Consider the following 57,671-nt stretch of genomic DNA (forward strand, 5'->3'; position numbering starts at 1 on the left):
GGGCACTGGGTAGAAACCGAGCCGATGGAGTGGCGGGCACAGTATAATTTTGACCAGGTCGGAGAAAAAGATATGTATCTTCTCCACCATGAGGAAATAGAATCCCTTGCCAAAAATATTCCGGGTGTGAAAAGAATCCGGTTTTTCATGACGTTTGGACAGAGTTATCTTACACACATGAAATGCCTTGAGGATGTGGGAATGCTCCGGACAGATCCGATTATGGTAGACGGAAAAGAAGTGGTGCCGTTACAGGTGTTAAAAGAACTGCTTCCGGATCCGGCATCACTTGGACCACGGACAGTAGGGAAGACAAATATCGGATGTATTTTTAATGGGATAAAGGACGGAAAAAAGAAGTCTATTTATATTTATAATGTATGTGATCATCAGGAATGCTACAAAGAAGTGGAATCACAGGCAGTTTCCTATACAACAGGAGTACCGGCAATGATAGGTTCCATGATGGTTGTGACAGGACTCTGGAAAAAGCCCGGAGTATTCAATCTTGAGGAGATGGATCCGGATCCGTATATGGAGGCACTGAATAAGTTTGGTCTTCCATGGAAGGTAGTCGAAAATCCGGTACCCGTGGATTGTTACAAGACAGCAGATCCTTCTGTCCATATGGATTGATGAGCCGGAGGAAAGGATGAAGATTAGTGAACTGAAAACTCCCTGCTACGTGATAGATGAGGGAAAACTGACAGAAAACCTGAAGATTTTGCATCATGTAATGCAGAGAACGGGCGCAAAGATCCTTCTTGCACAAAAAGCATTCAGTGCATTTTGTGAATATCCCCTGATTGGAAAATATTTAAGCGGGACGACGGCAAGCGGGCTGTATGAAGCACGGCTGGCACAGGAAGAGATGGGAAAAGAAAACCATGTCTTCTGTCCGGCATATCTGCCGGAAGAAATGGACGAACTGGTAAAAATATGTGACCATATTGTTTTTAATTCCGTTTCCCAGTTTCTGGTTCATAAGGAAAAAATCAAAAAAGCAGCTGCAGGGATAAGTACAGGACTTAGAATTAACCCGGAGTGTTCTACACAGGAAGGGCATGAGATTTATGATCCGTGCGGTACGGGTTCAAGGCTTGGTGTAACGAGGGCAGAGCTTGACAAAGCCATACAAAACGGTTTTGACCTGTCGCAGATAGACGGGTTTCACTTCCATACGCTCTGTGAACAGAATTCGGATGCCCTGGAAACGACACTTGATGCCGTGGAAAAAAAGTTTGGAGATCTGCTGTACGGACGGAAATGGCTTAATATGGGTGGCGGACATCATATCACAAAAGCCGGTTACGACATGGAAAAACTGGAGGACTGCATCCGGCGCATGCAGGAAACATATGACCTTGAAATTTATCTTGAGCCGGGGGAGGCAGTAGCCCTGAATGCAGGCTATCTTGAGACAACCGTACTCGATATTGTCGAAAACAATGGGATAAAGATACTGGTTCTGGACACTTCGGCGGCATGCCATATGCCGGATGTACTCGAAATGCCGTACCGTCCGCCGCTTAAGGACAGTGGAAAAGCAGGGGAGAAAGCATATACATACCGGCTTTCTTCCTGTACCTGTCTGGCAGGTGATGTGATCGGTGATTACTCATTTGATAAAGCGATAAAAGTGGGTGACAGGCTTACATTCTGTGACATGGCAATTTATTCCATGGTCAAAAATAATACGTTTAACGGTATGCCGCTTCCGGATATCGCGGTTATGGGGGCGGATAAAGAATGCAGGGTAATCAGGAGATTTGGATATGAAGATTTTAAAGGAAGGCTGTCCTAGCCAGGATGGATTTCATATGCCAGCGGAGTATGAACCGCATAAAGGGACAATACTTATATGGCCGAAACGGCCGGGTTCCTGGATATATGGTGCAAAAAAGGCAAGAGAGGCTTTTGCGGATGTCATATGTGCCACTGCGGAATCCGAGACGGTATATCTGCTGGTGGAAGCGGGGGAGCTGGATCATGCACAAATGATCATTGAAGCTGTCCGGAAAGAAAAAAACTATCAGAAAAATTATCCGGTCCATTATATGGAAATTGCATCGGATGATGCATGGGCGAGGGATGTCGGACCGACCTTTGTTGTCAATGGGCAGGGGCAGGTACGGGGTATTGACTGGTGTTTTAATGCATGGGGTGGAATCTGTGACGGATTGTATGCAGACTGGGAAAAGGATGATAAAGTAGCGTCTTCTTTTTGCCGGAAGGCAGGATATGATCTGTATGATGCGCATCCGTTTGTGCTAGAAGGAGGGGCAATCCATACCGATGGAGAGGGAACCATCCTTGTGACAGAAAGCTGTCTGCTCAGCAAAGGCAGGAATCCGGAGCTTTCAAAAGAAAAGATCGGACAGAAGTTGATGGACTATCTTGGGGCAGAAAAAATCATCTGGATTCCATATGGAATCTACAACGATGAGACAAACGGACACATAGACAATGTCTGTGCATTTACCGCTCCCGGACATGTGGTGCTTGCGTGGACGGAGGATTCCAAAGATCCACAGTATCCTTTGTCATCTGCAGATCTTGCAATATTGGAAAAAGAGACAGATGCCAGGGGGCGGAAGCTCATAGTCCACAAAGTCCCGGTTCCGGGGAAACCGGTTTGTATAACGGAATATGAACTTGCTGGTTTTTCCTTTGAAGAGGGGGAGGAGCAGCGAAAAGCAGGGGAGCGGCTTGCCGCAAGCTATGTTAATTTTTATATTACAAATGGAGGAGTACTGATTCCCCAGTTTGAGGATGAAATGGATGCAGAGGCTGTGAACATCATAGGGGGGCTTTTTCCCGGAAGGAAAGTATACCCGGTTTACGCACGTGATATTATTGTCGGTGGTGGGAACATTCATTGTATTACACAGCAGATACCGGCTGATTCCGGGAGGATGGGAGGAGCATGATATGAGAAAAACCACAGTGGCTGCCATACAGATGGGCTGCGGCAGTGATGTAAAAGAAAATATAGAAAAAGCATCGGAACTGATCAGGGAGGCCGCTGCACAGGGGGCGCAAGTCATTCTTCCCCCTGAACTTTTCGAAAGACCGTATTTCTGTCAGGAGAGAAGGTATGAATATTATGGATATGCAAGAACGCCAGAGGAAAATGATGCTGTCATCCATATGAAAAAACTGGCAAAAGAGCTGGAAACGGTGATTCCGGTGAGCTTTTATGAAGCCGGGGATCACAGACAGATGTTCAATTCCGTGGCAGTCATTGATGCCGATGGAAGTGTGCGCGGCATTTACAGGAAAACACATATTCCGGACGACCATTATTATCAGGAAAAATTTTATTTTACGCCCGGTGATACAGGGTTTCGGGCATTTAAAACCAGATATGGGACGATTGGTGTTGGAATCTGCTGGGATCAGTGGTTTCCGGAGACGGCAAGAGGCATGGCACTAAAAGGGGCGGAACTCCTTTTCTATCCAACTGCAATCGGAAGCGAGCCGATACTTGGCTGCGACAGTATGCCGCACTGGAGACGGTGCATGATGGGGCATGCGGCATGTAATCTTATGCCGGTCATTGCTGCAAACAGGATCGGGACAGAAACCGTGGAACCGTGCGCGGAAAATGGACAGCAGAGCTCAGCCCTCACGTTTTACGGTTCCTCTTTTATCACAGACGCAACAGGGGAAGTGACAGAAGAGATGGACAGGGTATCAGAAGGCTTTATCCTGCATACGTTTGATCTGGATGAAATAGAAGAAGAAAGAAGAAGCTGGGGGCTGTTCCGGGACAGAAGACCGGAAATATATTTGAAAGAATAGTGATGGTGCGGCTGCACATATGGAAAATTTCTGTCATATGATAAAGCATACCTGAATAAAATGAAAGGATGCAAAAAAATGGCAATATTTACCAATCAGGCACAGCTCCGCTATGGAAACGCTGTAGCCAATTCCAACGTTGCAGTGGGAGAAATCCTTGAGGTACTTGCCGCAACCAAAACTGCGGTACGCAAAACATACGGGCAGAATGACCGTGTCACCTATGTTGTGAGCATAGTGAATTCCGGAAATACAGCCATGACAGGACTGACGGTTGCAGATGATCTGGGGGCATATGCATTTGGCACAGACACACTGGTGCCTCTGACGTATGTGGCAGATACCGTGCGTTATTATAGCAATGGAATCTTACAGACAACACCGGCAGTCACGGCAGGACCACCCCTTTCCGTTTCCGGGATCAGTGTACCGGCGGGGGGAAACGTGACCATTGTATATGAGGCAGAAACCAATGCGTTTGCACCTCTTTTGGCGGAATCGGAGATTACCAACACGGTGACCGTTTCCGGAGGGGGAATTACACCGGTTACCGCAAAGGAAACCGTCATCGCGGAAAGTGGTCCGAAGCTGACAATCACCAAATCCGTCAGTCCGGTTCCGGTTACGGAAAATGGAACACTGACCTATACGTTCCTTATCCAGAATACCGGAAATACTGCGGCACTGGCGGCAACCGGCGCAGTGGTGACAGACACATTCGATCCGGTACTTTCGAATCTTGCGGTATCGTATAATGGAACGGCTTGGTCGGATCCGGCAAATTATTCCTACAATGCTACGACCGGTACTTTTGCGACGCAGGAAGGGCAGATTACCGTACCGGCAGCAACCTTCACGCAGGATGCCACAACCGGCGAGTGGACAGTGACACCGGGGGCAGGCACACTTACCGTAACCGGAACAATCTGAGTTTTCTTTTCAGGGGATTACCACGAAATGGGTGGTAATCCCTTTTTTGCGTGACATGGCGCAGTGCTGAGTGAACAGTAACGTGGTGCTTGCATTTCCGGTATAGTTATGGAATAATTAAAAGAAAACATATGAATGCAAAATATAAAGTATAAAGGACAGGGTGAGAAACTGAAAGATGAAAAAGTATATGGGGAATAAAAAGGAAGTACTTTTATTTTATCTTCTGATGATTGCGGTGATTGGCTGGTTTGTGGTAGCGGAGACAGTGTATCCGTCAGAACGTATCAAAGATTCCAGACCGGAGAATCTTACATACAGAGGGACATTTACCTGGCAAAGAGATCAATGATGACCATTATGGACAGAAGCGTATTATATCAGATTAACAGTCTGGAGAAACCACAGAAAATCAGTGGATTCTTAAAAGAAAAAGGGTATTCCCGGCAGAATCTTGTAGATCTGCGCAAAGACGAACAGGCAATCTGCCTGAACGGAACGTATGTACATATGAACCACATGCTTGCAGAAGGGGATGTTCTGACCGTATGGATTCGGGAAAAGGAAAATTCCGGACAGATCCGTCCGGTAAAACTGCCGTTTGCCATCGTTTATGAGGATGAGGATCTGCTTGTGATCAACAAACCGGCAGGAATGCCGGTTCATCCATCCCGCGGGAATCCGGAGAATTCTCTCGGCAATGCACTGGCATGGTATTTCAAAGAGCAGGGGGTTCCCTTTGTGTTCCGCTGTATCAACCGGCTGGACCGAGATACCTCTGGGCTTACTATTGTGGCAAAACATGCGGTTTCTGCGGCGATCCTCGGGCAGATGGTGCGGGCAAAAGCCGAGCAGGGACTAAAAGCACCCGGGATTCACCGGACGTATCTTGCGCTTGTGGAGGGAAAGGTTGTGCCGGTTTCCGGCGTCATTGATGCACCGATTGCCAGACAGGAGGACCGCTGCCTGCGCCGCGTTGTTGATTTTAAGCGGGGAGACCGGGCGGTGACGCATTACCGGGTTCTGACCGGATGGCAGACCGGAAATGCACAGAAGTTCCGCAGTCTGGTAAAACTTCAGCTTGAGACCGGGAGAACCCACCAGATCCGCGTGCATATGGCATATCTGGGACATCCGCTGGTGGGAGATTTTTTTTATAATCCGGCATACGGGGAAAATCAGATTGACCGTCGGGACGATGAGAATTCCGGGGAGAGACAGATTTTTCAGGGAAAGACTTTTTCCTGTGGAAAAGAGCAATATGATATTGGCCGTCAGGCACTGCATGCATGGAAACTTTCGTTTCCGCATCCCATGACCGGACAGCCGATGAATTTTACGGCACCGCTGCCACCGGATATGCAAAGGCTGATACCAGAAGAAGCATTGCCTTCTGTGTAATCATAACAGGGTAACATGCACAGATGTGGATTATATGCGCTGTGCACAGATATCCTGCAGGCAGCAGTGCTCACAGTGCGGAGTCGTGCGTGCGCTGCAGATGTCACGTCCGTGCAGCACAAAGCGGTGACATAAATCATTCCCTTCTTCCGGCGGAATGATTTTCCACAATTCCATTTCCACCTTTTTTGGCTCTTTGATATGGTCGACCAGACCAATCCGGTTACACAGACGGATGCAGTGCGTGTCCGTCACGATGGCCGGTTTTCCAAAGACATCTCCCATAATCAGGTTGGCACTTTTACGCCCGACACCCGGCAGCTTTAACAGGGCATTAAAATCGTTTGGAACATTTCCACCATACACATCCCGCAGCATCCGCATGCAGGCACTGATATCCCTTGCCTTGCTTTTTCCCAGTCCACAGGGACGCACAATTTCTTCGATTTCTTCCACAGGAGCATCTGCTAAAGCATTGACATCCGGGAATTTTTCGTACAGTTTGGGTACGATCATATTCACGCGGGCGTCCGTACACTGTGCCGCCAGCCGCACACTGACGAGCAGCTTCCAGGCCTCATTGTAATCTAAGCTGCAGGCCGCATCCGGGTATGCCTGCTTCAGTCGCGCAATCACTTCCAGTGCCAGTTTCTTTTTTTCATCTATATTCATCATCCTATATTCTCCGTAACTTTCTGTTATGTGTAAGCAAATTTATTATACCACGTGCCAAAACAGAAGCAAATGGATTTGTGATCCTTATCCTGGTACTTATCTTTTTTCCAACACACAGGAAGAAGGGAATCATTTCTTTTGAAAGAACAAATTTGCAACTGCTCCGGAGTTCCATCAAATAACGCAAATAGCGTAATCCTGCAAACCCGCAAATACGTACGTGAAATCAGAACCGGAGCTGACTTGCAGATTTTTCTGGAAAAAGAGAATGACTCCCTTCTTCCGTCGTTTTGAAAAAAACTTATGTTTAAACCAATTCCCCTCCCGAAAAAAATATGTTATATTGAAGTAAATTTCTGGAAAACACAATGGAGGAAAACATGGAGAGAATCAATGCAGTCACCTTTGCACCATTTTGCGCAAGAGGTACATTTGAAAAAGAAGAAACCAGACAGAGCTTAAAGCTCATGAAAGAAAAGACGGGGGCAAATTATGTCATTTTTGCGCCGAACGGTATGCAAAAGACCGCATTTTCCGAGGAGATTGATTATCGGACAGACCGGAATGTGACCGATGAAGAACTGATCGCCATGATCGGCTATGCCAAAGAACTGGGGCTTAACGTTGCCTTGAAACCGACCGCAAACTGCGCGGATGGAACCTGGCGGGCGCATATCAATTTTTTTGATGAAGATGTGGTGTGTGAACCGAAGTGGGGCAATTGGTTTGCCTCTTACCGGGCATTTCAGGAACACTATGCCGGACTTGCGCAGCAGTGCGGAGTGGATCTGTTTATTGCAGGCTGCGAGATGGTGCAGACCGAGCGCCGCGAAGCGGAATGGCGGGAAGTGATTGCGGCAATCCGCCGGAAGTATGACGGACCGGTTTCCTACAATACCGATAAGTACCAGGAACACAATGTGAAATGGTGGGATGCGGTAGATGTGATTTCGTCCAGCGGGTATTATCCGATCAACGACTGGGACAATCAGCTGGATCGTATTGAACAGGTGGTAAAGAAGTTTGACAAGCCGTTTTTCTTTGCCGAGGCAGGCTGCATGTCTGTGGAAGGCTCGAATCAGGTGCCAAACGACTGGGGCGTGCAGGGCGCGTATGACGAAAAAGGACAGGCAGACTGGTTCCGGACAATGTTTGCCGCCTGCCAAAAGAGAGAATGGGTAGGCGGATTTGGAATCTGGGAGTGGGCGGCCTGGCATGGAAACGGCACAAAACCAGTCAAAAGAAACGATTATGAAGTGTATGGAAAAGAAGCACTCGAAGTGATTTGTCGGAAATATTCACAAGTTTTGGAATGAAAATTTAGCTTAATTCCGATTAAAAATATATTTACACAAACTTAAATTATGGTATACTAAAATAAAAAAGCCGAATAGAAGGGGGACCTGAAATGAGTTATATGGATACATACAAGAAATGGTGCACAGACAATTATTTTGATGAGGATACCAAAAAAGAACTGCTGGCACTACAAGGAAATGATGCAGAGATCGAGGATCGTTTTTACCGTCAGCTGGAGTTTGGTACTGGTGGTCTGCGCGGGGTAATCGGCGCAGGAACAAACCGTATGAATATTTATACGGTTCGTCAGGCAACCCAGGGACTGGCAAACTATATCATTTCGCAGAACGGACAGGACAAGGGAGTTGCGATTGCTTATGATTCCCGTATCATGTCCCCGGAGTTTTCCGATGAGGCAGCGCTCTGCCTGAATGCAAATGGTATCAAAACCTACCGTTTTGAATCCCTGCGTCCGACACCGGAGCTGTCCTTTTCTGTTCGGGAACTTGGATGTATTGCAGGTATTGTAATTACGGCAAGCCATAATCCACGCGAGTATAACGGATACAAAGTATACTGGGAGGATGGCGCACAGATCACACCTCCACACGATAAAAATATTCTTGCAGAAGTGGCAAAAGTCACTGATTTTTCACAGGTAAAGACTATGATGAAATCTGAGGCCGAAGCTGCAGGACTTTATCATACCATCGGAAAAGAAATGGATGACCGCTATATGGAAGAACTCAAAAAACAGTCGATCCACCCGGAAATCATCAAAGCGATGGCAAAAGATATCAAGATCGTTTACACTCCGTTACATGGAACAGGAAATCTCCCGGTACGCCGTGTATTAAAAGAACTGGGATTTGAAAATGTCTATGTAGTAAAAGAGCAGGAACTTCCGGATGGAAATTTCCCGACCGTTTCCTATCCGAATCCAGAGTCGCCAAAGGCATTTGAGCTTGCACTGAAACTGGCAAAAGAAGTAGATGCGGATATCGTTCTGGCAACCGATCCGGATGCCGATCGTCTGGGTGTTTATGCAAAGGATACCAAGACAGGAGAGTATGTAAGTTTCACTGGAAATATGTCCGGTATGCTGATTGCAGAGTACATTCTGCGTGAGAAAAAAGCAAACGGAACACTCCCGGCAAACGGTGCACTGGTTGAGACTATCGTAACCACCGACATGGCAAAGGCAATCGCAAAAGCTTACGGAGTAAAACTGATCGAGGTACTGACCGGATTTAAGTATATCGGTGAGCAGATCAAATTTTTTGAGCAGCAGAACAGTTATGAGTACGTCTTTGGACTGGAAGAAAGCTACGGATGTCTGGCAGGTACTTATGCAAGAGATAAGGATGCCTGTGTGGCAGTCATGATGCTCTGCGAAGTGGCAGCATGGTGCAAATCCAACGGAATCACCCTCTGGGATGCCATGGTTTCCCTGTATGAGACTTACGGTTATTACAAAGAAGGTCTTGAGACTATGACCTTAAAGGGTATGGACGGAGCAGAAAAGATTCAGAGCATGATGAACGAGATGCGCAGCAACCCGCCGAAAAAGATCGGTGCATGGGATGTTTTAGCACTTCGTGATTACAAGAAAGATACAAGAACAGATATGACAAGCGGAGAAGTTACACCAACCGGACTTCCGGAAAGTAACGTTCTTTACTATGAACTGAGCAACAATGCATGGTGTTGTGTACGTCCATCCGGAACAGAGCCAAAGATCAAATTCTATTTTGGCGTTGTAGGAACGGACATCAAAGATTCCGAAAAGAAACTGGATGAGCTGCGCAACGCAATGCTTACATACGCAGGAGAATAAAATTTATGGATGATCAGAAGAATATAAAACCGGATTTTTCCAAAGCAGGAGAAGACAGCATCCTCTATAAAAAAGAGGAGCCGAAGACAGAAAGAGAAAAGTTAAAGGAACTGCATGGAAAAGATAAAATATGGTATCTGGTTCATTACTATGGATTGCAGACCATGGTCGCACTTGCCATTATAGGAACCATCAGCTTTCTGATCATCCATTATATTACGCAAAAGGATACCGCACTGGAAATTATGGCAGTAAATGCCATACAGTCTGCTGACAATCCGGCTGGGGATTCCGGTTATTATAATGATTTCCTAAAAGAAAACGGACTGGATCCGGATAAAAGCGAAGTGCTTGTCAGCAGTAATCTGGGAGCCTCGGCAAATGAGAACGACGGGGCATCCGCAGAGAGCATTCAGATGATTCAGAGCCTCTTTATGACACAGTCCGTGGATGTGTTTTTTTCCGACTATGATTTCTTTTATTCACTGGGAGAATTCGATTATTTTACGGATATACGGGAATGTTTTCCGGAAGAGGTACTGGAAAAATACAAAGATGATATTGTGTATGTGAAAAGTACGGAGACAGGGAAAAAATATCCGATTGGCATAAAACTAAAAGGCAATGCGTGGGTGGAAAAAACCGGCTGGTATCCGGATACCTGTGTGGTAGGTCTGGCAGCAGGTTTAAAAAACAAGGATCTGGCAGTGAAATTTATAGAAGAAAACATACTGGAGGATTAACATGAGTATCGTATTTGATGAAAATCTGGATCTGTTTTGTCTGGAGACAGCGAATACCAGCTATATCATAGGTCTTGCAGACCACCGGACCTTTGTAGGTCATGTATATTACGGCAGGCGTGTTCGCAGACAGGATCTGCGTTATCTGCTCCGCACCGGAGAGGCACCGTTTGTTCCGTCTGGGAATGAAAGAGAGTGCTGCTCTTTTTATGACACATTTCCGGCAGAATATTCGGGAAACGGAGTGGGAGATTACAGGGAAAGCAGTATTGCCGTGCGTACACAGGCAGGTCAGCATGCGGTTATGCCGACGTATGTTTCCTATGAAATTACAGATCAGAAACCAGAACTTCCGGGACTTCCGTCCGCATTTGACAGGGAGCATACTGCACAGACACTGATTCTTCGCTGCAGGGATGAAGTGTTGCAGCTGGATGTGGATCTGTATTATACCGTGTTTGAAGAAAACGATATGATTACCAGAAGCGTGCGCATCAGCAATCAGAGCAAAGAGGCAGTTTACCTCACAAAAGCATATTCGGCATGCATGGATATGGATGATGATGCCTACGAGATGCTGACACTTCACGGTTCATGGGCAAGAGAACGCCAGATGGACCGCCGTCCGCTGGGATATGGAAAGACCAGTGTGGGAAGTATCCGTGGGGAGTCCTCCCATCAGGAACACCCATTTATGGCATGGATGAAATCTTCCACGACACAGACAGCCGGCGAAGTGTATGCCATGCATTTTATTTATTCCGGCAATTTTATCGCACAGCTGGAAAAAAGCCAGTTTGACAGTATCCGTGCAGTCATGGGAATTCATCCGGCAGATTTTTCCTGGAAACTGGAAAGTGAAGAATCATTTTATACACCGGAAGCTGTCCTTACATTTTCCGCAGAGGGACTTGGAAAAATGACCCGTAATTTCCACGACTTCTATCGGAATCATTTAATCCGCAGCAAATACCGCAATCAGAAACGCCCGATTCTGATCAACAACTGGGAAGCAACCTACTTTGATTTCAATACCGAAAAACTTTTAGATATTGCAAAACTTGCCTCTCAGTACGGAATTGAAATGCTGGTTATGGATGATGGCTGGTTTGGACACCGCAACGATGACAGTACAAGTCTTGGGGACTGGTTTGTTAATGAAAAGAAACTGCCGGGCGGATTGAACTATCTGGTAGATGAAGTGAATAAGCTTGGCATGAAATTCGGTATCTGGATGGAACCGGAAATGATTTCCCCGGATTCGGAATTGTACAAAGAGCATCCGGACTGGGCAATTGCTGTGAAAGGACGCACCGGAACGCTTTCGAGAAATCAGTATGTCCTTGATTTCAGCAGAAAAGATGTGAGGGACTGCATCTATGAAAAGATCCGTGCAATTTTAAACAGTGCCAATATCGAATATGTGAAGTGGGATATGAACCGTCAGCTTACCGATCTGGGAAGCCTTGCGCTTCCGGCAGACCGCCAGGGGGAGTTAAGCCACCGTTATGTGCTTGGTGTGTATGAGATGCAGGAACGCCTGACCCGTGATTTCCCGGATCTTCTTCTGGAGAACTGTTCCGGTGGTGGAGCACGTTTTGATCCGGGTATGCTTTATTACAGCCCACAGATCTGGTGCTCGGATGATACGGATGCAATCGAGAGACTTGGCATTCAGGAAGGTACGGCACTGATTTATCCACTGTCTGCAATGGGAGCACACGTTTCGGACTGCCCGAACCATACCGTGGGCAGAAATACCCCGTTTAAGACAAGAGGGGAAGTTGCCCTGGCAGGAACCTTTGGTTATGAGTTGGATATCACAAAGATTGCAAAGGAAGAGCAGGAACAGATTCCACAGCAGACAGCTATGTATCACAAGTATAACGATCTGGTAAGGGAGGGGGATTATTACCGTATCGCTTCTTACCGGGAAAATCATTTCTACGATTGTTATATGGTAGTATCCAAAGATAAAAAAGAGGCACTAGTTACTTTCGTGACCGTACACGCACGCCCGAATTACCACAGTTTAAAAGTACGCCTGCAGGGACTGAATCCGAATCTGGATTATCGTCTGGAAGGTGAGATGGAGAACGAATGCGTATACGGCGGAGATCTGCTTATGAATGCCGGTATGCTGGTTCCTTCCGAGCAGGGAGATTACAGAAGTTATCTGTACCATTTTGTGGCAGATTAATTGACAGAGGAAGAAAAAGAATGTAAAATCAACTTAAATTATCCAGTTTATATAGTTAAATAAGTAAATTAGTATGAAAATATCGAGGGAATTATGGCAAAAGCAGTGAAACTTGCAGATATCGCCGAACAGGTTGGTGTCAGCACGGTAACCGTTTCCAAAGCCTTGTCGGGACAAAAAGGCGTCAGTGAAGAGATGCGGGAGAAAATAAAGAACCTTGCAGAAGAGCTTGGTTACCGCAGTCCTTCGGAGACAAAACGGCAGTCTGCGGAAAAACAATATAATATCGGAGTCCTGATACAGGAAGTATATCTGGACAAATACGCTTCCTTTTACTGGAAAATGTATCAGGAAGTAAACAAGAGGGCAGTTTCCCGTGGGTGTTTTACGCTGCTCGAAAGTATTTCAAGGGAGAGTGTGCTGGAAAACCAGATGCCGCTTCTGCTTCAGGAAAAAAAGGTGGATGGTCTGATCATTCTTGGCGATATGACAAAACCATACATTGAAAAGATTGAAAAAGAGGGCGGCGTGCCGGTGGTCTGTCTGGATTTTTATAACGATGCCGTTGGTCTGGACACAGTTATTTCCAATAGTTTTTACGGCACCTATGCACTGACGAATTATCTGTTTTCCATGGGGCATACAAAAATTGCCTATGTAGGAACGGTTGGCATGACAAACAGTATTACAGACCGATATCTTGGTTACCGCAAGTCTATGATGGAACACAGAGTGGATGTGCCAAAAGATTATGTGATTGATGACCGGGATACAAAAACCGGGCGGATGGATCTGGAAAAATATTATAAATTTCCGAAAGATATGCCGACGGCATTTGTCTGTAACTGCGATCTTGCAGCTTCGTATCTGATCCGGAAACTTGAAAATGAAGGCTACCGGGTTCCGGAAGATGTTTCCGTTGTGGGATTTGATAATTTTCTTTATCCGGGGCTGTGCGATATCGGAATTACGACATATGAGGTGGATATATCGGAGATGGCACGCAGAGCCATTCACAAGATTGTCCGCAAAATTGCAAATGAAAACTATACAGCCGGTGTGTTCATTGTAGATGGACATGTGGTATTTAAAGATAGTGTAGCTCGGATATAGAAACCGGGGCATCCTGCTTAAATGCAAGTGGGGTTGCCCCGGTTTCCCGTTTAAACAGATTGATAAAATGATTGGTATTATGAATTCCTACCTTGCTTCCGATTTCGTGTATGGTGTCGTTGGTAGTCAGAAGCAGTTTTTTAGCCTCTTCAATCCGCTTATGGTTTAAGTACTGGACAGGAGAAGCCCCATAGTATTTAGAAAACTCGCGGCAGATCCGGTATTTGCTGACGGAATACGTATTTTCCAGTTCGTCCAGTGAATAATTTTCTCCGTATTGTGTGTCAAATAAATGATGAATTTCCCACAGATAATCCGGGATCGTATCCCGGCGTGTGGCAGGATGGCCGGAATAGACAGCCATTTCCGTAAGAATATTGGTGATCCACATGGAGATCCGGCAGACGGACAGAGGATCATTAAAAGTGTCTTTCTGCAGATTCTGTAAATGCTCCATCGTATGGAACAGAGTAAACATAGAAGAACTCTCTGTCGGATAGGCAAGAGGTGATGGGAGCAGTGTGTGAAACTGCAGGAGGGCGAGACCGGAAATATACATATGGAAATAGTGGCAGTGGCCTTTTAAGATTTCGATCGTGAGGGGACCGGAAATCGGAAGAAGCGCTGCGTGCCGGTCTGCCAGCCGACACGTATGATGTTCATCCGTTACAGAAAGAGTGCCTTCATATACATAGAAAAAATGATAAGGCGCGTTGATACGGAATGTCATGGAACAATTGTTCGGAAAGGAACAGATGCCTTTTCCGAGCAGATGAATAAAGCCGTCATCCGCTGGTGCGGACAGCGGAAAAGCCGTAAAGTTTTTCATGTTGTCAGATAATACATGCTTTGGCACCGTTCCTGTAATCCCATGATGCTGTAATTGTTCCATAAAATCATCCTCTTTCAATCATAACCAGTTTTTAATTAAGTATAATTGGATGAAAGGTAAAAAGCAATAATTTAAAATGAAATATAACTTAAAATTACTTTTTGGACAAAAATATATAGACATAATGCATAAAAAAGTAAATGTAAAATTGTGCATTATAGGGAATGTGTTTGAAAACGCAATATGATATGATTAAAAGCAATAAAGAGTGATGATTAAATTAACAAAAAATGTATACTTAAATTAACTTAATAATTCACATGTTTAAGGAGGAGAACAACATGAAATTTAAAAAGTTTATGGCACTTGGTCTTGTAGCTGCAATGACCGCAACATTATTCGCAGGATGCGGTTCTAAGGGAAATGATTCTGCTGATACCACACAGAAATCAGACAGCGCTTCCGCAGATGGTCTTGTAAGCTATTCAGACATTGTATTGGGAGAAACAGGAAAAGACTTAAGCGCAACAATTACAATGTTCAACCACAGAACAGATATGGATACCGATGATTACGGCGGAAAGAACTGGAAATCTTATCTGGAAGACTTCAACAAAGAGTATCCGAATATCAAGGTTGAAATCACTACAGATACAAACTATGCCGATGATGCACTGACACATTTACAGTCCGGACAGTACGAAACCATTACCATGATTCCGGCAGTAGATAAGGCAGACCTCAGTACATATTATATGTCATACGGTACACTTGATGAGATGAGCCAGCAGATCAACTACGCAAACACATGGCTCTATGGAAATGATGTATACGGTGTTCCTTCCACAGCAACGACACAGGGTATCGTTTACAACAAGAAAGTGTTTGAGGATGCCGGTGTGACCGATGTTCCAAAGACTCCGGACGAGTTCATTGATGCATTAAAGAAGATCAAGGACAAGACGGATGCAATTCCGCTTTACACAAACTATGCAGCAGGCTGGACAATGGGTGCATGGGATGCTTATATCGGAAACAATGCAACTGGTGACAATACATATTTCAACCAGAAACTCCTTCATACAAAGGATCCATTCAAGGATTATGGCGATGGCACACATCCATATGCAGTATACAAGATCCTTTACGATGCAGTTGCTGGCGGACTTACCGAGGATGACTATTCTACAACTGACTGGGAAGGCTCTAAGAGCATGTTAAACAACGGACAGATCGGATGTATGGTACTTGGATCATGGGCTTACCCACAGATGGAAGCAGCCGGTGAGAACGCAGATGACATCGGATATATGCCATTCCCGATTTCTGTAAACGGTGAGCAGTATGCATCAGCCGGAGCAGATTACTCTTACGGTATCAACGTAAACGCTTCTGATGATGAGAAGCAGGCAGCTTTAATCTTTGTTAAGTGGATGACTGAAAAGTCTGGATTTTCTTACAACGAGGATGGGCTTCCGGTTGCAAAGTCATCTTCTGATACAAAGCTTGATTTCTCTGGTGTGACATTCCTTGAGGATGAACCGGCTGTAGAAGGCGAAGAGGATCTTTTAAATGCATTAAATGCTGATTCAGAACTGAACATTAACAACGGCGGTAATGATAAGATTCAGGCAATCATTGAGCATGCAGCAAATGGCGATGAGAGCTTTGATGATATTATGAACGAGTGGAACCAGAAATGGACAGATGCTCAGGAATCTGAGGGCGTAGAAATTACAGAGTAGTTCCACGCTGCATAAAGGTACATCATCCAGCTGCCGGGCCGAAAAACTGTTTTCGGCCCGGTGGCATGATTGCCTGTTTCATATGGGAGGAACGTAGTATGAAATCAAAATCATTTAATTTAAAAAAATGGGCAAAGAGCAGAGCCGGCCAGCAGGTATTTATCTGTATCGGTTTTATGATTATCCCATTGCTCTTACTCTTTTTATTCACTTATTTTCCATTTGCGGAAATGATCAAATTTAGTTTTTATAAGATGAAATATACAACGCCAATAGACAGGCGCGAATTTGTCGGATGGGACAACTATCTTGATGTATTCAGAAGAAAAGATTGTTTCGGGGCGTTGAAACTTAGTTTATTCTATATGGTCGGTGCATTGATCCAGCTTGTGCTTGCACTGTATCTTGCAACAATTTTAAGCTTTAAGGTAAAGGGTGGAAATCTTTTCAAAGGGCTGATGTTTTTCCCTTACCTCATCAGTGGTATTGCCATTGGTTTTATCTTTAAATTCTTCTTCACCAGAGGATTCGTATTTGATACAATCCTGCAGTGGTGTGGGTTTCAATTAGAAAATCTTCCATACTGGTTAAAGGATCAGAGTGTAAACAACTGGTCCCTGACGGCGACTTCCGTATGGCGGTATACCGGACAGAATATGGTACTGTTTATTGGTGCCATGATGTCTGTGGATAGCGAACTCTACGAAGCAGCGTCCCTGGATGGTGCAAATAAATGGGAGCAGTTTAAACACATTATTCTCCCGAGTATCAAGACAATTATTACATTAAATGTTATCCTTTCCATCACCGGTTCCTTAAGTGCGTTTGAGGCGCCTTTCGTAATCACCACCGGTGCAAACGGAACAGGAACGTATTTCGTAATTATGAACAAGATCGCACATACCAGCCAGAAAGTAGGTCTGGCATCGGCAATGTCTGTTGTTCTGCTGATGATCATCTTTATCTGTACGATCTTACAGAATGTGTTCTTTAAATATGTGTTCAGGGATGCCGCGTCGGAGGATGAATCCTATAAGGCAAAGAAAGCCCGGCTGAAGGCAGAAAAACAGGTGATTAAGCAGATCAAAAAACAGGAGAAAATGAAGAAAGGAGCGGCGAAATAATGAGTAGTACAGCAGCAGTAAAACGTAAAAACATGAAACATTATTCCGTAGGAAGCATTATCTGGATTATTGTGGAATATGCATCGCTGATCTTTTTCGGATTCTGTGCAATCATTCCGATTGTTTCCTGTATCACAACGGCATTTAAGACAGATGCCGAGTACCAGAATACCAATGTTATGGCATTTCCGGGAAGCTGGCTGAATTTTGACAACTTTGTAAATGCATTTAAGACGGCAAATATGGGACGCGCATTTTTAAACTCTGTCATAGTTATGGTGGTTGTGCTTACTGTATCCGTTATTGTAGGTTCCCAGCTTGCTTACGTATTGAATCGTTTCAAGTTCCCAGGCAATGGGTTTATCCGTAACCTTTATACAATTGCCGCACTGCTTCCGGCAGTAGCAATGCAGGTTACCGTATACCAGATTATGTCAGATTTACATCTTGTAAACAGTCTGGGCGGTTATATCATTATGAGCTGTGGTACCGATGTTATTTCCATGTATATTTTCATTCAGTTTATGGAAAATATTCCGCTTTCACTGGATGAGTCGGCAATTATCGATGGCGCAAATTACTGGCAGATTTATTGGAAGATTATGCTTCCACTGTTAAAACCGGCAATCGTTACATCCTGTATTTTAAAGGGTGTTGGTGTGTACAACGAATACTACGCAGCAAACCTTTACCTGATGAGAAAAGAGATCCGTACCATGGCACTTTCCCTCTACACATTCGTAGGACCAATGGGAAGCAAGTACAATCTGATCTGTGCAGGTGTTATTATCTCCCTGCTTCCGGCGCTGATCGTATTTGTCTGCTGCCAGAAACAGATTTACAGTGGAATTACAGCAGGTGCGGTAAAGGGTTAATGATTTTGGAAAATAAGAGGTATCGGGATGAATAAGAGCATGATGAAAGAAGAAGTCACAAAGCATTTGACGGAAAATATCATTCCTTTCTGGAAAGCATTAAGGGACGATACTTACGGTGGATATTATGGATATATGGACTACAATTTAAACGTAGACAAAACAGCAGAAAAGGGATGTATTTTAAACAGCAGAATCACCTGGTTTTTTGCGAATGCCTACATACTGCTGAAAGATGAAACCTTGCTGGACGAGGCAAGACACGGTTATGAGTTCCTGCGTGATCACTGCATCGACAAAGAAAATGGTGGAATCTTCTGGTCCATGACTTATGACGGAAAGCCACTTGACACAACAAAGCATACCTACAATCAGGCATTCTGCATCTATGCTCTTTCTTCCTATTACGATGCATCCGGGGATGAAGAAGCATTAAAGCTTGCCAAAGAACTGCAGCTTCTTATTGAAAGCAAATGTACGGATGAGGTTGGATATCTGGAAGCATTTACCAAAGACTTCCAGCCGGAATCCAATGAGAAGCTATCGGAAAATGGTGTGCTTGCCGAAAAAACCATGAACACACTGCTTCATGTGTTTGAGGCTTATACCGAGTTTTACCGGGTTTCCCATGATGAAGAGGTGGGGGAGCGGTTAAAGTGGATTATGGATGTATTTGCAGATAAGGTATACAATCCGAAACTTAAGAGACAGGAAGTATTCTTTGACAAGAACTACAACACCATCATTGATCTGTATTCTTATGGTCATGATATTGAGACAGCATGGCTGATGGACCGCGGTGTGGAAGTGCTTGGGGATGATCATTACAAAGAAAAAATGTCACCGATTACCGAGACTCTTGCAGAAAATGTCTACGAGGTTGCGTTTGACGGTCATTCTCTGGCAAATGAATGCTGCAAAGGGGAAGTGAATGACCACCGGATCTGGTGGGTACAGGCAGAGACTGTGATCGGATTCCTGAATGAATACCAGAAGCATCCGCAGAAAACGAAGTTTCTGGAGGCATCGGAGGCTGAATGGGAATTTATCAAAGAACACGTCATTGATAAGAGAACCGGTTCCGAGTGGTTCTGGGAAGTACATCCGGACGGCAGTCCGATTGCGGACCGTCCAATCGTAGAACCTTGGAAATGTCCGTATCATAACGGAAGAATGTGTATGGAAATAATAAGGAGACTTTAAACAATGCATGAAAGATATTATGTAGAACTGGCAAAGCAGGAAAAGCTGCTTTCACGTAAAAATGAAAAAAGTGACTTTTATAATGGTGTATTTGACCGTTATGTGAATCCCGTTCTTACAAGAGATATGATTCCGCTCACCTGGAGATATGACTTAAACGAGGAGACCAATCCATTCTTTATGGAACGTCTTGGAATCAATGCAGTCATGAATTCCGGAGCAATTTATTTAAACGGAAAGTATTATCTGGTTGCCCGTATTGAGGGAAATGACAGAAAGTCCTTCTTCGGCGTGGCAGAGAGTGATAACGGAATTGATAATTTCCGTTTCTGGGATTACCCGATCCTTCTGGATGATGTATGTCCGGAGGAGACAAACGTCTATGATATGAGACTGACACAGCATGAGGACGGATACATTTACGGAGTATTCTGTTCTGAGAGCAAAGATACCAGCGTGAACGATTTGTCTGCAGCCGTTGCAGCAGCAGGAATTGTCCGCACAAAAGATTTAAAGCACTGGGAGCGTCTGGAAAACTTAAAGACCCTTCGTTCCCCGCAACAGAGAAATGTCGTGCTGCATCCGGAATTTGTGGATGGAAAGTATGCATTCTATACCCGTCCGATGGATGACTTCATTGATACCGGAAGCGGAAGCGGTATTGGATTCGGTCTTTGCGAGGACATCACACATGCAGTCATTGACGAAGAAAAGATGACCAGCATCCGCAAGTACCATACCATTACCGAGGCAAAGAACGGTGCAGGTGCTACTCCGATCAAGACTGACCGCGGCTGGATTCACATTGCACACGGTGTAAGAAATACTGCAGCAGGTCTGCGCTATGTGATCTATGCATTTGCCACGGATTTAAACGATCCGTCTAAGGTAATTGCAGAGCCATCCGGACTGTTAATCGGACCAAGAGGTGAGGAGCGTGTCGGAGATGTATCCAATGTTGTATTTACCAACGGTGCAATCGTAAACGATAAGAACGAAGTATTTATTTACTATGCTTCTTCTGATACAAGAATGCATGTGGCGACTACAACGATTGACCGTCTGATTGATTATGTATTTAATACACCACAGGATCCGGGAAGAAGTGTACTGTGTGTACAGCAGAGATGCGACCTGATTAAGAAGAACTTAGAGTATTTAAAAAATCATAAATAAGAGGAGAGTTGATTATGAGTGAAGTAAAGATGCTGACAGCTCCGGTACCAAATGTACCATGGCAGGAGAGACCACAAGGATCTCAGAACGGAGCCCCGATCTGGAGATACAGTGAAAACCCGATTATCGGAAGAAATCCGTTAAAGGGTGTTGCAAGAATTTTTAACAGTGCGGTTATGCCATATGGTGATGCTTTCATCGGTGTGTTCCGTGGAGAGCAGACCAATGGTATTCCATATATTTATCTTGGACACAGCAAAGATGCCATCCACTGGGATTTTGAAGAAAACAAGATTCCGTTTGTGGATGAAAACGGCGAGCCGTTTATGCCAATCTATGCATACGATCCAAGACTTGTAAAAGTAGAAGACACCTATTATATCATCTGGTGTCAGGATTTCTACGGAGCAGCAATCGGCATGGCAAAAACAACAGATTTCAAGACGTTTACACGGATTGAGAATCCGTTCCTCCCATTCAACCGCAATGCCGTGCTGTTCCCTAGAAAGATCAATGGAAACTTCATGATGCTTTCCCGTCCTTCAGACAGTGGTCATACACCGTTTGGTGACATTTTCTTAAGTGAAAGCCCGGATCTGGTATACTGGGGCAAACACAGACATGTCATGGGCAAAGGAAGCGAATGGTGGGAGTCCTTAAAGATCGGCGGTGGTGCTGCTCCAATCGAGACTTCCGAAGGATGGCTCTTATTCTATCATGGGGTATCCGGTACATGTAACGGATATGTTTACTCCATCGGTGGGGCAATCCTTGACATTGATAATCCTTCCATCGTGAAGTATCGCTGTGAGAATTTCCTTCTGACTCCGGAAGAGTGGTATGAGGAGAGAGGTTTCGTTCCGAACGTATGCTTCCCATGTGCAACCATTCACGACAGTGCATCCGGAAAGATCGCGATCTATTATGGTGCAGCAGACAGTTACGTTGGCCTGGCATTTACAAAACTGGATGAGATTGTAGATTATATAAAAACAAACAGTGTTGTAACATCTGCAGATACAGAAATCGGAAGGAGATAGCTATGCATATTTCACCGGACGACAAGAGATTACAATATTGTGGAAGAATTGATTTTGATAATCCAAAAGCACCTGTACTTGTCTATGCGGCAAGTTTTGTACAGATTCGTTTTACCGGGACGCAGATCTCCGTGACACTGGAAAACAAACGTGCATACTGGTCGAGCCGGATGGGATATATATTGGACGGGAAGCAGGGGCAGTTCTTACTCACCTCGGATCCGGGGGCAGAAACGTATGTGATTGCCAGGGATCTTGAACATACAGAGCATACCCTCACTTTGTTTAAAAGAATGGACTCCTGCCATATCGTCACTTTACTGGGATTTGAATTGGGAAGCGATGCTAAGGTACTTACTCCGGCACCGCTTCCGTCCCGTAAAATCGAAGTTTTCGGAGACAGTGTTTCCTGCGGCGAAGTATCAGAGGCCGTAGATTATGCAGGAAAACCGGATCCGGAACACGATGGGGAATATTCAAACAGTTGGTATTCTTATGCGTGGATGACCGCGCGGAATCTGCATGCACAGTTGCATGACACATCACAGGGTGGTATCGCCCTTCTTGACAAAACCGGCTGGTTTATGGAGCCGGATTATCTGGGAATAGAATCCTGTTATGATAAAATAGAATACCAGCCGGAACTCAGTGAAGTAAAACCATGGGATTTTTCACGTTATACACCAGATGTTGTGATTTTTGCATTCGGGCAGAATGATAACCACCCGGATGATTATATGGCAGAAGATTATAACAGTGCACGTTCCGAAAACTGGCGGCAGCATTACCGCAGATTTTTAGAGCATCTTATGGAAGTATATCCGAAGGCAACCTTTATATTGACAACCACAATATTGGAACATAACGAAAACTGGGACATTTCCATTGAGGAAGTGTGCAAAACAGTAAACAGTCCGCGGGTACACCATTTCCTGTATTCACAGAACGGAAAAGGAACACCGGGGCATATCCGTATTCCGGAGGCAGAACAGATGAGTAAGGAACTTACCGCATTCATCGAAAGCCTCGGAGAGGAGATTTGGGATATGTAATCAATTTTTAAAAAAAATTGATTACATGATATAAGGAGTATAACAATGCAGATTGAATATGAAAGAGGTATTTCCAATCCGGGCAATCTGTACCGGATGAAAAAATTAATGGCAAGGGCAGAGGCCGGGGAAACATTAAACATTGGTTTCCTTGGTGGTTCTATCACGCAGGGATGTCTTGCATCCGCACCGGAGCTGTGTTATGCTTACCGCGTATTTCAGTGGTGGGAGAAAACATTTCCGCAGGCCAAATTTCATTATATCAATGCCGGAATCGGTGGAACAACATCACATTTCGGGACGGCTCGTGCCGAGTCCGATCTGCTTTCCCATAGACCGGATTTTGTTATCATTGAATTTTCGGTCAATGATGAATCGACGGAATTTTTCCGTGAGACATATGAAGGACTGGTACGCCGTGTATGGCAGGATAAAAACGAACCTGCTGTGATGCTGGTGCACAATGTTTATTATAATAACGGTGGAAATGCGCAGATCATGCACGGTCAGATAGCCAGACATTATCAGCTTCCGGCGGTCAGCATGCAGAGCAGTATTTATCCGGAGGTCGTTGCGGGGCGGATTCCAAACCGCGAGATTACAGAGGATGATCTGCATCCAAACGACAAAGGGCATGAGCTGGTTGCATCTGTGATTACCTATGCTTTGGATAAAATCCGCATGGCACAGACGGATGATGAAGAGCCGGAGTTTCCTGCACCGCTGACACAGAATTGCTATGAGAAAGCGGTTCGGTTGGATAATCGTAACTATGAGCCTGAAAATTACGGCTTTGTCAAAGATACCAGAGTGCAGGAAGAAGTCAAAGACTGTTTTAAGAACGGCTGGGCGGCAAAAGAAAAGGGCTCATCTCTTACATTTACGGTACAGGGAAGTGAGATTGCCGTGCAGTTTAAGCGCTGTGTGACGCAGCCGGCACCGGTGGCGCTTGCCATCGTTGATCACGATGAGGCACATGCGGTGACACTGGATGCAAATTTTGATGAGGACTGGGGCGATTCCCTGACACTCACTCCGGTTATGGTACACGGTGCAAACGGTACTCATACGGTGGAAGTGCGTCTGATCTCTGGGGATGAGACAATGCCAGCCGTATTTGAGCTGATTTCTGTAATCACATCGGAAAAATAAAAGGAGGAATGGAATGTTTCCAAAAGATTTTGTCTGGGGGGTGGCAAGCAGTGCCTATCAGGTAGAAGGAACCGACGCAAAAGATGGCCGGGGAAAAAATATCTGGGATGAGTTTGCACGCTCGGGCAGAGTATATGAACACCAGACCGCAGAGGTTTGCTGCGATCATATGCATCGGTACCGGGAAGATTTTGCACTGATGCGTATGCTTGGCATTAAAAACTATCGATTTTCCATCAGCTGGTCGCGGATTCTTCCGGAGGGAACCGGGAAGGTCAACGAGAAAGCTGTGCAGATGTATCGTGATATGATTCTTTGCATGAAAGAAAATGGAATTCGTCCGTTTATTACGCTGTTTCACTGGGAATTTCCGTATGAGCTGTTTAAAAAAGGCGGCTGGCTGAACGATGAGGTGGTACAGTGGTTTGGTGAATATGCAAAAGTTGTTGCTGAAAATTTCTCCGATCTGTGCAGTGATTTTATCACGATCAATGAGCCGCAGTGTGCGATTGGACTGGGACACTTAAATGGGGTACATGCACCGGGAATGAAATATTCCATTCCGGAGACTTTTCAGATGGCACACAATCTGATGAAAGCACATGGTCAGGCAGTCATCAATCTGCGCAAATATGCAAAACAGAAGATACGGGTTGGATATGCTCCGACTTGTGGCGTTGCGTATCCGGCGACAGAGAGTGCCGATGATATCGCAGCGGCAAAGAAAGTGTACTTTGGATTTGAAAATCCGATGGATAACTGGACTTGGAATGTGGCATGGTTTTCCGATCCGGTATTTTTAGGAGAGTATCCGAAAGAGGGGCTGGAAAAGTTTGCAGACTATCTTCCGGAGATTACCGAAGAAGACATGCAGCTGATTCATCAGCCACTTGATTTCATGGGACAGAATATTTACAACGGTTACATGATCCGCTGTGGAGCAGATGGAGACCCGGAGTATGTGGACCGTGCACCGGGCACAGCAAAGACAGGAACCGGCTGGCCGGTGACACCGGAGGCACTTTACTATGGCATCCGTTTCCTTACCGAGCGTTACAGACTGCCGCTTTATATTACGGAAAACGGGATGTCGGATCTTGACAATATTTCCGCAGACGGACAGGTGCACGACAGAGAGAGGATTACGTTTCTGGATGCGTATCTTGGAGCGGTACAGCGTGCGATTAACGAGGGAATGCCGGTGATCGGATATTTCCTCTGGACATTTCTGGATAACTTCGAGTGGGCAGAAGGTTACAAAGAACGTTTTGGACTTGTTTATGTAGACTACACAACCCAACGCAGGATTGCAAAAGATTCCGCATATTGGTACAGAGAGGTGATGAGAATGAATGGAGAAAATTTAAGTTGTAACCAGCCGTATAAGCAGATCCTTTTTATGGAGCCGGTATTTACCCACAATATTTGGGGTGGTACAAAGCTTCGTGAAGAGTATGGATATTCCATCGAGGGCGATGACATCGGAGAATGCTGGGGAATCGCAGCACATCCAAACGGAACCTGTACGATTGCAGACGGTGCGTATAAAGAAAAGAAATTATCCGATCTGTGGGAGGAACACAGAGAACTCTTTGGAAATACACAGGGGAAGGTATTCCCGCTGCTGATCAAGATTATTGATGCAAAGGCGGATTTAAGTATTCAGGTACATCCGGATGATACCTATGCTGCAGAGCATGAAAAAGGTTCTCTTGGCAAGATGGAGTGCTGGTATATCCTTGACTGTGAGCCGGATTCCAAGCTTGTTATCGGACACAATGCAAAGACACACGAAGAACTGGAAGACATGGTACACAACGGACGCTGGAGTGAGCTGATCCGTGAAGTTCCGGTAAAGAAAGGTGACTTTATTCAGATTGATCCGGGTACCGTGCATGCGATCAAAGGCGGTATCACCATCCTTGAAACCCAGCAGAATAGTGATATTACGTACCGTGTTTATGATTATGACCGTCTTTCCAATGGGAAGCCGCGTCAGCTTCACATTCAACAGAGTCTCGATGTCATCAAAGTTCCGGCAGCACCGCTTTCTGAGTGCATGATAAAGACCGGGGAGGCAGAGGCAAACAAACTGCAGAAGCTGATCGAGTGCAAGTACTATCAGGTATTCCACATGAAAGTCGAAGGTCAGGCTGAATTTGAGCAGGAATATCCATTCCTGATTGTCAGCGTGGTAGAAGGAAACGGACTCTTAAACCATACCAGTGTGAAGAAGGGAGATCATTTTATTCTTCCGTATGACTACGGTAAGGTTGAGATTGAGGGAAATCTGGAATTTGTTGCTTCTACGGTTTCTACGAAATAAGACTGGGTAACGGTTTGTAAAGGCATACATGATCCTTTGAGGAATGTATGCCTTTTTTATGTGCAAAACTTTGTTTGACAAAGTAAAATATTTATGTAAAATAATTATAACAGAATTTATCAATAAAGAAATCCATGAAAACATTGGAGGAATCGTATGGCGACAATTAAAGAAATTGCAGAAATCGTAGGGGTTTCGAGCTCAGCAGTTTCAAGGGTACTCAATTATGATGAGGGAATCTCTGTTAGTGATGAGACAAGAGAGGCGATCTTTGCCACAGCAGAGAAAATCGGATACAAAAAGAGAGTAATCTATCCCAAGATCGAAAATGTGGCATTGCTGTATTTTGTTGACCACGAGGATGAACTCGAAGATGTCTTTTACCACGGGGTAAAGGATGAGATAATAAAGCAGGCAAAAAAGATGAATATTCAGCTCAGTATCTATGACCGAAAGGACGGCATGGATCATGTTCCGAAAGATTTAAGTGCCTTTATTGCGATTGGATGGCTCACTAGAAAAGAAATCAATGCTTTGTATAAACGGTGCAAAAGGGGCGTGTTTATCGGCACATCCCCGGATGAAAAACTTTTTGATGCCGTGAAGCCCAATATGGATTCGTTTGTGACACAGATGGTTGATTACTTTGTGGAAAAAGGACATAAACGGATTGGATTTATCGGGGGCAGTGATAGAAATATTGACACCGGAAAACCTTCCATGGATATCCGGGAGTGGTCATTTCGACAGAGCGCTGCATACTATGGGTATCTCAATGAGGAGTACATTTTCATTTCCGAGAGATTTACGGTGGATGATGGCTACCGCATGGGAAAAGAACTGCTTAAAAAAGAGATACTGCCAACAGCACTTTGTGTGGCAAGTGACACACTGGCGGTGGGTGTGCTACAGGCTTTAAATGAAGGCAATATACAGATTCCGGAGCAGGTGGCGGTTTTTAGCATCAATGATGTGAATATTGCAAAGTATTTATCACCACCCCTTACTACTATTCATATTGATATTCCATGTATCTGTGAAACCGCGCTTGATCTGTTGCGAAACAGGGTACTATATGGCGGACGCGTAACCAAGCTGGTGTTTGTAAATGGAATTCCAGTTTTCCGGAAGAGTTGTTGAAAAAAGATGTTCGATTGCGAACATCTTTTTTTGTGCCTTTTTTGTATATATTGCATAAAATACAAAAATAAAAATTGGCAATATAGTGAAAAGTGTATTTGTGAGTATTGACATTATTAGGTTTAGATGATACATTCTTAATAAGTAAACAATTTACTTGAAAATTAGTAAAGATTTAATTTTGGAAAAGGGGGAACATTTATGAAAAGGAAGTTATTACATGCAGTCCTTGTAGCGAGCATGGCAGTAGCATTGTCAGGATGTGGAAACACATCTGGTATTAATGCTGATGCGGAGGAAACACAAAAAGCTACAGAAACAGAGAACATTGAAGAGGAGAGAGGCACAGAAGTTGCTGCCGCAGAACAGAAGGAAAATACAACAGGTACGCCAGATGAAAACGGAAATTATCTGATCAACGGAAGTTTTGAAGAACCAGATTTTTCCGGATGGACGGTGACAAACAACAATGATGTTACAGAGGAGTTAGATGTTTATGATCGTGAGACAGACTGTTTTACAGGTGCACAGTCACTGCATTTTTATTCAGGAAACAATCCGGTGGATTTTTCCATGAAACAGACAGTGAGTGGACTTGAGGATGGCACCTACAAACTAACCGCTCATATTCAGGGTGATGCAGCCGGGGATGAAAATCCGACCGTATATTTTTATGCGCTCGTGGATGGCGAAGAGGTAAAAGCAGATGGCAAATTGCAGGGGTATGTTAACTGGTATACGGTGGAAATCCCGGGCATTACGCCAACGGACGGAGCAATCACAGTAGGAGCACACGTGGCAACAGCACCGGGCGGCTGGGGAACCATTGATGATATTACACTTGTGAAGGAGTAGTTATGAAATTTATTAAGGGTATGGATATTTCCATGGTGAAAGAACTGGAACATTATGGTGCGTCCTATCGGCTGAACGGGAAAAAAGAAGATCTGTTTGCAATTTTAAAGACATGCGGAGCCAATAACGTAAGGATTCGGATTTGGCCGGATCCCTACGATGAAAACGGAAATTCTTACGGGGGAGGTGGAAATGATCTGGAGACCACCATTGAGATCGCAGAAAGAACTGTACAAAGCGGTATGGATTTTATGCTTGATTTCCATTATAGTGATTTCTGGGCAGATCCAGCCAAACAGGTAAAACCGAAAGCCTGGAAAGAATTAAGCGGAGAGGCACTGGAAACGGCGGTGTATCTGCATACCGTAGATACGTTAAAGGCATTGAAAAACCACAAGCTTGTGCCGACTATGGTGCAGGTTGGAAATGAGATTACAAAAGGGCTGTTGTGGCCGGACGGTTACATTGAACAGACCGAAAATATGGCACATCTTCTGCAGGCAGGGATTAAAGGGGTGCGCGAGGAGTGTCCGGACGCAAGGATCGTATTGCATCTGGATTTCGGAACGGATAATAAAATGTATCGACAGTGGTTTGATCAGGTTTCATCGTATGCGCTGGATTTTGATATTATTGGAATGTCGTATTATCCGCACTGGAACGGAAGTCTTTCACTTCTTCTGGATAATATGAATGATATCAGCAGCCGGTATGACAAAGATGTACTTGTTGCAGAGACTTCGATTGGTTATACTACGGAAACATTTGGCTGCAACGGAATCGTTTATTCGAAGGAGCATGAAAAAATCACTGGATACCCGGCAACACAGCAGGGGCAGGAAGCATTCTTGCGGGATTTGTTTGCAACGGTAAGAAGTGTAAACAATAAAAGAGGCATCGGCGTGTTTTACTGGGAACCGGCATGGTTGCCAATACCGGACTGTACGTGGGCAAGTAAGAGTGGCAGCAAGTACATGAAAGACAAGATGACAGCAGGAAATGCCATGGCAAATATGGCATTGTTTGACGAAAATGGAAACGCAAACAGCGCGCTGATAAACATGAAAACAATGTAAAGGAGGGCAATCATATGAAGAAAAAATTAATAACAGCTGTGCTGGCTGTAACAATGGCAGTGGGAATGTTGACTGGCTGTGGAAGTGGAACTGGAACCGGAAAAAGGGAAGCTTCTGGGGAAAAACTCGTGATTTGGACGAACATGAACGTGGAAGTGGATACCATTCAGAAATATGCAGATGAATGGGGAGAAAAGAACGGACGAAAGGTAGAAGTCATTCACCAGTCTCCATCTGTCCAGCAGTTTGCACAGGCAGTAAAAAGTGCTTCCGGACCGGATGCTGTGGTGGGGATTCCAAATGACCAGCTTGCAGATTATGTAAACGCAGATCTTACTGCAGAAGTGCCACAGGATCTGTATGCGGATCAGGATTTTTCCGATGCAGCCATCCAGGCATGTTATGTAGATGGAAAACGATATGCAGCACCACTTTCCGTAGAGACTACTGCACTGTTTTACAACACAGATCTTGTATCGGAAGTTCCAAAAACATGGGAAGAACTGGTCGATCAGGCAGCCACAGACGGAGGTGTACAGTTTGATGCAACAAGCATATACTACGATCTTGGTTTTGTGAGAGCCTGCGGAGGTTATATTTTTAAATATCAGGATGGGGCATATGACACGGCAGACATCGGTCTTGATAATGAGGGCAGTGTGGAAGCCTATGCCTTTATCAATGACCTGTGCAATAAATATAAACTGATCACGGCAGATGTGACAGCCGATATCGCAAGAAGTAATTTCCAGAACGGAAAATGTGCTTATTATATTGGTGGACCATGGGATATTGACGGTTTTACCTCTGCAGGAACTAAATTTGCTGTAGCAAAAATGCCAACTTTCCACGGACAGCCGTTTGTGACCCCGGTGGGTACACAGGTAAGTTTTGTGAGCAACAGCAGTAAAAATCAGGATGCAGCATGGGATTTTATTTCCTATCTGATGGAAAACGGTGCACTTGGCATGTATGAGGCGGGTGACCGTATACCGGCAAAACTGGCAGATCAGAAACTTGATGAGATCCAGAGTAATGCATACACACAGGCATTTGTCGAGCAGATCAATGATGGAGAGCCGATGCCGACCGTATCAGAAATGGGACAGCTCTGGAGTATCCACACAAACAATATCCGTTCGATGTGGTCTGGGGAGCAAACACCAGAGGAAGCTGCCAAAAATATGGTTACGCAGTTGAAAGAAGCGATTGAATTGATGAATTCAGGAAAGTAGTGATGGCATGAGAAAGAAAAAGAATGCGCTTGGGTATACTTATCTGGCACCGGCACTGATCTCGATTCTGTTGGTGACATGTCTGCCAATTATTTATACGGTGATTTTATCTTTTACTAATTACAACATGTATCATCTGACAGATTACACGTTTGTGGGTCTGGAAAATTATCTGACCGTATTTTCCGGAAGTATTAAAAATGTGTTTTTCCCGGTACTTGGGTGGACGATTTGTTTTGCGCTGTTAAGTACGGCAGGTTCCTATGCAATGGGACTGATTCTTGCCATTTTGTTAAACAATCCGCATATGAAAGAATCAAAAATTTACCGTGCAGTACTGATTGTGCCGTGGGCATTGCCATCTACGATTGCAATCCTCGCATGGCAGGGCCTGCTAAATGAGCAGTATGGTGGAATCAATAATTTACTGCATACAATCGGTATTGCCTGGAATGTACCGTGGCTGACCAATCCATTCTGGGCAAGGGTTGGGCTGATTATCGTGAATGTGTGGCTGGGATTTCCCTATATGATGAATGTCTGTCTTGGCGGACTACAGGCGATTTCTGGTGAATACTATGAGGCGGCTAAAATGGATGGGGCATCAAAATTTCAGTGCTTTAAGAGCATTACATTGCCGATGGTGACGAAACTTTCCATTCCTCTTGTAATTTCTTCGTTTGCGGCTAATTTTAACAATTTTGGAAATATATACATGATTACACAAGGTGGACCGGCGAGAGTGGATAACCAGTTTGCGGGTTATACGGATATCCTTGCTAGTACCACCTATAAGATGACCACATGGTCGAACCGGTATGAACTGTCTGCAACGTTCAGTGTGCTGATCTTTATCATTGTCGGAACATTTACGCTGATTAATATGCGGCTGTCCGGCTCATTTAAGGAGGTTGATTAAATGAAAAATAAAAAGAAAATATCCGCCTCAGAACAACGGACACTGTGGGGAAGCAGGGTGGTCATATGGATCACGATGATCGTGGTGCTGTTTCCGGTCATATGGATTGTTATGTCCTCTTTTTCCGCGGGTGACAGCTTTTTCCTGTCCTCATTGTTCCCTGAAAAATTCAGCATTGAACATTATGTGGAACTGTTTCGGGAAACGGATTTTGGAATCTGGGTTTTTAATTCCCTGAAGTTTTGCTTTATTGTAGCAATCATACAACTTGTGCTTACTTCACTTGCAGCGTATGCGTTTGCAAGACTGCGGTTTGTGGGAAGAAAATATGGGCTGATGGCACTTTTGATATTACAGGTGTTTCCAAACAGCATGGCAGTTGCCGGATACTATATTTTAATTTATAAGTTCGGGCTGGTGGACAACAGCTTTGCACTCATTCTTGTGCTTGCAGGTGGAAGTGCTTACAATATCTGGTTACTTAAATCTTATATCGATGGACTTCCGGTGGAATTGGATGAAGCTGCAATGGTGGATGGAGCAAATGAATTCCAGGTTTTTTATAAGATCATCATCCCGCTTGCAATGCCACAGCTTGCCGTGATCTTCCTGTTTTCGTTTATTGCAACATACAGTGAATATGTGATTACCTCAATCTTTTTGCAGACACCGGGAAAAATGACGCTTGCACTCGGACTGCAGTCCTTTATCAGTGATCAGTTTGCTGCGCACTGGACTTTGTTTGCTGCAGCAGCAGTGATTTCATCCCTGCCGATCATGATCATCTTTATGTGCTTACAGCGATTTATTCAGAATGGATTGGTTGCCGGAGGGGTAAAAGGATAAAATGAAATATCATCGGGGATTCTTCATGAAGATGGCAAAATAGGGACGAATGAGGATTTTTCCGGATTAGCGGGTCTTTTAGAATCTGCAATTTCTGGAGTACGTGCTTCTGCTGCATCGAGTACCAAAATTATGCTTCATCTGGATCAGGGTGGAAAAAATCAGTTGTATACCTGGTATTTTGGTGGATTATTGAAAGAGTCACCAAACTTGGATTTTGATGTATTTGGATTATCTTATTATCCAATGTGGCATGGAACCATGGAGGGGCTTCAGTATAATTTGAATTACTTGGCGACCACTTATAATAAAGAAGTGTGTGTTGTAGAAACTGCGTATGCATGGACAACGGAAGATGGTGATGGTGAAGGAAATGTATTCATTAGTGGAGATGAAGAAGTTGGAGGATATCCTGCAACAGTAGAAGGACAATTTGAATTTATGAATGATCTGGAATCAATCATTTTAAATGTACCAGATGATAAAGGTATTGGATATTTTTATTGGGAACCAGAATGGATACCTGTAGAAGGTGGAACATATGCTACATCTGCAGGGGTTGCGTATAAAAATGATACCGTAACTCCAAGTAATACATGGGATAACATGACGTTGTTTAATTTTCAGGGAAATGCATTAGATTCTATTAAGGTGCTTAATAAACCGTGTGAAAATTTATTGACAAATATCAGTTTTGAACAGAATGGGATAACTATTTCACCGAGTGGATGGAATGTATGGACAAGTGATTCGTCAGATGAAAATACTGTAAGAACAGAATATGGTGATGCATATGATGGAGATTACAAATTAACATTTTGGGATGATAAAGAGTATTCGTGTTCTGTATATAAAACGTATACAAATATTCCGAATGGAACATATAAATTCTCAATTTGGGCAAAGACAAATGGGAAACAGGATGTTTTACAACTTTATGCAAAAAATTATGGAGGAAGTGAGCTTGATACCACGATTGAAACAAGTGACATTAATTGGAATATTTTTAGTATAGACAAGATTGTTGTTACAAATCATACGTTGGAGATCGGGGTTTATTCTGTAGCAGGAGCAAATGACTGGTGTAACCTTGACTTGGCAATGTTAAGAAAAATTGATTAATTATATTTAAAATTTTTAAGGGGATGGTTTTGATCGTCCCCTTAATTTTTGAATTGTTCTTTGACTGGTGGAATCTTATGAAAAAGAAAATATGGAATAGGTGCAGAAAAAATGGTACGTTATGATAAGATTTTTTCTATCATTGATATTAAAGAAGAAAATATGAAAAAGTGGGGGGAAGTGCTTCCATTTTATAAGAATGTACAAAAAGAGGGGGTTATTCTTTGGAAGGCAGCTTAAAAGAACTTACACGATATCAGCACCTGTAGAGCAGAACATAATCTGTTTTACAGGTGCTTTTTTCAATTAATAAGGAACTGGTACTTTCGCCTCTTGTGAAAATGTCTAATTAAAAGACTAAAAAAAGACTAAAAAACTTTAAATTAAGTAATACTTTACAAATGTTTAATTTTCTATTAACTAAATATTGACTTAAAATTACTTTATGATATACTGAATTTATCAAATAAATAAAGCAATTGCACACTGGTTCCCATATTTTTACTGCACTCCCCAAGTATGCAGTACCCTCTCCCTGAAATATGGGAAGCAGCGTGCAATTGCTTTTTTATTAAGTGAAACCGGATAGATGGAGGGCACTGGAAGGTTTTTACAAGAAATGGAGAAGAAAGGAAAGGTAGAGCAAAAACATGAGAAGGGTAGGAAAACAGATTGTTGCCATCACGCTGGCAGCGGCAATGATGGGGTCACTGACACCGGAGGCATGCACATTTTTACAAAATGAGGTGGTGTATGCGGCGGAGACAAATGAAGCGTCAGCACCAACAGTAACACGTACAGAACTGTACAAAAATGAGGGCGCAAAAACAACAAAAACCATTGATTTTTCAGAATTGAAAGAAGATGACTGGAATGGTGAAGGAAAAATTACTTTTGCATATGATGAATCCATCAATGGCTCGTTGGGAAATGTGAATGAAGAGTATGAATTAACTGCAAAGGTAACACTGGATGAAACATCCTATCAGTCGCTGGATGCAGATAAAGCGCATCTGAATATCCAGGGTGTAACAAAACTGGGATCAAATTGGGGATGGAACAACAGTACGGATTGCCAGTGGCTGCAGAAGGATTCTTTTATGAAAGTTGGGGAGAATTATTCAGCTGATCTGAAAGTAAAGTTTTCAGGAATAACACCGGATACATTGATGGATGTTGAATTCGTTCTTGTGGGAACCGGATTTAAGGGAACTGTGACATTTTCAAATGTAGTTCTCACAAATTTATCAAGCGATAAACAGGAACTGACCAAACAGGAGCCAACCGTTCTTTCTGATTTAAATAATGAATCCCAGGTAAATCTGTGGGCAGGTGAAACCGGATATCAGTATTTCCACGGTGGAACAAAAAATGCTGCTCCGGAACTTTCCTATGACGCAAATGGCGGGGACGGAAGATTAAAAGTAAGCCTGAATTATACAGCCAACTCCGGCGAATCATGGAGTGAGGCAAAAGTGAAATTCACACCGAAGACACCGGCTGATATCAGCAATTATAATCAGGTGAGTGTGGATTTGATTTATCCGGAAAGCAGTAATATTTCCAAGATAAAATTTTTCTCCAACAGCGGAATCAATAAAGATACCAGCATAGATTCGTCCGAGGCAACAGATGCAGGAAACGGATATAAGAAAGTTACAGTTACTTTAGGATTTTCTCCATCTGCCACACCAATGGATGATCTGACAATCGGACTTATCGGAGCCAACAGTTCCTTTGCAGGGGATGTTTATCTGGATAATCTGATACTTTCCCAGAAGGATGCCAGTGGTGATTTTGTGACAATTACCGCAACACCGAATACAGACGGAACACAGGCAAAACCAGAAGCAACAGATAAAACCCTGACCATGACAGATCCGGATGCCAGCAATAGCGCAAAGGCATTGTATGCATATCTGCAGGGACTGACCGAAAGTGATCAGGTACTGTTTGGACATCAGAATGATGTGAGCCATTCCGTAGGAAACAACGATCTGGGAGATGTAAAAGATGTGACCGGTTCCGTCAGCGGTATTTTCGGCATTGACTCCCTGGCATTGTTTGGAAGCGAGGCTGGTGGTACGGATGCGGCATCTGCACTGCAGAGTTCCATTGACTACAGCAAAAAGGCGGCCCAAAACGGTGCAATCGTTACCTTATCCACCCATATGCCGAATTTCACCAATGCAAAGATTAAAAAGAATGCAGATGGAACCTACGATTTCTATAACTGTGATTTTAATGAAGCAAAAGATTTATCCGGTGATTCGTTAAAGAAGATTTTGCCTGGTGGAGAGAAGAATGAGGTATTTAAGGCATATCTTGATACGATTGCATTCTATGCCAATGCATTGGAAAAGGAGAATATCCCGGTGATTTTCCGGCCATTCCATGAGGATACCGGCGGCTGGTTCTGGTGGGGCAGTGCAAACACCGCAGAAAGTTACAGGAGTCTGTATGCATATACCAGAGATTATCTGGAATCCCAAGGCGTGCACAATATGCTTTATGTGTATTCGCCAAACGGACCGCTGGAGACCGAGGCAGAGTATATGTCGCGGTATCCGGGAGATGCCTGTGTAGACATTCTGGCATTTGATTATTACAACGACTTTAATACTTATCCGGCAGAGAGTGATACTTCATTCTTTGATCATCTGGATCAGACCTGTCAGGTTGTATCATCACTTGCAAAACAGCATAACAAGCTGGCTGCGATTTCGGAGACCGGTGTACGTGTGATGAAAAAGGATGGAAGTGATAACGAAGGGCTTCTTGTAAAAAATAATCCGGTCAGTGAGGCAAAGTCGGGTGTGAACTGGTATCAGAAAGTGAATGATATCGCAAAGAAAAACGACATGCCATATTATATGGTATGGGCAAATTTCAGCGATACCAATTTCTATGTGCCGTATAAGTACAGTGATACCATGGGACAGGAAATGATCAATGATTTCATTTCTTACTACAACAATGACGATTCAGTATTTGGAAACGGTACTAATTTCTATGGAAATATCGATAAGTACGCAGGAGTAAAGACGGATAATTACAAAGATGTCAGCGGATACATGGTAGCACCGTTTGATATGGATACGATTTTAAAGCCAACTGTGTTAAAGGCAAGTGTTTCTAATGCCGATGAGGTATCGTTTGTTGTAAAGGATACGACAAAAGGCAAACAGTTGACATTGCCGGCTGCAAAAGGCTCCGATGGATGCTATACGGCGCAGCTGACACAAAAGGAAATGGATCAGATCGGAAAAACAGATGTAGCATCCATTACACTTGTTGCAGATGGAAAAGAACTGTCCACGATCACAAATCTGAGTATCGGAAAAGAAAAGGACAAAGCTCCGGCAGGTGTGCTGGAAAATTTTGACTACTATGTCGGGAGTAATGGACTTCTGGATGCAGCTTACGGTGGAAATTCTGCCGCTGGATGCAGTTCGTCCTTTACGCTGGATCAGGAGCATAAGGCAGACGGTACATATGGTGCTGCATTTAATTACAAATTAAAAACAACCGGTTCGGAAGTCTGGACGGGTCTGGTAAATGCAAGTCTGGGCAATACAGATTTTTCAGCCTATAATGCATTGAAATTCTGGACAAAACTTGATGGAAAAGGGCAGAAGGTTGTTGTACAGATCAAGGCAGGAGGAGAAGAATATGAAGTATATCTGACCAATCTTGCGAAGACAGAAGATGCCTATGAAGTAACCGTTCCATTCTCAGCTTTTAAAGGGAAGACGGGTGGAAAACTTAGTGGGGATGCTTTAAAAGACGTGCAGGCATTCGGACTCTGGTGTAATTCCAACCCGGCAGGTTCCGCGGTAGATGTGGAATCGGTACTTTACTTTGATGCATTCAAAGGAACAACGATCAGTGACGCGGAAGCTGCGAAAGCAGATGCCGATGGTCTGATTGCGGTAAAACAGACCAGCCAGAGTGGAAATAATGGCGGAAATTCTTCCTCCGGCAGCAGCACCTCTGGTGGAAATTCCGGCAACACAACAACACCGGATACTGGAAATACAACACCAGATACAAAACCATCGGAAACCCGGAAAACGGACAAAACATTTGAGAATATTGCAAAAGATACAAATGCGATACTTACCGTTGAAAAGAACGATAAGGGAGAAGTGACAGATGCCCGGGCACAGCTGGACAAAACAGTAAAGAATGCTTCCGAGACAAAGAAGACTACAATTTCATCAGATGTGGTCGCAAAATTAGTCAAAGAGGCAGGAACCAGCGACATCACGATTACCCAGACAACAAAGAACGCTTCCGGCAAAGTGATGAACAGCGTATCTGTCAATGCGAAGGATCTGCAGGCAGGCAAAAAGCTGACACTTGTAAAAGTTGATAAAAAGACAGGAGAAAAAGTCCTGATCAGCAGCAGAACTTATAAGGTTTCCAAAGACGGAACTGTGACAGCGGATACCAAAGATGCCGGTGATTATGTACTGCTGAATGAGAAGGATGCAAAAGCCCTGAGCAGTAAAATCTTAAAGAGTGTTGCATTAAAGGATACCAAGAAAACGGTTGCAAACGGAAAGAAGGCAAAAGTTACTTTTGATAAGAAGCTGAACATGGAAAATGTAAAGAAGATCACTTATACATCTTCCAAAAAGTCGGTTGTAACAGTGAATAAAAATGGTACAATTGTCGCAAAGAAAGCTGGCAAAGCAGTTGTGAAAGTAAAAGTCACTTTAAAGAACGGAAAGACAAAGACTGTAAAGATGACGATCAAAGTGACAAAGTAAATGTACAGGAGTTTCGTCAAAATTTTTAATAAGAAAAAGACGGTTTCGCAGGAAATCGTCTTTTTTCTTACCCATAATTGTAAAGAGAAGCGTGTGTTTTTTTTCGGGGAACTGATTGTAATTTCAGGAACCTTTGTTTATACTAAAATCGATAGAAAAGAGAATGAGAAGGAGAACATTTATTATGGCAGGAAAACACATTTCCATTCCGGCACTTTTAAAGATCGGTGCGGGTGCATTGGATAATCTGGGGATTTACTTAAAAGAGTTACAGTTACAGAAAGTAGTTGTATTATTTGGAAACGGTCTTGTAGAAATGTTTGGTTCTACCGTTATGGAAGCATTGCAGCAGGAGGACATTGATATTTTAGAATATCAGGAACTTGATACCGTGCGGTTGGAAGATCTGACCAGTCTTGCATTTTCCATGCCGGCGAAGACGCAGGCAGTCATCGGCATCGGTGGCGGAAAAGTGATTGATGGTGCGAAATATTGTGGATTTCTGCGAAATCTGCCGTTTATCAGCATCCCGACATCGGCATCGAGCGATGGCTTTTCAAGTGCCAGTGCTTCCCTTCTGGTGGAAGGACGCCGCAAGTCCGTTCCGGCAAAACTTGCATATGGGATTGTGGTGGATACAAGGATTATCCGCAGTGCACCGGAGAAATTTTTATATTCCGGAATCGGCGATATGGTATCAAAAATTACGGCACTGTATGACTGGATTTTTGAGGAAGAACATGGGTACGGAAAAGTCAATGATTTTGCTGTCATGATTGCAAAGAAAGCAGTCAACAGTTTTGTGCGCACACCGTTTACTTCGATACAGGATGATCTGTTTTTAAAGGAACTTCTGGATTCTCTTGCAATGAGCGGAATTGCAAATGAGATTGCGGGCAGCAGTGCGCCAACGAGCGGCAGCGAACATCTGATTTCCCATGCGCTGGACAAGATGCTTGAGCATCCGCAGCTTCATGGTATTCAGGTTGGCATTGCAACCTATCTGATGAGTGTTGTGCAGGATCATCGTTACCGGAGGGTAGACACAATTTTTATGCAGACGGGGTTCTGGGATTATGTAAAAACACTGGATCTTCGGCGGGAGGATTTTGAGAAAGCAGTTGATCTGGCACCGTCGATCAAACCGTTCCGCTATACGTATCTGCATGAGCAGCAATATAGGGATCGCGCGAAGGAACTCCTGCATACAGATGCGCGGCTGCAGGAAATCCTGAAATAGAGAGGAAAATAAATTACAGGATATACAATGATAAAAGTAGCAATATGTGATGATGATATACAATTTATTTATAAATTGGAACAAAGTATTTTTCGGTTTGCAGAAATGAAAAGAATAAAAGTGGATGTTGACGGTTATACAAGTGGAGCAGAATTTATTCAAAAACTGCAGCAAAGCGAAAGGTATGATTTGTTATTTTTGGATATTGAATTAGGGGACAGCTCGGGGATTATCGTTGGAAACTGGATTCGATCCCAGATCCAATATGAATCCATGCAGATTGTTTTTGTATCGGCAAAAGAAATGTATGCCATGCAGCTTTTTGATCTGCGTCCAATGAATTTCCTCGTGAAACCCATACAACAGGAACGAGTAGATTATATATTAGATGAATATGAAAGGCTGTATCAGTTTCAGCCACATATTATAGAAATTGGGAAAGGAAGAAATTCGATACGGATAGAAGAACATTCTGTTTTTTATTTGCAGAGCCTTGCCAGAAAAATTCAAGTGGTAACAGCAAATGATACATTATGTGTTTATGGAAAACTTTCGGAGGTTATTCCTGCGTTGAATCCGCATTTATTCTGTGTGGTACATAAATCTTATGTCATTAATCTGCGGTATGCAGAATCTTTTCAGAAAGACAGCGTACACATGATCAATGGGGATGACATTCCGGTCAGTCGGTCTATGAAAAATAACCTTGATCATGCAATTGTGGAAAAGATGAGGTGTGGCGGGTGAATAACATAGAAAGAATATTTGAAGCGGTATGTAACATATTAAGTGTGTATGTAAGTTTTAAAGTGACGGATATTTTTCTGGAAAAGAAAAGAAAACTGCCATGGATGGCAAATATTGTTTATGTGCTCGTATGGCTTATTAATACAGTTGTTGCATTTGGTTTTCGAAATGCCATGGGAACTACGGTGAGTATGGTACTGCTTCTCTGGGCGGCAGAAGGTATATTGTATGAAGGAAGTATACTGCAGAAAATAATGGCAGGTTGTTTTACAGTATTGCTGGGGCTTACCATTGAATTTATCATGTATTATTATCTGGGAGATTTTTCTTTGTTTTCCGAAGGGCGGGCAATGGGAACCATCACAGGTGCAATGGTCAATCTGCTCATAGCAATGGGAATAAGACAGGTGATATGTCGGCGAAGGGTTATGGAAACACAGAACTATTACTTTATGATTCTTGTATTAGCCGGAAATATTGTCTGGATATATGCTCTTGAGAGTGTATCCGGCGAAAATTCGCCAAAAACAGTATTATCACTGGCTATTATGATCGTTGTAGATCTTGGAATGTTCTATTTGTATGACCGTTTGGGAGAAGCTTATCAGGATAAAATGCAGCAACGGCTTTTAAAGGAACATATGATGGCCTATCAGGAGCAGATGCATATCATGCAGCAGAATCAGAAAAAGCTGGATTCTTTGCGGCATGACATGAAAAACCATATGTATCTTCTGCAGACAAATCTTAATGAAGGAAGGTATGATAAGGCACAGGAATATGTAAATAAAATGAGTGAGCATTTGCAGACGGAGCATAAGTATGTGAATACGGGGAATCTGGAACTGGATATGATTTTGAATCATAAACTGGCAAAAGCGGAGGCAATGTCCTGTCAGATTCAGTCGCAGATCGTGATTCCGTGCCAGTTGCCAGTGGATGGATATGACTGGAATGTTTTGTTTGGAAATCTGTTGGACAATGCAATTGAGGCAATGGAGCAGATAAAAGATCGTTTTTTGGAGATTCGGATACAATATGACAGGGGAATTCTGGGGATACAGGTGAAAAATACGTTTGATGGAAAAGTCAATAAACAGGGAGAACGTTTACTGACAAGGAAGAAACAACAGGCATTGCATGGAATCGGTATGCAGAATATTTCAGATGTTGTAGACAAATACGGGGGATGGAAATCTATAAATATCGATGAAAATATATTTGAGGTTCAGATTGTGTTATATCTTTGAAAAAATCCCATGGTGTATGCTATGGGATTTTTAATGCAGATTTTGACGAAAATCAAACCAATTTTAACATGCAGAAAGAATAATGGGAAAAATGAAGTATAGTATACACAAGAGAGGGGAAATAGCCATGAAAAATATTTTAAAAATAATGCTTATGATGATTACAATTTTTACGATAGCAGGTTCTGCTGTGTATGCCGCGGAAATACCGGTTTCCGATCAGGATCAGTTAATAACGAGCCGTGATTGGACAGAAATCAGTAATTTACAGGATGAAATGAAAAAAGAAGAGCCGGATGCAACCATCGATTATGACAAGGCATTAAAAGTATATGTGGATTGTAATCTTATAAAATTGCAGACGGCAGATACGAAAAAACTCACAAGTGCTCTGGAAAGTGCAAATTATGTATGGGTCATTCCTTTTAAAATGGAAAAGACATATGGAATGTTTACCGTAGCCAAAGGACTTCCTTTGAGTGAAGAAGCAAAGTCTGTATTGACAAAAGCAGAACAGGAAGAAGTAAAAAATCATGCTGGAAAATGGATGATTACAGAGACAGCAGAACATACAGTGGAACCTTACTATGATATACTTCTGGAAAAACGAGAGGCATTATCGGACTGTACGAGAGTAGTACTGGTGGGAAGTCAACCGGGAATGAGACAGCCGGTTGCACTTGGGATGGATGATGAAACAGCACGTATCTGGATTTCGTTGGGGTATCAGTATCCGGTTATGGAGAAAATTCCGGAAACTCAAAATGTGGAAAGCGGTGTCTATTCATTTGATTCTGTAGCGGAGATTTCAGATACTTATATTGAAGATTCTGAGGTAAGTACAGGAGCTGGAGTACAGAGCAGAAGTTCGATGAAATATGTGGCTGGCATTGGAATTATAGTGATAGGAAGCATATTAATCCTTAGTGTTTTAAAGAAAAAGAAATTGGAGGATTATGAATGAAGAAAATCAGTCTGTACTTATTAATTTTTACAATGCTATATTGTCTGTGTGCGTGTGGAAAAAATTCTGATGCAAAATCAAACAGTAGAGACGATGATGGCAGAAAAGAACAAAAGATAATCATATCATCAATTCAGGTTGCTTCAAATACGAAGGTTATGCGTGCAAAGGTGTTCCTTCCGAACGTAAAATATTTGGAAGGAACAAATTATTGGTTAGGTGGGTTAGATACTACCAGTAAGGTGGATGTAATAGATACAGGTGATGGTATTCAGATCAATGTATGCGGCTTTTATTCCGATGATACTGCGTGGAAAAATCCGAAAGTATATAAGGGATTTCAATCACCGGATAATTCAAATACGCCATTAAAAAATGTTTTGGTTAAGGGAAAAGTTGTTCCAATGAAGGAGAAGATGTTAAAAGCGGATGTTAAGAAAACAAAAAAAACAATCCCTGTTGAAATTACACCTTATACGGTTAGTATTTGTCCCGTCAATGACTGGAGAGAAAAAGGGTGTTTTTATCATGTAGTTGCAACAACAAAAGACGGAAAGCAATATTCCATAGGAGAGTTACCTCTTACCGATGACAGAAAAGGAACTGAAAAAAAGAAACATCCTTTCATGGATGGTACAGATCTTGAAGAGCTTGGAGATGGCTATGCATCTGCAAGTGAAATGAAATATTGTGGGGCTCGTTATATTTTCAATCAGAAGATTGATATCACACAGATAGAACAGATAGAAATAATAAAATATAAAATCAGCAGATGATATAGGTATAAAAACAGGTCATAAATTTGTTGACGCTGACAGGAAACCATGTTAGGATGATGGCAGAGACTATCAATGAAGTGACAGGGGAATGAGTTTTTGACTCATCCCCCTGTTCTGATTATCAGGAGAAATGGATGAAAAAGAACAAGCAAATGAAACCAGACAATGTAGCAAAACGTCTATGGGCATTTTTTATCGTGCTCACCATGTGTATTACCGTGCAGCCTGTCGTGCCGGTAAAGGCGCAGGAGGCTGTGCAGACAGCGGCAAGAACGATCTATACGGAATTTAAAGATGGAAATTCTACCCATTCCGGAGATGGAAGCTATGGAAATCCCTACAATTTATTTGAGGATGCCTATGCGGCTGCCGGCAATGGGGATGAAATCTCAATTTTGGGAAGTGGTGCTTTTTTAAATGCCGAGGCTGCGGAACCGTTTATTTTTGATAAAAGCGTGACCGTCAACGGAAATGGAAATACTTTTTCCAACCGTAAGGGGGGATTTATCCTGAATACGGATGTGACATTTAAAAACATTACGCTGCGGTTTTCCAATCGTCTGCACGATGCAATTTTTGCAAATGGGCATAAACTTGTTCTTGAGAATGTTACGTGCGACAGCGGATTCCGCTATGTAGATATCTTTGGCGGATCCCTTTATGAGAATGGAAAGAATATGGGGAATCATCCGGGATCAGAGGCACAGATTCTGATTACGGGTGGTGGTACCAATCTGGGGAATATTTATGCCGGTTCCATGAATGGAACATATGACGGTAAGACACAGATCGTGCTTGCGCACGTTTCCGGTACGCAAAATGGGGAAATCTATGCATCCGGTGCCAGGGAACCATATGTAAATCAGGATGACTGGTTTTCCACGCAGGAGCCGGATCCACCGGCAGCGGATGGACAATATACGGTTTCCGGCGATGTGGAAATTTCACTTACCGGTTCCGATACGAAACAGGTGTACGGAGTATCTGAAAATCACGCAGGGAAGACATTTCTGACCATAGATACCGACCAGTCCTATACCGGAATTCCAGGTATAAGCAAAGTAGGAAACCTCACAGTAAAGGGCGGTGGAACATTTGCACCGGCAGCGTTGGACAGCTGTACGGTCAGACTGGAAGGGGCAAGTGCGATTGATCTTTCCCAGATGGAAACTCCACAGGTACATTCGATTGTGAGTGCGGATTCAGCAGGAAACCGACTGATCTTAGGGAAAGAACAGAAGCTGAATGTTACAGATACCATTACGGGTGCACTTACATTTGAAACCCTGAATGGAAGAAATGGAAAATCCGGAATTGCGGAGTATGGTCACACCTATCTGGAACTTGGAAGGGCTGCGGATACGGCGGTTTCTTTTATACCGACAGACGGACAGGCGGGGATGACACTGGAACGGACATCGTCTGGAAATGGAGAAATCTGGAAAACCAGTGAGTTGTCAGGGAATGAACCGGTTGCAGTAAAAAATATGACCATAAAAAATCCGGTACTTTTGGCGAATGTTTCGAATATCAGGAATAGTGATAAATCGTATTATCTGGATGTTGAATGGCAGGAAGGGACACCCGAAAATGGGAAAACTTTATATCAGGTTCCACTTACATACGAAGTAGAGTTCAATAATCATATATATTATTCAACGGTTGGTGATGATGGAAATGCCAATGTTTCGGATCTTAGACTGGCATTTCATCAGGCCACAGATCAGGACGGGGTACATACAATTACACCGGAATTTTATGAAGATGCTACTAGTGGGGAACTGAAACTGCCAGAACCGGGAACCTACTACATCACAATCCGTCCATTTTCAGCAGATGAACAAATTGAGCAGAAGGTAGTTCTGATTGTAAACAAAGATCCGGATACATCCGGTTCGGCGGTTACTTCACGGGAAACAACCACTACGATAGAAGGATTACCAACGGCCGTGTCCATGCAGGATGAACTGAATCTTACTGTGCGGACGGTCTATACAGATAGCAGCTTACCGGGAAAGAACGTGCCGTCTGCTGGTTTTTCAGTATACATTAACCAGACACCTTATGAAGTATCCGGCATCACGCTTCAAAACGGAGAGGCAGCCATAAAGATTCCGGTTTCAGAGGCAAACGGATTTCATATGGGAGAAAATGCAATTACAGTTTCTTATGCAGGAGCAACCAATGAAAATGATAGGGCACTTCCTTCTCAGGCAAACAAAACCGTGACAGTAAATCCAATTGCCGTAAAGATGCAGTATGATACCATCCAGCAGACAGCTGCATACACAGGGTTGAAACAGAGCTGCCTTGTTTCCACGGTAAATGTAGTCCGAACGGACAACGGACAGACGGTAGATTCGCAGGTAAAGCCTGAAGTTTTCTATCGGCAGGATGGGAAAAATGTTGTTCCGGTGCAGCCGGGCAGCTATGAGGTGTGGTTTAAAGTAACTGGAAACCAGTACGATGTGATAGCGGAAAAAGTCGGAACCTTTACCATTACAGCGGCGAAACCATCGATTCGTCTTACGGCAGAGACAGAAAACGGTAATTCCGTACATCTGTATGCAAAGGTAGATGGAGTCCGAAATGGCAGTATTCCGCTTGGTTCGATTTCTTTTTATCAGGACGGAACCATAATAAAGGCACAGGAAAAACTCGTATATGGGGAAGCCGATACGGTTGTATCAGGCTTAAAACGTGGCGGTTCTTATCAGTTTAAGGCAGTATATGAGCCGGATGATAAGGATGGACAGACTTATTACGAAACAGTGACAAGTGAAGCCGCGACCGTTACAATCAAAGAGGACAGTTCCACCGGAGGCGGCTCATCTTCTGGAGGAAGTGGAACAACCGGAGGCGGCTCATCTTCCGGAGGCGGTGGAACAACCGGAGGCGGCTCATCTTCCGGAGGCGGTGGAACAACCGGAGGCGGCTCATCTTCCGGAGGCGGTGGAACGACTGGAGGCGGCTCATCTTCCGGAGGAAGTTCTGGTGGCGGAAATACTTCGGGTGGTAACACAGCCGGAGGGGAAACACCGTCCAACGGAAATACAGCTGGTACACAAACACCGTCCGATGGAAACGCGGCCGGACAAAATACACCAACCGTGACCGTTACCGGAACCCAGAAAAATAAAGCCATCAAAACAACGGTGACCGCTGATCTGATAAAACAAACCATGGAAGAAAACAATGGAAAACACACAGATGTGACGATCCGGGTCACCGATCCGGCTGGCAACATAAGCTATACACTGACCGTAAATACAGCAGACATACAGACCGGAAACAAGCTGTATGTGTGTGCAAAAGATCAAAAGACAGGTGCCTATGTCCTTGTAAACGACAAGAGTTATACGGTTACAAAAGCCGGAAATGTGAATTTTTCAGCAGATTCCAATAAGGATTATGTCCTTATGGATCAGAAAGATATGGATCAGGTCACAACGAAAATATTAAAAACGGTTACATTGAAGAATAAAACCGTTCAGGTGAAGAAGGGAAAACAAAAGAAGGTTTCTCTGGCAGCCACCTTAAATATGGACAATGTAAAAAGCATTTCTTATCAGAGCAATAACAAAAAAATTGCATCTGTAAACAAGAAGGGTACCATAAAATCGAACAAAAAAGGAACTGCGTCCATTCGCGTGACAGTAACCTTAAACAATGGAAAGACCAAAGTTTTAAAATTAAAAGTCAAAGTCAAATAGCAGATGCAGGAAAAGACAAAACCCCGGAAATAAATATCCGGGGTTTTTGTTTTACCTAGAGAGAAAGTGCACACTGATCAATTTTTTCCAATTCTTCCTCCGTAAACGGAGCAGAGTTTAACACTTTCAGATTTTCAAGAATCTGTGCCGGGCGGGAAGCTCCGATCAGAACGGAAGTGACCACACCGTCACGGATGACCCATTTGAGTGCCATCTGTGCAAGGCTTTCACCACGGGCAGCCGCAATCTCATTCAGGCTCCGGATACTTGCCATCCGCTTTTCATCAAACTGATCCGCATGCAGGAAACGTCCGTCCGTGTTGACACGGCTGTCTTTTGGAATACCGTTTAGATAGCGGTCGGTCAGCATACCCTGCGCGAGCGGGCTGAAAGAAATAATTCCTTTCTTCCCATCTGCCGCGGCCTGTTTTAAACCGTTTTCTTCAATGGTACGGTTAAAGATATTGTAGGAATTCTGGTTGATAATAAACGGGCAGTGCAGATCTTCTAAGATGGCAGCCGCGCGTTTCATCGTTTCCCCGTCGTAGTTGGACAGACCGACATACAGTGCTTTTCCGCTTCGCACGATCTGGTCGAGTGCACCCATGGTTTCCTCCAGCGGTGTATCCGGATCCATGCGGTGGTGATAGAAAATATCCACATAGTCCAGACCGAGCCGTTTTAAGCTCTGGTCAAGGCTGGCAATCAGGTACTTGCGGCTGCCCCAGTTTCCATAAGGTCCCGGCCACATGTCAAAACCGGCTTTGGAACTGATGATCAGTTCATCGCGGTAGGAAGAAAGTTCTTCCCGAAGGATCTTCCCGAGATTTTCCTCCGCACTGCCTGGCTGCGGTCCATAGTTGTTTGCCAGATCAAAATGTGTGATCCCGTGGTCAAATGCCGTAAAGCACATCTGTCTCATATTTTCATAAACACCGGTATCTCCGAAATTGTGCCAGAAGCCCAAAGATACTTCCGGCAGCATCAGTCCGCTGTCGCCGCAGCGGTGGTATTTCATGGTTTCGTAACGTGATTCATTTGTGTGATACATAAGAAATCCTCCTTAGTTTGTAAAAAAATTATCATAAATGCCAAATCCAAAGATAAAAAGCACAATCAGTGGCAGAATATAGGTAATGTAGCCGCGCATCCAGTTTTTAATTTTTAATCCTTTTCCGGTATTGGCTTCGGTTGTGTAGTTTTTCCAGCCCCAGCCGTAGCGGCTTGTGCAAAACAGCAGATATACCAGGGAACCGAGAGGCAGGAACAGGTTGCTTACCAGAAAATCTTCCAGGTCAAGCACAGACCCGCCAAAGATTGAAAAACCTTTCCAGTTCCATACATTGTATCCGAGTACACATGGCAGGGAGAGTACAATGATCAGTACCAGATTAACGGCACAGGATTTCTGGCGGCTGCATCCGGTCAGTTCCATACCGCAGGAGATGATGTTCTCAAATACTGCCAGGATTGTGGAAAACGCTGCAAAAAACATAAACAAAAAGAACAGGCTTCCCCAGAGTCTGCCAAGCGGAATATGGTTAAAAATATTCGGCAGGGTGATAAAAATCAGGCTTGGTCCGGAAGTCTGGTCAACATGGAACGTAAAGCATGCCGGAAAAATGATAAGTCCGGAGGTGATAGCAACAAACGTATCCAGAATGGCAATATTTACCGATTCACCAAGCAGAGAGCGTTCCTTTCCGATATAACTTCCTAAAATTGCCATCGCGCCGATTCCAAGGCTTAACGTGAAAAATGCCTGGTTCATGGCACCCGTAATGGTTTTTGCAATACCGATCTGTTTCATCCGTTCAAAGTCCGGGATCAGATAAAAGGCAAGGCCTTCTTTTGCACCATCCATAAAAAAGCTGTTGACCGCCAGAATGATCATGATGATAAGCAAAGAAGTCATCATGACCTTTGTTACTTTTTCCAGACCGTTCTGCAGTCCACGGGAGCAGACAAATACGCCGGCGCAAACAACTACCACCATCCAGAAGCCCATGGTCAGAGGTTTGCTCAGCATTGTGGTAAACTGTCCGGATACACCGTCGGCATCCAGTCCCTGAAACTGTCCGGTGACCGTCATATAAAAATAATGAAGCATCCAGCCGGTGACCGTTGTATAAAACATCATAAGAAGATAGCAGCCGATCAATGTGATAATCCCGTGGATATGCCATTTCTGTCCGGGTTTTTCCAGTGCCTGGTAGGCTTTGACCGGACTTTTCTGGCTGGCACGTCCAACCGCAAATTCCATCGTCATGATCGGGAGTCCGAGAATAATCAGAAACAACAGATAAAACAGCACAAAGGCACCGCCTCCGCCCTGTCCGGCAGTGTATGGAAATTTCCATACGTTTCCAATTCCGATCGCACATCCGGCTGACAGGAGAATGAATCCCAGACGGGATTTTAATTTTTCTCGTTCTTCCATAAAATAATCCACCTTTTTGTAAACATTGTATAAAATACAAACGAAATTATACAATCTGTTGTGAGAAGTTTCAACCCTTTTTGACGAAATTTTACCAGGTATGTGTTGTATTTTTTTACAGATACTAGAGGAGAAGGTTGCGGAGTGTTCATGTTCTGCAATCAACAAGATTATCTTATGGAAAGAAAGAGGGTTAAACCATGGTTTTAACAGAAAAAGAGATGGCTACAATTGAGGATCTGCACACACAGGAACTTTCCTGCGTGGAGAAGTACAAACGTTACGGACAGGAAGCAAAGGACCCGGTGCTTCGGGATTTATTCGCTGATCTTGAAAAGAAAGAGCAAAAGCATGTGGAATCTCTGGAACAGGTCATGAAAGGCAGTGTCCCGTCCTGTAACGTCAATGACAGGGATGGAAAGATGTATGAGCCAAAGGCAACATATGATTCCATGACCAATCCGGAAGATAAGAAAAACGATAATTTCCTTGCCACGGACAGTATCGGTTCTGAAAAAATGGTGTCCGGAACGTATAATACCGATGTGTTTGCATTCGGGGATTCCGATGTGCGCAAACTTCTGGCAGATATCCAGGTGGAAGAACAAAACCACGCGGAGATGCTCTATAAATATAAAACCGTAAACGGCATGGCATAGCCGGCATGTGGAGTGGATGTCCCAAAGCATCCACTCTTTTTGTTTTTACAAAAGGATTACAGAAACCGGATAGTATATCTTACATAACCCGTTTATTATAAATCCTGTAATAAATCTTACAGATTTCACAAGGAGAACAAAAGAATTATGAGAAAAAATGTGATGAAACTTACAGCAGGAGTTCTCTCCACCGCTGTATTGGCAGGAATGTTTGCCACTGGTATCCCGACAAAGATTGCAGCAGCAACGGAACACTGGAATGATGCTTCCCGGGAGTCTACAGACTGGAGCAACTGGAAAAAGAACTGGGCTGCTTACAGCAGTGAGTATGAACATGTATCGCTGACTCCGGGTGCGGACGAGACAAAATTAAATTATGCATGGTACAGCAAAACGGCTGAGACTCCAAAGGTGAGAATCTCTACCAGACAGAATATGGATGGTGCGACAGAGTTCACCGGAGCGCAGACCGAAGCTGTGACCATAGATACCACAAAATATTTTTCCAATAAAGTAACCGTAAGCGGGCTCAAAGAAAATACCAGCTATTATTATCAGGTATTTCAGGATGGAAAGTGGCAGGATACACAAAACTATACCACACAGGCGTTTGATGAATTTTCTTTCCTGTATGTCGGGGATCCGCAGATCGGTGCTTCGAAAGGTCAGACCAGCAGTGAGAGTGAAAAGATGGAAAATGCAGGAAATGTTGTAACTTCTGCACCGGAAAAAAATCTTGCAGCAAGAAATGACAGCTATAACTGGAACAACGTATTAAATGAAGCACTCGAGGATCATTCCGATGTAAGTTTTCTTGTGTCCGCAGGAGATCAGGTGAACTACGGAAGCAACGAGCGGGAATATGCAGGATATCTTGGGGCAGAGGCACTGACTTCCCTTCCGGTAGCAACGACCATTGGTAACCACGACAGTGTTTCGAATCAGTACAGCCTGCATTTTAATAATCCAAATGCTTTTTCCGATACCGATACCAATTATGTACAGGGAAAGACAAAGGCAGGAACCGATTACTATTATCGTTATGGAAATGTCCTGTTCATTGTTCTTGATACAAACAACTATAACTGTGCAACGCATGAGAATGTCATGAAAAAAGCAATCAATGAGAATAAAGATGCCAAATGGCGTATTGTGGTATTCCATCAGGATATTTACGGCAGTGGTTACGACCATTCCGATTCCGATGGTATGGTGCTTCGTACACAGCTTACTCCACTGATGGATAAGTATAAGATTGATGTGGTGATGCAGGGACATGATCATACCTATTCCAGAACCTTCCAGCTTGAGGGGGATGGAAAGGATCATACTTCTTACAGCACTTATGGATACAAATCTGTAGAGGAAGCTGAAAAAGACAGTGATTATCAGGCACAGAATAACTGCTATGAAATCGTAAACAAGACCGTTGGCGGAACCGTTACCAATCCGGAAGGAACCGTATATTTAGAGGCAAACTCTGCAACAGGTTCAAAATTCTATAACCTGATTGCTTCCAAACAGGACTTCATTTCTGAGAGAAGCCAGACCTGGACACCAACCTATTCCGTCGTAAAAGTAACGGACAAAAAGTTTTCTGTAACAACTTATGATGCAACGACCAGAAAACAGTTACAGGGATCTACTACATATACGATCGTAAAAGATGCGGTAAAGCAGACCATTCAGGCGAAGAACTCTTACAAAAAAACCGTAGGAGACAAAGCCTTTTCCTTAAATGCAAAAGCAAAAACACCGCTTACCTATACCTCTTCCGACAAAAAGATTGCAACTATTGATAAGAACGGAAAAGTTACCGTAAAAAAGGCCGGAAAGGTTACAATTACGGTGAAGGCAGCAGCAACCAGCCAGTATCAGGCAGCAGGCAAAACAATTACGATTACTGTTACAAAGAAAGCAGTAAAGAAAGCAGTTAAATAATAATGAAGAAAAACTGGAAAAAAGTTTTAGTGGGAACCCTTTGTCTGGTGGGGTTCCTACTGTTATTAGTCAAAGGAAACCAGTTCGAAAAAGTATCCCTGATTTCCACGGAAGGGCAAAGCTATGAGAAAGCAGTCGTGACAAAGATCACGAAAGATAATCTGGCAGAAGATGGAAACCGATACGGGACACAGGAGGTGCGCGTACAGGTCAAATCCGGAGCATATGCAGGGGAAGAGTTTGATGCCGTCAATCCAAGCGGTTCCTTGTTTGGCATGGAGAACTGTGAAGTTGGTTCGCGCGTAATTGTCATTGTCAGTTCCACAGATGATAATGCTGTCGTTACGGTATACAGCAAAGACCGTACTATGGCAATTTATCTGTTTGTACTTTTTTTCTGTCTGGTGATATGTATTATAGGTGGGAAAAAAGGAGTCAAAGCCATTGCAAGTCTGGCATTTACCGGTGTGTGTATTGTTTATCTGATGTTTCCGCTGATGTACCGGGGTATTTCACCGATCGGTATTACCATTGTTGTTGTCATTCTCTCGACATTGCTGACCCTGTGGCTTTTGGGCGGAGTCTCTAAAAAGACGGTATCTGCAGTGGTGGGAACGGTCAGCGGTGTGGTTGTGGCAGCCGTAGCCGCAGTTGTGTTTGGAAAAGCCGCAGGCATTACCGGGTATAATGTGTCTGATATCGAAACGTTGAATTATGTGGCACAGAATACACACATAAAAATAGGACAGCTTCTGTTTTCGGGAATCATTATAGCCGCACTTGGGGCAACCATGGATGTTGGCATGTCAATTGCATCCACGATTCAGGAACTGCACGAACGCAGTCCGCAGCTGGGGACAAAAGAGTTGTTTGTGTCGGGAATCCGTGTGGGGCGCGATATGATGGGAACCATGGCAAATACACTGATTTTTGCCTATGTCGGTGGTTCGTTGTCTACGCTCGTTGTCAATTATGCATACAATCTGAGTTATAATCAGCTGATCAATTCTTATGTAATCGGAACAGAAATCATGCAGGGACTTTCGGGAACTCTTGGGGTTGTGCTGACCGTACCGATTACCGCAGCTGTAGCGGCAGTGCTTATCGGAAAGAAAAAGATAGTAAAAGAACCATTGATGCAGGACATTTATGATGGCGCAGATGATTATGAAGAACCGGAAACAGACGGTGAATACGGGGAAGATGTTTAAATGGGACATATGTGAAAAAAGTTATGAGATATGTCCCGAACCTAAAAGAAAGTTTTATTTTCTATATGTCCACTATCAATTTGGAAAGTGATAGAACACTTGATTTTCTTAACAAACACATGCAAATCTGTTTGTTAAAAAATGGTCTGGAAAATTCAATTCCGAAACAATACCAGCGTATTAAAAATATATTGACATTTACGAACTTTACGCTATAATAGAATCAAACATATGAACAAATGCTCATATGAAAGAATGATAAAATGAAAAAGGAAAGTATGGAGGAAACCGACGATGAAGAAAACTTACAAAATTGATGTGGATTGTGCAAACTGTGCAAATAAAATGGAGGAAGCTGCAAAAGCTACTACCGGAGTAAAGGATGCAACTGTAAATTTCATGACACTGAAGATGAACGTAGAATTTGAAGAGGGTGCAGATGCAAAAGCGGTTATGCAGGATGTGTTAAAGAATTGTAAGAAAGTGGAAGATGATTGTGAGATCTTTCTTTAAATCCGGCTTTTCCCATAGATATCAGTCAGATTGGAGGACACCATGAATAAAAAGCAGAAAAAAGTATTGAAACGAATTATTGTGGCAGCAGTGCTTCTGGTTATCATCGGGATTGCAGGAAGCGTTGTTTCCATACCCAAGTGGCTGGAGTTCCTTTTCTATCTGGTTCCGTATTTTGTGATCGGTTATGATATTCTGCGGAAAGCCTGGAAGGGAATCTGTAACAGGCAGATGTTTGATGAAAATTTTCTGATGGCAGTGGCAACCATCGGAGCGATCGCCCTCGGTGATTACAAAGAGGGCGTTGCAGTTATGCTGTTTTATCAGATCGGAGAGCTGTTCCAGAGTTATGCAGTCGGTAAGAGCCGCCGGAATATCAGTGATCTGATGGATATCCGGCCGGATTATGCAAATATTGAAACAGACGGTCAGATGGAAAAAGTAGACCCGGATGAGGTGGAGATCGGCACGGTGATTATTGTACAGCCGGGCGAAAAAGTTCCAATCGACGGTGTGGTTGTGGAAGGACATTCTTCCCTGAATACCAGTGCACTGACGGGAGAGAGTGTTCCGCGGGAAGTCGCTGTGGGAGAGGAAATCATCAGTGGATGTATCAATATTTCCGGACTGTTAAAGATCCGCACCACAAAAGAGTTTGGAGAGTCTACGGTTTCTAAGATTCTTGATCTGGTGGAGAATGCAAGTTCTAAGAAATCACGTTCCGAGAATTTTATTTCCAGATTTGCACATTATTATACACCGGCAGTCTGTTACGGCGCGCTGGCACTGGCAATACTGCCACCGCTTGTCCGCATGCTGTTTATGGGGCTTCCGGCAGACTGGGGCATCTGGATTTACCGTGCACTGACATTTCTGGTTATCAGCTGCCCGTGTGCGCTGGTCATCAGTATTCCGCTCAGCTTTTTTGCAGGAATCGGAGGTGCCAGTGCAGAGGGTGTTCTGGTAAAAGGTTCCAACTATCTGGAAACACTTGCGGGAACGCGCACGGTTGTCTTTGATAAGACAGGAACAATTACGCAGGGGGTATTTGAAGTCTGCGGAATTCATGGAACAAACTGTGCATCCGGCAGCTGTCCGGTTGTGTCCGGACATCCGGTATATACGAAGGAGGAAGAACAGCTGCTGGAATACGCGGCACTGGCAGAGTGCCATAGCACACATCCGATCAGTGTCAGCCTGCAGAAAGCCTATGGCAGGAAACTGGATGTGGACCGGGTCACAGATGTACAGGAAATCGGTGGACACGGTGTGATCGCAACGGTAGACGGACACAGGGTTGCAGCAGGAAATGACAAACTCATGAAAAAAGAAAAAATTGCGTACCGCAACTGCAGCTGTACCGGTACAATCGTACATCTGGCAGTCGATGGTGTCTATGCCGGTCATATACTGATTTCAGATATGATTAAGCCGAATGCGGCGGCTGCCATGCAGGCACTGAAAAATTCCGGTGTGCACCGGCTGGTAATGCTGACGGGTGATGATGACCGTGTAGCACAGCAGGTAGCAGGGGAGGTTGGAATCACGGAAGTACATTCCCAGCTGCTTCCGGCAGATAAAGTTTCCGAAGTGGAAAAACTGTTGCGGACCAGGGAAGAAAAGAGTACCGTTGCCTTTGTCGGGGATGGCATTAATGATGCACCTGTGCTTTCCCGTGTTGATGTTGGAATCGCTATGGGAGCACTTGGATCGGATGCGGCGATTGAGGCAGCAGATGTGGTACTGATGGATGATGATCCGCTCAAGATTGCGAAAGCAATCCGTATCGCAAGAAAGTGCCTGCGGATTGTATATGAAAATATCTGTTTTGCAATCGGGATTAAACTGCTCTGCCTGTTTTTGGTAACGATAGGTATTGCAAATATGTGGATGGGAATTTTTGCAGATGTCGGTGTTATGGTGATTGCTGTGCTGAATGCAATCCGCGCACTTTTTGTAAAAAAATTATAGGGTATAATTCTGCCGGAAATGTTCCGGTGGAGAGGAGGAACTTCATGGAAAAAGAAAAGATTGAATGCTGTAGTGAAAATCAGGTACATCCGGATCTGCTAAAGATCGTGAATGACACGATGCCGGAAGAAACGGAACTGTATGATCTTGCAGAATTATTTAAAGTGTTTGGAGATTCCACCCGTATCCGCATCCTGTTTGTCCTGTTTGAAGCAGAGGTGTGTGTCTGCGATCTTGCAGCGGCATTGTCAATGACACAGTCTGCAATTTCCCACCAGCTTCGGATTTTAAAACAGAATAAGTTAGTCAAATGCCGCAGGGAGGGAAAATCTGTTTTTTATTCCCTGGCAGATGACCACGTCCGGTCAATCATTGCACAGGGCAGGGAGCATATTGAGGAAGATGTAATATAAGGATGATACCATATGGGAGAAAAGGACATTCGCGGTGGATGTCCTTTTTTCGTACAGACGGATCTTAATATTTATTTAAGTTTCTTTAAAGATAGCCTTTTTTGGATATGAAACTGCTATAATAAAGGTGCAGTAGAAAAAATACATCAATTAAAATATGAGGTAAATACATATGGAAACTTATGAAAGCGTAAAAAGTAATCCGGTGCAGCCGGAGCAGAAAGAAAAGAAAAAAGGCGGTGCATGGAAAGGGATTGTAGCGGTGATTCTTGCGGCAGGCGTTGTGGGAAGTACCACGATTTCTGCGTTTAATCTGGTGACTCTAAAATCCTATATTGCAGAGCAGAAAAAGGAAGAAAATCCTGAGACTACCGAGGATTACGTAAAGATCGCAGATAATTATGAGATCAAACCTACCACAAATATTTCGGATGCCTACAAATCCGGCGATACTTCAAAGCTGACAGACAAAGAAAAAGAAACCCTTGATATGGCAAAAAAAGCGATCAAAGATATGAAGATTACGGACAGCATGTCTGATTTTGAAAAGGAAAAGGCGGTGTATGACTGGATGACCAAAAAGCTCCAGCAGGATTCCGGGGCACTGACCGTTATTCCGAGTACACAGGAAGACTGTGATAATCCATACGGTGTGTTAAAATACCACAATGCCGTATGTGTCGGTTATGCGACGACATTCCGCATGTTCATGCAGATGATGGGAATTGAATGTAAAGTGGAACATAATACAGAAAAATTCCATAGCTGGGATGTGGTAAAAATTGACGGAGACTGGTACATTACCGATATTTATTCCGATGCAGGAAATGGAAATTATGCGAACTTTAATGTGACGGATGCCATGTATGGACAGTCCCAGAGCTGGGATCGCGATTACTTCCCGGCAGCTAACTCATTAAAGTACAATATGGCATACCAGAATAAGAAAACCGTGGACAGTATATATGATCTGCCGAAAGCATTGCGTGCTGCTATGGACAAAAAGCTTGGCGGGGTCATGGTTGCGTTTAAAGAGGATATTACAGAGGAAAAAGCGCAGGTGGCAAATGCCATAGCTTCTTCCATTGACAATTTCCTGATGTCCGGAAACTATAAGGATATGCCATACAGTCTGGGAACTTACAACTGGATTCAGGATCCGGATGGAAAAGGATATTTGTTTAATGTTACCATGCCGGGATATAACACGGACAATACAAGCCAGAATATCAGCGAAAAAGAACAGAAAAAAATCGACAAGGCTGTCCAGAAAGCATTTCAGGGACTGGAATCTGCAAACGGAGATGGCATGATGATGGATGGCGCAAGTGCTGA

The 57,671-nt window shown here is 43.7% G+C and carries 47 protein-coding genes (1 of these 47 running past the window's edge); 43 read left to right on the top strand and 4 right to left on the bottom strand.

The window, feature by feature from the left end; translation table 11 throughout:
• From M72_RS05420 to M72_RS05445, 7 genes are all read left to right on the top strand, one after another.
• On the top strand, positions 1-636 hold a 636-nt coding region (locus tag M72_RS05420), incomplete at its 5' end, for a saccharopine dehydrogenase family protein (protein WP_314733825.1).
• A 16-nt stretch (positions 637-652) separates the two neighbouring features.
• Entirely contained in the window at positions 653-1,804 is a 1,152-nt protein-coding gene (gene nspC, locus M72_RS05425) for a carboxynorspermidine decarboxylase (protein ID WP_055067472.1), read from the top strand.
• The gene (gene aguA, locus M72_RS05430) at positions 1,776-2,930 is read left to right on the top strand and encodes an agmatine deiminase (RefSeq protein WP_055067473.1); all 1,155 of its coding nucleotides are present in this window, start codon (positions 1,776-1,778) and stop codon (positions 2,928-2,930) included. The genes nspC and aguA overlap by 29 nt, the downstream gene beginning before the upstream one ends.
• Position 2,931: 1 nt before the next feature.
• Entirely contained in the window at positions 2,932-3,804 is an 873-nt protein-coding gene (gene aguB / locus M72_RS05435; RefSeq protein WP_055067474.1) for an N-carbamoylputrescine amidase, read from the top strand.
• A 78-nt stretch (positions 3,805-3,882) separates the two neighbouring features.
• On the top strand, positions 3,883-4,734 hold the full coding sequence (locus tag M72_RS05440; RefSeq protein WP_055067475.1) for a hypothetical protein: 852 nt from the start codon (positions 3,883-3,885) through the stop codon (positions 4,732-4,734).
• Positions 4,735-4,924: 190 nt separating this feature from the next.
• Positions 4,925-5,086, top strand: a complete 162-nt coding sequence (locus M72_RS17075; protein ID WP_206541807.1) for a hypothetical protein — start codon at positions 4,925-4,927, stop codon at positions 5,084-5,086.
• Positions 5,087-5,094: 8 nt separating this feature from the next.
• Positions 5,095-6,135, top strand: a complete 1,041-nt coding sequence (locus tag M72_RS05445) for an RluA family pseudouridine synthase (RefSeq protein ID WP_055067512.1) — start codon at positions 5,095-5,097, stop codon at positions 6,133-6,135.
• A 30-nt stretch (positions 6,136-6,165) separates the two neighbouring features.
• Here M72_RS05445 and M72_RS05450 read toward each other — a convergent pair whose 3' ends face one another.
• Positions 6,166-6,810 carry an endonuclease III domain-containing protein gene (locus M72_RS05450; RefSeq protein ID WP_022046115.1) on the bottom strand — a complete coding sequence of 215 codons (645 nt, stop codon included), beginning with the start codon at positions 6,808-6,810 and terminating at the stop codon, positions 6,166-6,168.
• A 380-nt stretch (positions 6,811-7,190) separates the two neighbouring features.
• Between M72_RS05450 and M72_RS05455 the strand changes: the two genes are divergently transcribed.
• The 5 genes from M72_RS05455 (at position 7,191) to M72_RS05475 (ending at position 14,002) form a co-directional block, all read left to right on the top strand.
• On the top strand, positions 7,191-8,126 hold the full coding sequence (locus tag M72_RS05455; protein WP_055067514.1) for a glycoside hydrolase family 113: 936 nt from the start codon (positions 7,191-7,193) through the stop codon (positions 8,124-8,126).
• Positions 8,127-8,218: 92 nt separating this feature from the next.
• A complete protein-coding gene (locus tag M72_RS05460; RefSeq protein ID WP_055067476.1) occupies positions 8,219-9,946 on the top strand; it encodes a phospho-sugar mutase in 1,728 nt (575 codons plus the stop codon).
• Between the two features lie 5 nt (positions 9,947-9,951).
• Positions 9,952-10,689 carry a hypothetical protein gene (locus tag M72_RS05465; protein WP_022046112.1) on the top strand — a complete coding sequence of 246 codons (738 nt, stop codon included), beginning with the start codon at positions 9,952-9,954 and terminating at the stop codon, positions 10,687-10,689.
• Between the two features lies 1 nt (position 10,690).
• The gene (locus M72_RS05470) at positions 10,691-12,889 is read left to right on the top strand and encodes an alpha-galactosidase (protein ID WP_055067477.1); all 2,199 of its coding nucleotides are present in this window, start codon (positions 10,691-10,693) and stop codon (positions 12,887-12,889) included.
• A 93-nt stretch (positions 12,890-12,982) separates the two neighbouring features.
• Positions 12,983-14,002: a LacI family DNA-binding transcriptional regulator gene (locus M72_RS05475; protein WP_022046110.1), complete on the top strand. Its 1,020-nt coding sequence runs from the start codon at positions 12,983-12,985 to the stop codon at positions 14,000-14,002.
• On the opposite strand, the gene M72_RS05480 is transcribed toward M72_RS05475, so the two are convergent.
• On the bottom strand, positions 13,977-14,894 hold the full coding sequence (locus M72_RS05480; RefSeq protein WP_022046109.1) for a helix-turn-helix transcriptional regulator: 918 nt from the start codon (positions 14,892-14,894) through the stop codon (positions 13,977-13,979). The genes M72_RS05475 and M72_RS05480 overlap by 26 nt on opposite strands.
• Before the next feature lie 281 nt (positions 14,895-15,175).
• On the opposite strand from M72_RS05480, the gene M72_RS05485 reads away from it, so the two are divergent.
• The 24 genes from M72_RS05485 (at position 15,176) to M72_RS05595 (ending at position 47,188) form a co-directional block, all read left to right on the top strand.
• On the top strand, positions 15,176-16,579 hold the full coding sequence (locus tag M72_RS05485; RefSeq protein WP_055067478.1) for an ABC transporter substrate-binding protein: 1,404 nt from the start codon (positions 15,176-15,178) through the stop codon (positions 16,577-16,579).
• 98 nt (positions 16,580-16,677) lie between these two features.
• Positions 16,678-17,703 (top strand): carbohydrate ABC transporter permease, encoded by a 1,026-nt coding sequence (locus M72_RS05490; RefSeq protein ID WP_055067479.1) that lies wholly within the window; start codon positions 16,678-16,680, stop codon positions 17,701-17,703.
• Positions 17,703-18,578 carry a carbohydrate ABC transporter permease gene (locus M72_RS05495; RefSeq protein ID WP_055067480.1) on the top strand — a complete coding sequence of 292 codons (876 nt, stop codon included), beginning with the start codon at positions 17,703-17,705 and terminating at the stop codon, positions 18,576-18,578. The genes M72_RS05490 and M72_RS05495 overlap by 1 nt, the downstream gene beginning before the upstream one ends.
• A gap of 27 nt (positions 18,579-18,605) precedes the next feature.
• A complete protein-coding gene (locus M72_RS05500; RefSeq protein WP_055067481.1) occupies positions 18,606-19,781 on the top strand; it encodes an AGE family epimerase/isomerase in 1,176 nt (391 codons plus the stop codon).
• Between the two features lie 3 nt (positions 19,782-19,784).
• On the top strand, positions 19,785-20,957 hold the full coding sequence (locus M72_RS05505) for a glycoside hydrolase family 130 protein (protein ID WP_055067482.1): 1,173 nt from the start codon (positions 19,785-19,787) through the stop codon (positions 20,955-20,957).
• Between the two features lie 14 nt (positions 20,958-20,971).
• Positions 20,972-21,997 (top strand): glycoside hydrolase family 130 protein, encoded by a 1,026-nt coding sequence (locus tag M72_RS05510; protein WP_055067483.1) that lies wholly within the window; start codon positions 20,972-20,974, stop codon positions 21,995-21,997.
• Positions 21,998-21,999: 2 nt separating this feature from the next.
• Positions 22,000-23,049 carry an SGNH/GDSL hydrolase family protein gene (locus M72_RS05515; protein WP_055067484.1) on the top strand — a complete coding sequence of 350 codons (1,050 nt, stop codon included), beginning with the start codon at positions 22,000-22,002 and terminating at the stop codon, positions 23,047-23,049.
• Between the two features lie 45 nt (positions 23,050-23,094).
• On the top strand, positions 23,095-24,201 hold the full coding sequence (locus M72_RS05520) for an SGNH/GDSL hydrolase family protein (RefSeq protein ID WP_055067485.1): 1,107 nt from the start codon (positions 23,095-23,097) through the stop codon (positions 24,199-24,201).
• A gap of 13 nt (positions 24,202-24,214) precedes the next feature.
• Positions 24,215-26,527, top strand: coding sequence for a GH1 family beta-glucosidase (locus M72_RS05525; RefSeq protein WP_055067486.1), 2,313 nt, complete (start codon positions 24,215-24,217; stop codon positions 26,525-26,527).
• A gap of 156 nt (positions 26,528-26,683) precedes the next feature.
• Complete coding sequence (locus M72_RS05530) at positions 26,684-27,667, top strand: LacI family DNA-binding transcriptional regulator (RefSeq protein ID WP_022046099.1); 984 nt, start codon at positions 26,684-26,686, stop codon at positions 27,665-27,667.
• Between the two features lie 201 nt (positions 27,668-27,868).
• Entirely contained in the window at positions 27,869-28,522 is a 654-nt protein-coding gene (locus M72_RS05535) for a hypothetical protein (protein ID WP_055067487.1), read from the top strand.
• A gap of 2 nt (positions 28,523-28,524) precedes the next feature.
• Positions 28,525-29,598 (top strand): glycoside hydrolase family 53 protein, encoded by a 1,074-nt coding sequence (locus tag M72_RS05540; protein WP_055067488.1) that lies wholly within the window; start codon positions 28,525-28,527, stop codon positions 29,596-29,598.
• Positions 29,599-29,612: 14 nt separating this feature from the next.
• Positions 29,613-30,833 carry a sugar ABC transporter substrate-binding protein gene (locus M72_RS05545; protein WP_055067489.1) on the top strand — a complete coding sequence of 407 codons (1,221 nt, stop codon included), beginning with the start codon at positions 29,613-29,615 and terminating at the stop codon, positions 30,831-30,833.
• 7 nt (positions 30,834-30,840) lie between these two features.
• Positions 30,841-31,752, top strand: coding sequence for a carbohydrate ABC transporter permease (locus tag M72_RS05550; protein ID WP_022046095.1), 912 nt, complete (start codon positions 30,841-30,843; stop codon positions 31,750-31,752).
• Positions 31,753-32,598 carry a sugar ABC transporter permease gene (locus tag M72_RS05555; RefSeq protein WP_022046094.1) on the top strand — a complete coding sequence of 282 codons (846 nt, stop codon included), beginning with the start codon at positions 31,753-31,755 and terminating at the stop codon, positions 32,596-32,598.
• A gap of 6 nt (positions 32,599-32,604) precedes the next feature.
• On the top strand, positions 32,605-33,720 hold the full coding sequence (locus M72_RS05560; protein WP_082413800.1) for a glycosyl hydrolase 53 family protein: 1,116 nt from the start codon (positions 32,605-32,607) through the stop codon (positions 33,718-33,720).
• 111 nt (positions 33,721-33,831) lie between these two features.
• Entirely contained in the window at positions 33,832-33,960 is a 129-nt protein-coding gene (locus M72_RS17540) for a hypothetical protein (protein WP_261291793.1), read from the top strand.
• Between the two features lie 410 nt (positions 33,961-34,370).
• Complete coding sequence (locus M72_RS05565; protein ID WP_055067491.1) at positions 34,371-38,495, top strand: glycosyl hydrolase; 4,125 nt, start codon at positions 34,371-34,373, stop codon at positions 38,493-38,495.
• A 181-nt stretch (positions 38,496-38,676) separates the two neighbouring features.
• On the top strand, positions 38,677-39,735 hold the full coding sequence (locus M72_RS05570) for an iron-containing alcohol dehydrogenase family protein (RefSeq protein WP_141652703.1): 1,059 nt from the start codon (positions 38,677-38,679) through the stop codon (positions 39,733-39,735).
• Positions 39,736-39,762: 27 nt separating this feature from the next.
• Positions 39,763-40,482 carry a LytR/AlgR family response regulator transcription factor gene (locus tag M72_RS05575; RefSeq protein ID WP_022045048.1) on the top strand — a complete coding sequence of 240 codons (720 nt, stop codon included), beginning with the start codon at positions 39,763-39,765 and terminating at the stop codon, positions 40,480-40,482.
• Positions 40,479-41,732 (top strand): sensor histidine kinase, encoded by a 1,254-nt coding sequence (locus M72_RS05580; protein WP_055067493.1) that lies wholly within the window; start codon positions 40,479-40,481, stop codon positions 41,730-41,732. The genes M72_RS05575 and M72_RS05580 overlap by 4 nt, the downstream gene beginning before the upstream one ends.
• A 127-nt stretch (positions 41,733-41,859) precedes the next feature.
• Positions 41,860-42,696: a hypothetical protein gene (locus M72_RS05585; RefSeq protein ID WP_055067494.1), complete on the top strand. Its 837-nt coding sequence runs from the start codon at positions 41,860-41,862 to the stop codon at positions 42,694-42,696.
• A 194-nt stretch (positions 42,697-42,890) separates the two neighbouring features.
• The gene (locus M72_RS05590) at positions 42,891-43,472 is read left to right on the top strand and encodes a hypothetical protein (protein WP_155175294.1); all 582 of its coding nucleotides are present in this window, start codon (positions 42,891-42,893) and stop codon (positions 43,470-43,472) included.
• A 137-nt stretch (positions 43,473-43,609) separates the two neighbouring features.
• Entirely contained in the window at positions 43,610-47,188 is a 3,579-nt protein-coding gene (locus M72_RS05595) for an Ig-like domain-containing protein (RefSeq protein ID WP_055067496.1), read from the top strand.
• Positions 47,189-47,243: 55 nt separating this feature from the next.
• Here the strand turns inward: M72_RS05595 and M72_RS05600 are convergent, their stop codons facing one another.
• Complete coding sequence (locus M72_RS05600) at positions 47,244-48,239, bottom strand: aldo/keto reductase (protein WP_055067497.1); 996 nt, start codon at positions 48,237-48,239, stop codon at positions 47,244-47,246.
• Positions 48,240-48,251: 12 nt separating this feature from the next.
• Complete coding sequence (locus tag M72_RS05605; protein ID WP_055067498.1) at positions 48,252-49,628, bottom strand: sodium-dependent transporter; 1,377 nt, start codon at positions 49,626-49,628, stop codon at positions 48,252-48,254.
• 200 nt (positions 49,629-49,828) lie between these two features.
• On the opposite strand from M72_RS05605, the gene M72_RS05610 reads away from it, so the two are divergent.
• The 7 genes from M72_RS05610 to M72_RS05640 form a co-directional block, all read left to right on the top strand.
• Positions 49,829-50,287, top strand: coding sequence for a ferritin-like domain-containing protein (locus M72_RS05610; RefSeq protein WP_022045056.1), 459 nt, complete (start codon positions 49,829-49,831; stop codon positions 50,285-50,287).
• A 147-nt stretch (positions 50,288-50,434) separates the two neighbouring features.
• The gene (locus M72_RS05615; protein ID WP_055067499.1) at positions 50,435-52,228 is read left to right on the top strand and encodes a metallophosphoesterase; all 1,794 of its coding nucleotides are present in this window, start codon (positions 50,435-50,437) and stop codon (positions 52,226-52,228) included.
• Positions 52,229-52,230: 2 nt separating this feature from the next.
• Positions 52,231-53,439, top strand: a complete 1,209-nt coding sequence (locus M72_RS05620; RefSeq protein WP_082413801.1) for a YibE/F family protein — start codon at positions 52,231-52,233, stop codon at positions 53,437-53,439.
• 294 nt (positions 53,440-53,733) lie between these two features.
• A complete protein-coding gene (locus tag M72_RS05625) occupies positions 53,734-53,952 on the top strand; it encodes a cation transporter (RefSeq protein ID WP_022045060.1) in 219 nt (72 codons plus the stop codon).
• Between the two features lie 42 nt (positions 53,953-53,994).
• On the top strand, positions 53,995-55,923 hold the full coding sequence (locus M72_RS05630) for a heavy metal translocating P-type ATPase (protein ID WP_055067500.1): 1,929 nt from the start codon (positions 53,995-53,997) through the stop codon (positions 55,921-55,923).
• Between the two features lie 44 nt (positions 55,924-55,967).
• On the top strand, positions 55,968-56,336 hold the full coding sequence (locus M72_RS05635) for an ArsR/SmtB family transcription factor (RefSeq protein WP_055067501.1): 369 nt from the start codon (positions 55,968-55,970) through the stop codon (positions 56,334-56,336).
• A gap of 172 nt (positions 56,337-56,508) precedes the next feature.
• Positions 56,509-57,671: the 5' portion of a transglutaminase domain-containing protein gene (locus M72_RS05640; RefSeq protein ID WP_022045063.1), read on the top strand. It continues 85 nt past the right edge of the window; 1,163 of the gene's 1,248 nt are visible here — the first part of the coding sequence; the start codon lies at positions 56,509-56,511; the stop codon falls past the right edge of the window.

It is taken from the genome of Roseburia faecis, assembly GCF_001406815.1.
Lineage (GTDB): Bacteria > Bacillota > Clostridia > Lachnospirales > Lachnospiraceae > Roseburia > Roseburia faecis.

What these genes read in the sequence shown, in the direction of transcription:
- M72_RS05455 (WP_055067514.1), top strand. Translation starts at nt 7,191, where the DNA reads ATGGAGAGAATCAATGCAGTCACCTTTGCACCATTTTGCGCAAGAGGT.
- M72_RS05525 (WP_055067486.1), top strand. Translation starts at nt 24,215, where the DNA reads ATGTTTCCAAAAGATTTTGTCTGGGGGGTGGCAAGCAGTGCCTATCAG.
- M72_RS05470 (WP_055067477.1), top strand. Translation starts at nt 10,691, where the DNA reads ATGAGTATCGTATTTGATGAAAATCTGGATCTGTTTTGTCTGGAGACA.
- M72_RS05505 (WP_055067482.1), top strand. Translation starts at nt 19,785, where the DNA reads ATGCATGAAAGATATTATGTAGAACTGGCAAAGCAGGAAAAGCTGCTT.
- M72_RS05460 (WP_055067476.1), top strand. Translation starts at nt 8,219, where the DNA reads ATGAGTTATATGGATACATACAAGAAATGGTGCACAGACAATTATTTT.
- nspC (WP_055067472.1), top strand. Translation starts at nt 653, where the DNA reads ATGAAGATTAGTGAACTGAAAACTCCCTGCTACGTGATAGATGAGGGA.
- M72_RS05615 (WP_055067499.1), top strand. Translation starts at nt 50,435, where the DNA reads ATGAGAAAAAATGTGATGAAACTTACAGCAGGAGTTCTCTCCACCGCT.
- M72_RS05535 (WP_055067487.1), top strand. Translation starts at nt 27,869, where the DNA reads ATGAAAAGGAAGTTATTACATGCAGTCCTTGTAGCGAGCATGGCAGTA.
- aguA (WP_055067473.1), top strand. Translation starts at nt 1,776, where the DNA reads ATGAAGATTTTAAAGGAAGGCTGTCCTAGCCAGGATGGATTTCATATG.
- M72_RS05555 (WP_022046094.1), top strand. Translation starts at nt 31,753, where the DNA reads ATGAAAAATAAAAAGAAAATATCCGCCTCAGAACAACGGACACTGTGG.
- M72_RS05475 (WP_022046110.1), top strand. Translation starts at nt 12,983, where the DNA reads ATGGCAAAAGCAGTGAAACTTGCAGATATCGCCGAACAGGTTGGTGTC.
- M72_RS05520 (WP_055067485.1), top strand. Translation starts at nt 23,095, where the DNA reads ATGCAGATTGAATATGAAAGAGGTATTTCCAATCCGGGCAATCTGTAC.
- M72_RS17075 (WP_206541807.1), top strand. Translation starts at nt 4,925, where the DNA reads ATGGGGAATAAAAAGGAAGTACTTTTATTTTATCTTCTGATGATTGCG.
- M72_RS05440 (WP_055067475.1), top strand. Translation starts at nt 3,883, where the DNA reads ATGGCAATATTTACCAATCAGGCACAGCTCCGCTATGGAAACGCTGTA.
- M72_RS05495 (WP_055067480.1), top strand. Translation starts at nt 17,703, where the DNA reads ATGAGTAGTACAGCAGCAGTAAAACGTAAAAACATGAAACATTATTCC.
- M72_RS05545 (WP_055067489.1), top strand. Translation starts at nt 29,613, where the DNA reads ATGAAGAAAAAATTAATAACAGCTGTGCTGGCTGTAACAATGGCAGTG.
- M72_RS05515 (WP_055067484.1), top strand. Translation starts at nt 22,000, where the DNA reads ATGCATATTTCACCGGACGACAAGAGATTACAATATTGTGGAAGAATT.
- M72_RS05450 (WP_022046115.1), bottom strand. Translation starts at nt 6,810, where the DNA reads ATGATGAATATAGATGAAAAAAAGAAACTGGCACTGGAAGTGATTGCG.
- M72_RS05530 (WP_022046099.1), top strand. Translation starts at nt 26,684, where the DNA reads ATGGCGACAATTAAAGAAATTGCAGAAATCGTAGGGGTTTCGAGCTCA.
- M72_RS05565 (WP_055067491.1), top strand. Translation starts at nt 34,371, where the DNA reads ATGAGAAGGGTAGGAAAACAGATTGTTGCCATCACGCTGGCAGCGGCA.
- M72_RS05575 (WP_022045048.1), top strand. Translation starts at nt 39,763, where the DNA reads ATGATAAAAGTAGCAATATGTGATGATGATATACAATTTATTTATAAA.
- M72_RS05540 (WP_055067488.1), top strand. Translation starts at nt 28,525, where the DNA reads ATGAAATTTATTAAGGGTATGGATATTTCCATGGTGAAAGAACTGGAA.
- M72_RS05490 (WP_055067479.1), top strand. Translation starts at nt 16,678, where the DNA reads ATGAAATCAAAATCATTTAATTTAAAAAAATGGGCAAAGAGCAGAGCC.
- M72_RS05625 (WP_022045060.1), top strand. Translation starts at nt 53,734, where the DNA reads ATGAAGAAAACTTACAAAATTGATGTGGATTGTGCAAACTGTGCAAAT.
- M72_RS05465 (WP_022046112.1), top strand. Translation starts at nt 9,952, where the DNA reads ATGGATGATCAGAAGAATATAAAACCGGATTTTTCCAAAGCAGGAGAA.
- M72_RS05595 (WP_055067496.1), top strand. Translation starts at nt 43,610, where the DNA reads ATGAAAAAGAACAAGCAAATGAAACCAGACAATGTAGCAAAACGTCTA.
- M72_RS05445 (WP_055067512.1), top strand. Translation starts at nt 5,095, where the DNA reads ATGGACAGAAGCGTATTATATCAGATTAACAGTCTGGAGAAACCACAG.
- M72_RS05480 (WP_022046109.1), bottom strand. Translation starts at nt 14,894, where the DNA reads ATGGAACAATTACAGCATCATGGGATTACAGGAACGGTGCCAAAGCAT.
- M72_RS05620 (WP_082413801.1), top strand. Translation starts at nt 52,231, where the DNA reads ATGAAGAAAAACTGGAAAAAAGTTTTAGTGGGAACCCTTTGTCTGGTG.
- aguB (WP_055067474.1), top strand. Translation starts at nt 2,932, where the DNA reads ATGAGAAAAACCACAGTGGCTGCCATACAGATGGGCTGCGGCAGTGAT.
- M72_RS05500 (WP_055067481.1), top strand. Translation starts at nt 18,606, where the DNA reads ATGAATAAGAGCATGATGAAAGAAGAAGTCACAAAGCATTTGACGGAA.
- M72_RS05630 (WP_055067500.1), top strand. Translation starts at nt 53,995, where the DNA reads ATGAATAAAAAGCAGAAAAAAGTATTGAAACGAATTATTGTGGCAGCA.
- M72_RS05600 (WP_055067497.1), bottom strand. Translation starts at nt 48,239, where the DNA reads ATGTATCACACAAATGAATCACGTTACGAAACCATGAAATACCACCGC.
- M72_RS17540 (WP_261291793.1), top strand. Translation starts at nt 33,832, where the DNA reads ATGGTACGTTATGATAAGATTTTTTCTATCATTGATATTAAAGAAGAA.
- M72_RS05510 (WP_055067483.1), top strand. Translation starts at nt 20,972, where the DNA reads ATGAGTGAAGTAAAGATGCTGACAGCTCCGGTACCAAATGTACCATGG.
- M72_RS05605 (WP_055067498.1), bottom strand. Translation starts at nt 49,628, where the DNA reads ATGGAAGAACGAGAAAAATTAAAATCCCGTCTGGGATTCATTCTCCTG.
- M72_RS05550 (WP_022046095.1), top strand. Translation starts at nt 30,841, where the DNA reads ATGAGAAAGAAAAAGAATGCGCTTGGGTATACTTATCTGGCACCGGCA.
- M72_RS05585 (WP_055067494.1), top strand. Translation starts at nt 41,860, where the DNA reads ATGAAAAATATTTTAAAAATAATGCTTATGATGATTACAATTTTTACG.
- M72_RS05610 (WP_022045056.1), top strand. Translation starts at nt 49,829, where the DNA reads ATGGTTTTAACAGAAAAAGAGATGGCTACAATTGAGGATCTGCACACA.
- M72_RS05485 (WP_055067478.1), top strand. Translation starts at nt 15,176, where the DNA reads ATGAAATTTAAAAAGTTTATGGCACTTGGTCTTGTAGCTGCAATGACC.
- M72_RS05635 (WP_055067501.1), top strand. Translation starts at nt 55,968, where the DNA reads ATGGAAAAAGAAAAGATTGAATGCTGTAGTGAAAATCAGGTACATCCG.